Origin of the sequence: Nocardia sp. bgisy134, assembly GCF_965341865.1 — a bacterium.
Taxonomy (GTDB): domain Bacteria; phylum Actinomycetota; class Actinomycetes; order Mycobacteriales; family Mycobacteriaceae; genus Nocardia.
Window position 1 is genome coordinate 169,301 of the sequence record NZ_CBDQZP010000015.1, and the last position, 48,006, is coordinate 217,306.

General features: G+C 69.5%; 38 protein-coding genes and 2 pseudogenes (1 of these 40 running past the window's edge). 16 read left to right on the forward strand and 24 right to left on the reverse strand.

Features of this window, described 5'->3' with window-relative positions; all coding sequences use genetic code 11:
• On the reverse strand, positions 1–176 hold the 5' end (the start) of the coding sequence (locus ACRWNM_RS25370) for an alkane 1-monooxygenase (protein WP_431970590.1). 1,036 nt of this gene lie to the left of the window's left edge; 176 of the gene's 1,212 nt are visible here — the first part of the coding sequence; it begins with the start codon at positions 174–176; the stop codon falls past the left edge of the window.
• Between the two features lie 520 nt (positions 177–696).
• Positions 697–2,013 (reverse strand): lipase family protein, encoded by a 1,317-nt coding sequence (locus ACRWNM_RS25375; protein ID WP_431970591.1) that lies wholly within the window; start codon positions 2,011–2,013, stop codon positions 697–699.
• A 340-nt stretch (positions 2,014–2,353) separates the two neighbouring features.
• Between ACRWNM_RS25375 and ACRWNM_RS25380 the strand changes: the two genes are divergently transcribed.
• Together ACRWNM_RS25380 and ACRWNM_RS25385 are read left to right on the forward strand one after the other, a co-directional pair.
• Positions 2,354–2,959, forward strand: coding sequence for a ClpP family protease (locus tag ACRWNM_RS25380; protein WP_431970592.1), 606 nt, complete (start codon positions 2,354–2,356; stop codon positions 2,957–2,959).
• Positions 2,956–3,549 (forward strand): ClpP family protease, encoded by a 594-nt coding sequence (locus tag ACRWNM_RS25385; protein WP_431970593.1) that lies wholly within the window; start codon positions 2,956–2,958, stop codon positions 3,547–3,549. The genes ACRWNM_RS25380 and ACRWNM_RS25385 overlap by 4 nt, the downstream gene beginning before the upstream one ends.
• Positions 3,550–3,558: 9 nt before the next feature.
• Here ACRWNM_RS25385 and ACRWNM_RS25390 read toward each other — a convergent pair whose 3' ends face one another.
• Positions 3,559–3,924 (reverse strand): helix-turn-helix domain-containing protein, encoded by a 366-nt coding sequence (locus ACRWNM_RS25390; RefSeq protein ID WP_431970594.1) that lies wholly within the window; start codon positions 3,922–3,924, stop codon positions 3,559–3,561.
• A 131-nt stretch (positions 3,925–4,055) separates the two neighbouring features.
• On the opposite strand from ACRWNM_RS25390, the gene ACRWNM_RS25395 reads away from it, so the two are divergent.
• A complete protein-coding gene (locus ACRWNM_RS25395) occupies positions 4,056–4,715 on the forward strand; it encodes a class I SAM-dependent methyltransferase (RefSeq protein WP_431970595.1) in 660 nt (219 codons plus the stop codon).
• A gap of 71 nt (positions 4,716–4,786) precedes the next feature.
• Here ACRWNM_RS25395 and ACRWNM_RS25400 read toward each other — a convergent pair whose 3' ends face one another.
• On the reverse strand, positions 4,787–5,878 hold the full coding sequence (locus ACRWNM_RS25400; RefSeq protein ID WP_431970634.1) for a 4Fe-4S binding protein: 1,092 nt from the start codon (positions 5,876–5,878) through the stop codon (positions 4,787–4,789).
• 222 nt (positions 5,879–6,100) lie between these two features.
• On the opposite strand from ACRWNM_RS25400, the pseudogene ACRWNM_RS25405 reads away from it, so the two are divergent.
• Positions 6,101–6,442, forward strand: a pseudogene (locus ACRWNM_RS25405) (protein kinase domain-containing protein); the annotation flags it as partial.
• A gap of 149 nt (positions 6,443–6,591) precedes the next feature.
• On the opposite strand, the gene ACRWNM_RS25410 reads toward ACRWNM_RS25405, so the two are convergent.
• Positions 6,592–7,002 carry an FCD domain-containing protein gene (locus tag ACRWNM_RS25410; RefSeq protein WP_431970596.1) on the reverse strand — a complete coding sequence of 137 codons (411 nt, stop codon included), beginning with the start codon at positions 7,000–7,002 and terminating at the stop codon, positions 6,592–6,594.
• A 46-nt stretch (positions 7,003–7,048) separates the two neighbouring features.
• Between ACRWNM_RS25410 and ACRWNM_RS25415 the strand changes: the two genes are divergently transcribed.
• The 3 genes and pseudogenes from ACRWNM_RS25415 (at position 7,049) to ACRWNM_RS25425 (ending at position 8,546) form a co-directional block, all read left to right on the forward strand.
• Positions 7,049–7,453, forward strand: a complete 405-nt coding sequence (locus ACRWNM_RS25415) for an MFS transporter (protein WP_431970597.1) — start codon at positions 7,049–7,051, stop codon at positions 7,451–7,453.
• Positions 7,390–7,602 (forward strand): annotated as a pseudogene (locus tag ACRWNM_RS25420) (MFS transporter); the annotation flags it as partial. The gene ACRWNM_RS25415 and the pseudogene ACRWNM_RS25420, both read left to right, overlap by 64 nt.
• 116 nt (positions 7,603–7,718) lie before the next feature.
• Positions 7,719–8,546 carry an MFS transporter gene (locus ACRWNM_RS25425; protein ID WP_431970598.1) on the forward strand — a complete coding sequence of 276 codons (828 nt, stop codon included), beginning with the start codon at positions 7,719–7,721 and terminating at the stop codon, positions 8,544–8,546.
• Here ACRWNM_RS25425 and ACRWNM_RS25430 read toward each other — a convergent pair.
• The 3 genes from ACRWNM_RS25430 to ACRWNM_RS25440 form a co-directional block, all read right to left on the reverse strand.
• The gene (locus ACRWNM_RS25430) at positions 8,543–10,312 is read right to left on the reverse strand and encodes a hydroxysqualene dehydroxylase (protein ID WP_431970599.1); all 1,770 of its coding nucleotides are present in this window, start codon (positions 10,310–10,312) and stop codon (positions 8,543–8,545) included. The genes ACRWNM_RS25425 and ACRWNM_RS25430 overlap by 4 nt on opposite strands.
• A 417-nt stretch (positions 10,313–10,729) precedes the next feature.
• On the reverse strand, positions 10,730–11,314 hold the full coding sequence (locus tag ACRWNM_RS25435) for an HdeD family acid-resistance protein (protein ID WP_431970600.1): 585 nt from the start codon (positions 11,312–11,314) through the stop codon (positions 10,730–10,732).
• A gap of 85 nt (positions 11,315–11,399) precedes the next feature.
• Entirely contained in the window at positions 11,400–11,813 is a 414-nt protein-coding gene (locus ACRWNM_RS25440) for a VOC family protein (RefSeq protein ID WP_431970601.1), read from the reverse strand.
• A gap of 196 nt (positions 11,814–12,009) precedes the next feature.
• On the opposite strand from ACRWNM_RS25440, the gene ACRWNM_RS25445 reads away from it, so the two are divergent.
• Positions 12,010–12,984 carry a glycosyltransferase family 9 protein gene (locus tag ACRWNM_RS25445; RefSeq protein WP_431970602.1) on the forward strand — a complete coding sequence of 325 codons (975 nt, stop codon included), beginning with the start codon at positions 12,010–12,012 and terminating at the stop codon, positions 12,982–12,984.
• Between the two features lie 4 nt (positions 12,985–12,988).
• Here the strand turns inward: ACRWNM_RS25445 and ACRWNM_RS25450 are convergent, their stop codons facing one another.
• Entirely contained in the window at positions 12,989–13,306 is a 318-nt protein-coding gene (locus tag ACRWNM_RS25450) for an ArsR/SmtB family transcription factor (RefSeq protein WP_431970603.1), read from the reverse strand.
• Between the two features lie 183 nt (positions 13,307–13,489).
• Here ACRWNM_RS25450 and ACRWNM_RS25455 point away from each other — a divergent pair, with 183 nt between their 5' ends.
• The gene (locus ACRWNM_RS25455) at positions 13,490–14,185 is read left to right on the forward strand and encodes a M23 family metallopeptidase (RefSeq protein WP_431970604.1); all 696 of its coding nucleotides are present in this window, start codon (positions 13,490–13,492) and stop codon (positions 14,183–14,185) included.
• A 228-nt stretch (positions 14,186–14,413) separates the two neighbouring features.
• Positions 14,414–15,463 (forward strand): hypothetical protein, encoded by a 1,050-nt coding sequence (locus tag ACRWNM_RS25460; RefSeq protein ID WP_431970605.1) that lies wholly within the window; start codon positions 14,414–14,416, stop codon positions 15,461–15,463.
• 99 nt (positions 15,464–15,562) lie between these two features.
• Here ACRWNM_RS25460 and ACRWNM_RS25465 read toward each other — a convergent pair whose 3' ends face one another.
• Entirely contained in the window at positions 15,563–15,886 is a 324-nt protein-coding gene (locus ACRWNM_RS25465) for a hypothetical protein (protein ID WP_068061705.1), read from the reverse strand.
• A gap of 264 nt (positions 15,887–16,150) precedes the next feature.
• Here ACRWNM_RS25465 and ACRWNM_RS25470 point away from each other — a divergent pair, with 264 nt between their 5' ends.
• Positions 16,151–16,486: an RNA polymerase-binding protein RbpA gene (locus ACRWNM_RS25470; protein WP_067791875.1), complete on the forward strand. Its 336-nt coding sequence runs from the start codon at positions 16,151–16,153 to the stop codon at positions 16,484–16,486.
• A 68-nt stretch (positions 16,487–16,554) separates the two neighbouring features.
• Here the strand turns inward: ACRWNM_RS25470 and ACRWNM_RS25475 are convergent, their stop codons facing one another.
• From ACRWNM_RS25475 to ACRWNM_RS25505, 7 genes are all read right to left on the reverse strand, one after another.
• The gene (locus ACRWNM_RS25475; RefSeq protein WP_431970635.1) at positions 16,555–17,358 is read right to left on the reverse strand and encodes an ABC transporter permease; all 804 of its coding nucleotides are present in this window, start codon (positions 17,356–17,358) and stop codon (positions 16,555–16,557) included.
• A gap of 143 nt (positions 17,359–17,501) precedes the next feature.
• The gene (locus ACRWNM_RS25480; RefSeq protein WP_431970606.1) at positions 17,502–18,494 is read right to left on the reverse strand and encodes an ATP-binding cassette domain-containing protein; all 993 of its coding nucleotides are present in this window, start codon (positions 18,492–18,494) and stop codon (positions 17,502–17,504) included.
• A 16-nt stretch (positions 18,495–18,510) separates the two neighbouring features.
• Positions 18,511–32,202, reverse strand: a complete 13,692-nt coding sequence (locus tag ACRWNM_RS25485; protein WP_431970607.1) for an amino acid adenylation domain-containing protein — start codon at positions 32,200–32,202, stop codon at positions 18,511–18,513.
• Positions 32,203–32,578: 376 nt separating this feature from the next.
• Positions 32,579–34,270, reverse strand: coding sequence for an apolipoprotein N-acyltransferase (lnt, locus tag ACRWNM_RS25490; protein ID WP_431970636.1), 1,692 nt, complete (start codon positions 34,268–34,270; stop codon positions 32,579–32,581).
• 2 nt (positions 34,271–34,272) lie between these two features.
• The gene (locus ACRWNM_RS25495) at positions 34,273–35,871 is read right to left on the reverse strand and encodes an amidohydrolase (RefSeq protein ID WP_431970608.1); all 1,599 of its coding nucleotides are present in this window, start codon (positions 35,869–35,871) and stop codon (positions 34,273–34,275) included.
• A 55-nt stretch (positions 35,872–35,926) separates the two neighbouring features.
• Complete coding sequence (locus ACRWNM_RS25500) at positions 35,927–36,451, reverse strand: FxsA family protein (RefSeq protein WP_431970609.1); 525 nt, start codon at positions 36,449–36,451, stop codon at positions 35,927–35,929.
• A gap of 83 nt (positions 36,452–36,534) precedes the next feature.
• Entirely contained in the window at positions 36,535–37,194 is a 660-nt protein-coding gene (locus ACRWNM_RS25505) for a response regulator (protein ID WP_431970610.1), read from the reverse strand.
• A 119-nt stretch (positions 37,195–37,313) separates the two neighbouring features.
• On the opposite strand from ACRWNM_RS25505, the gene ACRWNM_RS25510 reads away from it, so the two are divergent.
• Complete coding sequence (locus tag ACRWNM_RS25510; RefSeq protein WP_431970611.1) at positions 37,314–38,015, forward strand: DUF4132 domain-containing protein; 702 nt, start codon at positions 37,314–37,316, stop codon at positions 38,013–38,015.
• 113 nt (positions 38,016–38,128) lie between these two features.
• Here the strand turns inward: ACRWNM_RS25510 and ACRWNM_RS25515 are convergent, their stop codons facing one another.
• Positions 38,129–39,307 carry a sensor histidine kinase gene (locus ACRWNM_RS25515; RefSeq protein WP_431970612.1) on the reverse strand — a complete coding sequence of 393 codons (1,179 nt, stop codon included), beginning with the start codon at positions 39,305–39,307 and terminating at the stop codon, positions 38,129–38,131.
• Between the two features lie 66 nt (positions 39,308–39,373).
• Here ACRWNM_RS25515 and ACRWNM_RS25520 point away from each other — a divergent pair, with 66 nt between their 5' ends.
• Positions 39,374–40,141 carry a TSUP family transporter gene (locus tag ACRWNM_RS25520; protein WP_431970613.1) on the forward strand — a complete coding sequence of 256 codons (768 nt, stop codon included), beginning with the start codon at positions 39,374–39,376 and terminating at the stop codon, positions 40,139–40,141.
• Positions 40,142–40,200: 59 nt separating this feature from the next.
• Here the strand turns inward: ACRWNM_RS25520 and ACRWNM_RS25525 are convergent, their stop codons facing one another.
• Positions 40,201–40,857 (reverse strand): helix-turn-helix domain-containing protein, encoded by a 657-nt coding sequence (locus ACRWNM_RS25525; RefSeq protein WP_431970614.1) that lies wholly within the window; start codon positions 40,855–40,857, stop codon positions 40,201–40,203.
• Between the two features lie 208 nt (positions 40,858–41,065).
• Between ACRWNM_RS25525 and ACRWNM_RS25530 the strand changes: the two genes are divergently transcribed.
• Both ACRWNM_RS25530 and ACRWNM_RS25535 read left to right on the forward strand, forming a co-directional pair.
• Positions 41,066–42,604 carry a TldD/PmbA family protein gene (locus ACRWNM_RS25530; protein ID WP_431970615.1) on the forward strand — a complete coding sequence of 513 codons (1,539 nt, stop codon included), beginning with the start codon at positions 41,066–41,068 and terminating at the stop codon, positions 42,602–42,604.
• A 95-nt stretch (positions 42,605–42,699) separates the two neighbouring features.
• Positions 42,700–44,016 carry a metallopeptidase TldD-related protein gene (locus ACRWNM_RS25535; protein WP_431970637.1) on the forward strand — a complete coding sequence of 439 codons (1,317 nt, stop codon included), beginning with the start codon at positions 42,700–42,702 and terminating at the stop codon, positions 44,014–44,016.
• 84 nt (positions 44,017–44,100) lie between these two features.
• Here ACRWNM_RS25535 and ACRWNM_RS25540 read toward each other — a convergent pair whose 3' ends face one another.
• From ACRWNM_RS25540 to ACRWNM_RS25550, 3 genes are all read right to left on the reverse strand, one after another.
• A complete protein-coding gene (locus tag ACRWNM_RS25540) occupies positions 44,101–44,598 on the reverse strand; it encodes a DUF4333 domain-containing protein (protein ID WP_431970616.1) in 498 nt (165 codons plus the stop codon).
• Between the two features lie 234 nt (positions 44,599–44,832).
• Positions 44,833–45,219, reverse strand: coding sequence for a PPOX class F420-dependent oxidoreductase (locus ACRWNM_RS25545; protein ID WP_431970617.1), 387 nt, complete (start codon positions 45,217–45,219; stop codon positions 44,833–44,835).
• 52 nt (positions 45,220–45,271) lie between these two features.
• A complete protein-coding gene (locus ACRWNM_RS25550) occupies positions 45,272–45,820 on the reverse strand; it encodes a PadR family transcriptional regulator (protein WP_431970618.1) in 549 nt (182 codons plus the stop codon).
• Between the two features lie 118 nt (positions 45,821–45,938).
• Between ACRWNM_RS25550 and ACRWNM_RS25555 the strand changes: the two genes are divergently transcribed.
• Complete coding sequence (locus tag ACRWNM_RS25555; RefSeq protein ID WP_431970619.1) at positions 45,939–46,658, forward strand: glyoxalase; 720 nt, start codon at positions 45,939–45,941, stop codon at positions 46,656–46,658.
• Between the two features lie 18 nt (positions 46,659–46,676).
• On the opposite strand, the gene map is transcribed toward ACRWNM_RS25555, so the two are convergent.
• Positions 46,677–47,444 (reverse strand): type I methionyl aminopeptidase, encoded by a 768-nt coding sequence (map, locus tag ACRWNM_RS25560; RefSeq protein ID WP_431970620.1) that lies wholly within the window; start codon positions 47,442–47,444, stop codon positions 46,677–46,679.
• A 201-nt stretch (positions 47,445–47,645) separates the two neighbouring features.
• On the reverse strand, positions 47,646–47,792 hold the full coding sequence (locus ACRWNM_RS25565) for a hypothetical protein (protein WP_431970621.1): 147 nt from the start codon (positions 47,790–47,792) through the stop codon (positions 47,646–47,648).
• Positions 47,793–48,006 lie beyond the last annotated feature (214 nt).

Consider the following 48,006-nt stretch of genomic DNA (forward strand, 5'->3'; position numbering starts at 1 on the left):
CAGTCGAGCAGTGGGATGGCCACGAACACGATGATCGGACCGATCCACCAAAACAGTTCCAGGCCGGTGTGGGCCACCAGTTGTGAGGGAAGGAGTGCGCAACCCGGTGCTATCAGACCGAAAATCCAGAGATACCGCTTGGGGTCACGCGCTTGCGTGTTTTTGAAGACCGTCATAGCCGTCCCGCTGATTCAACAGAACAACACCCAATTCAGAAGTGTGGCCGCCGAAAACGGTGCACTGAGTTGTCGTTCCAGAATAGCGGTTTCCTCGCAGCAATCCAGAGTTCCGGAAAAATCGTCCCCTGACCGGGCCGCTTCGCCGCCATGCTCGCCGACCCGGAGCGGTCGGCCCGATGATTCGGGGAGTTGGGTGCGGCGGATGGATTCTCGGTGCTTTACACCGTCGAGTAGTGACACTCGGCAGTGGCCGTCGACGCCACCGAGCGGGATGCCCCCGAATCCGCACGCGCAATGCCGGGTTCGCCGTCACCGGCCAGAATGAATGCGCGGGAGTGCTGGGACTTCGCCGGCTCCGAAGGCGCGAGGTCCCGTTTCGTACCACCAGGTGACCCGAACTTCGCGACCGGGCTCGGCCATCGGCGCGGGTCGGCTCAGAGGCCGACCCGCCGCCGGGCATCGTGCATCAGACAATCACCACATCACAGAGACGAACAACCGCGCCGCGGATCCGCGATCACGGCAGCCCACCGCAGTTGGTCGGAGCGGGAACACCGGCAAGCCGATCCGTCAGCCACTGCTGCGAAGCGGCCAGCGCCGGGAAGAACGCCATCACGTGGGTGCCGACGAGTCCGGACATGCTGGGAATCTGAGCATTCGCGTCCAGCTGAACCGGCACGCCACGACTGCACCAGCTCGCCGCCACGCCGTGAATCGGCGCGAACGGCGCGCCCTCGTCGTTCGGCGCCGAGGAGATCAGCACGGGCATATCCGGGGTGAGCCCACCGACGCGCTGCTCGTCGAACACCGCTTTCAGCGTCGGGGACTGATCGATCACGGCGGTGAGCGGCAGCCCGCTCGCGGTCCACTGGGACGTGTGCTGGTTCTGCTGCGCCAGCCCCATCGGTACGGCGCACTTGCCCGCCGCTTCGTTCAGGATCGCCTTGCCGGTGTCGTTGAGCTCGGCGTCGAGCACCGGGCCGACACTCGGGTAGTTCGCCGCCATGCCGTTGAGAATCCAGGCGTAGGTGGGGGCGATGTCGGCGCGCCCGTCGTTGTACCCGATGAAGTACTGGTCGTCGACCACCGGTCCGCCGACGTAGGCGCCGCGCACGTTCACGTCGGGGGCGTAGCTCGAATGGAGTTCGGCCGCACCGCCGGAGGCCATGCCGCCCTGCGAGTATCCGTAGAGGATGACAGGGGCGTTCGGCCCGAGCCCGTTGCCGGGCAACTGCTGCGCGGCGCGCGCGGAGTCCAACACCGCGTGGGCTTGCGCCTTGCGGTTGAGGTAGTCGTGCATCGCGGGCGTGCCGAGGCCGTGATAGTCGGTCACCATCACCGGCATGCCGCGGGCCAGCAGCGTGAAGATCGCGACCAGGTCGTATTCGAAGATCACATCGGCAGGCGGCTCGAACTGGACGACCTGCGAGAGCAGCTTCGAGGGCGCGCACTGATCGCCCTGCCCCTTCGTGCCGCCCGCGTACGCGACCAGCGGCCGCTCACCGGGACCGGTCCACGGCACGATGGGATCCAGGTACGTTCCCACCACCGCGGTCATCCCGTCCTGCGCGTCGCTGCTCAGGTACATCAGGCGCGTCGCGCGCGCCGGGATGACTCCGGGCTGCCCCGGGGCAGACAGAGCCACTTGTGTCGGTTCGGCGCGAAGGATGTTGCCCGGGGCGCCACCCGGCAGCGGAGCGGGCGGAATGTAGAAATCGGCGACGGCTTCCGCCACCGGATCCGTCCACGCCTGCGGTGCGGAAATCGCCCCGCCGCCAACCACGGTGAGGGTTCCCGTCAAAACTGCGGCCCAGCTGAGTAGTCGACTCCTCACGATCTGTCCTTCCTTCGATGGGGAAGAGCCTCGACATCTAGAATCGGATACCGAGATTATCGGTATCGCGGTCGTCAGACAGGAACAATGCGCATCCTATTTCCATGTAACTGTCGAAAGGCAGTTCGAAACGCCGATATCCACGTCACGGTTTCGACAAGTCCAGCCAGACCGCCTGTTTCATCGCCCGCCCGAATTCCCATGCTTCGCGGCAATAAACGTGCGGCCTGTCCCGCCGATCACCGGAGCGCCCGATCCGCACGTCGCGCGCTGCTGTGAGCAGATCTGCCGAGGGCAGCGACGGCCCGGTTTCACCGCCGCGCTGAGGCACGGTGAAGGCATGGCTCACGACGACAAGACCCCCCTGTTCAGCTGGCGCGCCAGAGAGCAACTGCTCGGCCGCCGCATCCTGGTGCTCGACGGACCGCTCGACGACGACAACGGCACCCTGCTTGCTACGCAGTTGCTGACCCTCGCCGCCGAGAACGACGACGCGGGCATCTCGCTGTGGATCCACTCGCCGGGCGGCTCGGTCCCCGCGATGCTCGCGATCCGCGACGTGATGCGGCTCGTGCCGTGCGAGGTCTCCACCTTGGCGCTCGGTTTGGCGTGCAGCGCAGGGCAATTCCTGCTGTCCTCGGGCAGCCCCGGCAAGCGCTACGCCCTGCCGCACGCCAGGATCCTGATGCACCAGGGCTCGGCGGGGATCGGCGGCACGGCCGTCGACGTGGAGGTCCAGGCCGACGACCTGCGCCACACCGTGGAAACGGTGCTCGGCCTGATCGCCGCCGACACCGGCCAGCCCTACGACCGGATCTACGAGGACTCCCTGCACGACCGCTGGTTCACCGCGGCACAGGCCAAGGAGTACGGATTCATCGACCACATCGTCGACAACTTCGGACAGGTTGTCCCCCAACGCCAGCGAATCGGGATCTCGGCATGACCACCTACACCATCCCCAACGTCATCGCCCAGCATCCGCGCGGCGGCGAGCGCATCACCGACATCTACTCACACCTGCTCGCCGAGCGCATCGTCTACCTGGGCACGCCGATCGACTCCGGCGTCGCCAACGCGCTCATCGCGCAGCTGCTGCACCTGGAATCGGAGAGTCCCGAGCAAGAGATCCAGTTCTACATCAACTGCGAGGGCGGCGACCTGACCTCCATGCTCGCGATCTACGACACCATCCAGCACATCGGCGCGCCCGTGCACACCACCTGTGTCGGCCAGGCCATCGCCGTGGGCGCGGTGCTGCTCGCGGGCGGCGCGCCGGGTCGACGCGCGATGCTCCCGCACGCGAGAGTGGTGCTGCACCAGCCCGCCGCCCGCGGGCAGGGCGCGATTCCGGATCTGATCCTGCAGGCCGACGAGCTGGTCCGGATGCGTGCCGAGATCGAGGCGATCCTCTCCCGGCACACCGGACAGACGGTGGAGCGGCTGCGTCACGACACCGATCGGGACCGGGTCTTCACCGCGCAGGCCGCGATCGACTACGGACTCGTCGATACCGTGCTGCAACCGCGAAGCTGAGCGACGGGCTCAGGCCGCGCGGAGCAGCAGGGTCGGTGCGGCCTGGGAGTGCCGCATCGGGGTGCGCCGCGCGCGCAGTTCCTCGGCGACCTGCTCGGTCAACCCGACGAGGGTGGTGCCGAGCGCACCCGCCAACGCCGCGATCATCTCGCTCGACGGCTCCTTGCGACCGCGCTCCACCTCCGACAGGTACTGCGGCGAGATACCCGCGCGTCCGGCCGTCTCCACCAGCGTCTCGCGCTGTTCCTGCCGCAGCGCGCGCAATCGTTCGCCGAGCGCCTCGCGCCACAGCGGTTCCGGAGCGGTGGGCTCCTTGCGCCGGGGTCGGTCGTCGCGTCCACCGGGGATCGAGTGCAGTCTCGGATGCTCGGTCATGGACGAAGCGTACGTTTCGCCCCGCGGTGCGCGGCTAGTCATTACGCTGTGGGCGTACGTGCTCGGCGGTGCCGCCGCCACCGGGCCGTGGCGCTTGACCTGAACCCTGGTTGAGGATGAAGGCTGGGAGCATGACTCAGGCTCCGGAATTCTGGAACACCGTCTACGACAACGACACCGCCCCGTGGGTGATCGGCGAACCGCAACCTGCGATCGTCGCCCTGGAACGGGACGGTTGGATTCGCGGCAGGGTGCTCGATCCCGGCACCGGCGCGGGCGAGCACACGATCGCGTTGACGAAACTGGGCTACGACGTGCTCGGCGTCGACCTGTCGCCGAGCGCGGTCGCCTACGCCCGGCACAACGCCGCGGACAAGGGCGTTTCCGGCGCCCGGTTCGAAGTGGTCGACATGCTCACGCTCGCCGACGCGGACGACGACCGGCTCGGCGTCTTCGACACCGTCGTCGACAGTGCGCTTTTCCACGTCTTCGGCACCGAACCGGAGGCGCGAGCCGCCTATGTCCGCGGACTGCACCGGATATGCAAACCGGACGGTCTCGTGCACGTCCTCGCGCTCTCCGACACCGAGCCGGGTTTCGGCCCGCGCATCAGCGATTCGCTCATCCGTGAGTCGTTCGCGGGTGAGGGCTGGGAGCTCGAGGATCTCGTCCCCACCACCTATCGCGGCCGGATCACCGAAGTGGTGGCCGAGGAGGTGGCGCGTCTCGACCTGCCCGCCGAGGGTCTGGTCGACGTGGCCGCCTGGCTGGCGCGCATCCGGCGCGTCTGAGCGTCGCGTCCGCGCGGGTCGTACTGCCCGCGCGGACGGATTCGCCGACCCGGGTCGCGGACGTACCGCGATCAGTCCGACGCGGGCCGCGGACGCGGGCGCGGGCCGATCTGATCGAGCAGCGTGTTGACCTCGTCCGGGAAGCCGTTGGTGACCGGCTTCGGGATCTTGTTCGGGAACCGGCGCGTGACGTGCTCCTCCGCGGCGGACCCCGGCAGCACGTAGACGGGTTCCGATTTGGTCTGCAACGGACGCACGACCTCCTCGAGATGCCCCTTCCGGTCGTCGAGGAACCCGCCGATCACATCCTCGCCCGCGGGACAGACGGCCATGCAGTAGCCGGCCTTGTAGTTGGGCTTGAACGACAGGCTCTGCCACATCGAGAAGGACTCGCCCGTGGTCACTCGCGCGCGGTACTCGTCGCGGTCGGCGCTGTCCGCGACGGTCTCGGCCCAATCGGTGAAGCCGCCCATGAACTCTCGATAGTTGTGCGTGTAGCAGGCCTGGAAGTCGAAGCCTCCGTCGGTGGTGATGGCGCCGACCGGGCACGCGGACACGCACAGCTTGCACTCGAGGCACGGATTGAACTCCAGTGTGACGCTGGGCTCGTCGACCACCGCGTCGGTGACCACCGTGCCGAGCAGGATGAAGTTGCCGAACTTCGGGTGAATCACGTTGCGGTGGATGCCCATCACGCCCAACCCCGCTGCCTGCGCGACCACCTTGTGCGCGATGACCCAGATGCGGCCGGGAAACCGGTCGACCTCCATCGGATATCCCGGCGCGGGGTAGACGGCGCGGTAGCCCGCGTCCTGGAGCGCCCTGGTGATGCGACGCGAGACCTCGTTGGTCTCGTCGTCGGCGTGGTTGAATTCGGTGTTCGCCAGGCTGCGCTGCGGACTGCGCAGATTGTCGCGGTTCATCCGCACGCAGAACGATACGAATGTCCTTGCCGCGGGCAGGATTCCGCGCGCGTGGTCGAATTCCTCGGCGACCCTGGGGTCGTCGACGGGGACGAAGCCCACGTCGTCGGCGCCGGCGGCCAGGCAGATCTCGCGCAGCCGAGCGGTGTTCAGCACCGGGTCGGGCGTCGTGCGTGCACGCTCGGCGACCCGCTTGACGGTCGGGTGATCGGCCAGTCGCCCCGTTGATTCCTGGTCCATTGTCGACATCGGGCCCTCCTACCCATCGTGCGGCCGAGACGGCCTCGAGAAGATAGACCCCGCTGAGCGTCGAAATTCATCGGCCCGCGGCGCCGCTCCCCTGCTCACGGCGGTCACGGTGAGTTGCGGAACCGTTGCCGAGCCGTCGATCGGGGTTATCCTCGTGGGGCACGATTCGACCGCAGGGTCACCCCGAGAGCTCGCCCAGAATCGAGGCCGACAATGGCCGACATACTGCCGACACAGCGCAGTCCGTCCTCCGGCATCGACGTGGACCTGAACGCCGAAGGGTTCGAGCAAGCGGAGGAGATCGGGCGTGGGGGCTTCGGCGTCGTCTATCGGTGCATGCAACCCGACCTGGACCGCACCGTTGCCGTGAAGGTGCTGACCTCGGATCTCGATGTGGAAGGCATGCAACGGTTCATTCGTGAGCAGCAGGCCATGGGCCGGTTGTCCGGCCACCCGCACATCGTCGACGTCTTCCAGGTCGGCACCACCGGCTCCGGACACCCCTATCTCGTCATGCCGTATCACCCCCGCGGCTCGCTGGAACAGCGGATCAGGCACTAGGCTGTACGCGGTGGATCACACCTTGATCGATCTACCGCGTGCCGCTTCCGCTGCCCCTCTTCGGCCTCCGATCGACCAATGCCTATGTGCTGGAAGGCCGCGACGGGCTGATCGCCGCGAACATCCGCCTGCACAGGGCGATCTCACGCGGTGGACTTGCGCTCCTCCTCGGACCACAAGCCCTGCTTCTCCAGCATCGCGACCAGTTCGTCGGCGCCCGACATGATGTGATCGCGCATCACCGTGCTCGCCACCTTGGGGCGGCGCTTCCGCAGGGCCTCGAGAATCGCGGGGTGATCGCGCAGCGCCTGCTCGCCGCGGCCCTCGATCTCGTTGTAGAACCGGTCGGGCAGTTGCTTGACGACGGCGCCGAGCAGTATCGCGAGACGATGCGAGTCGGCCGCGAGGTTCACCGTCCGGTGGAACTCGTGTCCCAGCGCGACGACACGCTCGGCGCCCGCGCCCTCCGCGACGGCTTGCTCGTGCGTAGCGACCACGGCGGCCAGATGATCGAGCTGCGCGATCGAGATCGACTTGGCGGAGCGGCTGGCCACGTTTCGCCCCCGCCGCACGGCCGAGCAGCGAAAGATGGAGGCCAGGGTGACGCAGACCGAGACGCGAATCGCGCACGTGCCCTGGCTGGACCGTCCCGCGGCGCGCGCGTACCGCAGCCGCGTCATGGTCACCGTTCTCGCGTTCGCGGGAATCCTGGCCGCCTTGATGCAGACGATCGTGCTTCCGCTCGCGGCCCACCTGCCCGACATGCTCGGCGTCGGCGCCGACAGCGCCTCGTGGGTGATCACCGCGACGCTGCTGACCGCTGCCGTGGTGACGCCGATCAGCGGACGACTCGGTGACATGTACGGCAAACGCCGAGTGCTGCTCGCCTGCTTGATGATTCTCACCCTCGGATCCGCGGTGTGCGCGCTGTCGAGCAATCTGTGGACGGAGCTCGGGGGCGCGTACTGCAAGGCACGGCGCTCAGCGCGGTTCCGCTCGGCCTGAGCATTCTGCGCGACGAACTGCGCCCGGCCCGGGTACCCACCGCCATCGCCCTGATCAGCGCGACCCTCGGTGCGGGCGCCTCGGTCGCGCTGCCGGTGTCGGCGTTCGTGGCGGATCGGTTCGACTGGCATCTGCTGTTCTGGTGCGCGGCGGCGGTCGGCCTGCTCGCCACGGCGCTGGTGCGGGCCTTCGTCCCGGAGTCGAACGCGCGCGCAGTGGGTCGATTCGACTACCTCGGCGCACTCGGTCTCGGCGTCGTGCTGCTGTGCCTGCTGGTGCCGATCACGAAAGGGAATTCCTGGGGCTGGACCCCGCGGTGGTCGTTCCCCTTGTCGCGTGCCCGATTTCGGCCGCGCTGTGGCTCTGGTACGAGACCCGGGTCTCGAATCCCGTGGTGGACCTCGCGACATCGCTGCACAGGCAGGTGTTGCTCACCAATATCGCCGCCGTGCTCGCGGGCTTCGCGATGTTCACCCAGAACATGCTGACGCCGCAACTGTTGCAGGCCGACGAGAACACCGGGTACGGGCTGGGCAGTTCGGCGTTCGTCACCGGGCTGGCGCTGGCGCCCGCCGGTTTCATGATGATGGTGCTCTCCCCCGCCGCGAGCCGCCTGTCCACGCGCCACGGCCCGAAGACGACGCTGCTCGCGGGGCTCGTCATCACCGCCTTCGGCTATGCCACCGCCGCCCTGATGACTCCCGGTGTCTGGCAGCTCGCGGTCGGCGCCGGAGTGAACGGAGCAGGAGTGGGACTCGCCTACAGCGCGATGCCCACCCTGGTCATGAACGCGGTACCGGAATCCGAGACCGCGGCGGCGACCGGGCTGAACACCCTGATGCGCACCATCGGCACCTCGAGTTCGAGCGCCGTCCTCGCGATGCTGCTCACGACCGTCACCATCGGCACCGCCGCGGGCGCCGCCCCCGCCGAATCGGCCTTCCACCTCGGCTTCGGGATGGGGGCCGCCAGCGCGCTCGCGGCGCTGTTCGTCGCGGCGTTTCTTCGCACCGGGAACAGGAACGACGGTGGAGCCCGGATCGGCGCTGGGCTCGCCGAGCGCCGGATCGGCACTGGGCTCGCCGAGCGCTAACGGACCGGATATCGCCGGTCGATCACATCGAACATGTTCGGCTGGCCCGCTTTGTACAGTTCGCGATCGATCAGTTTGAGCGGCTCCCACAGCGGCATGGTGTATCTGGGGAAGACCTTCGCCGGAGATCCGGGGACGCCGGCGGCGTGCAGGACGGCGTTCGCCGCCAGTCTGCCGCCCTCGTTGGCCGCTTCCATACACGCGACGTTCATCTGGGTCTTGATCCAATCCCCGGCCAGGAACAGATTGTCGATGGCGGTGTGCGCGTCGGGCCGGTCGTACCAGGAGCCGGGGTTCTGGATGAAGATCGGGTCGTCGTAGGCCACGTCCGGAGTTCCGGCGCCGGTGAGGGCGGGGTCGAGGAACCACGAGTGCAGCATGTCGTCGGTCAACTGCGTGACGCCGTCGTCGTTGAGGCCCGCTTTGAGCTGCGCCCACGACTCCGCCGCGATCTCCTCCGGCGTGCATTGTTTGGCGGTCTTGCGGGTGAACGTGCCTGGCGCGTCCCACTCCGAGATGATCACCGAACACACGTCGCGCACGGTCCTGTCACCGTAGGTCGAGAGGGGACGACGCCAGAACTGCGCCTCGTTGATCGAGGTCATGCTCCACGGCGCGTCGACGAAGGAGGTGTGGCCGTTGACCAGATCGACGCGCTCGGTCAGGAAGAACTGCAACCCGACCATCCACGCCGCCTGCAGCCGACGGATCGCGTCCAATGCTGGGTCGGCGGCGATCATCTCGTCGGACAGCACGTCGGGGACCTTGTCCAAGGGAATGGCCGAGATGTAGTGATCCGCTTCCACCTCGTGACGGCCGCCGCCCGCGTCGGTCACCGTCGCCGAGACGATGTGCGAACCATCCAGCTGGAACCCCGAAAGCCGCTGTCCCGCACGGAAGGTCACTCCGATCGAGCGCAGGTAGTCGACCCACGGGCTGATCCAGGCCTCCGTCGTCGGTCCGTTGAGCACCCGGTCGTTACCGCGTCCGTCGTTGTCGTTGTTGAGATTCAGCAACGACCACACGTACTCCTCGCCGACCAACCCGATGGAATGGGCGCTGCAGTTGGCGGATTTGGTGGCCACCAGCGAACGGATGAAGCCATCGCCGAGGAAACGGCCGTACTCCGGCGAAGAATTGTCCAGCTTCGCGAAATCCCACCAGGTCATGCGCTCCCATTGGCCGAGTTTGCGTTCACCGCAACTGGATACGTACACCGCGAGGCGCTCGGCCGCGAAGATCGCCTCGTGCAGCGGTAGGCGGAACAGCGTCTCGAAGACCGCGGCGACCGAGTCGACGAACGCCTGGGGCGTCATGGGAGGTTGCGAGAAGGGCAGCGGAAACGGCAGGGGGATCGTCAGGTTCTTGCGATTCGTCCCGACGATCATCTCGGCGTTGAGCCGCACCAGATTGTCGAGCGTGCCGTTCGCGTTGCCGGGAAAGGGCGTGCGCCGCATGGTGTCCGGCAGGTTGTGATAGAAGCCGAAGAAGCTTCGGAAACCGTGTTCACCCGGCAGCCCGTCCTGGCTGTAGATGCTGCGCGTCTTGCCGCCGAAGTCCGCCAGCTTCTCGTACACCGTGACCGCGAATCCCCGCTCGGCCAGCTCGTGCGCCGCGGTCAGGCCCGCGGGCCCCGCGCCGAACACCGCGACCGATCGACCCGCCACCGCCCGGACCGGATGCGCCGGCGCCAATGTCATGGCGGCGGCCACGCCGCCCGCCCACGCCGCGGACTTGATGAACGCTCGCCGCGACTGCGACGGCAATTGCCTTCTGTGCAATTCGAACTCCCGACCATCGGCCCGCGACTCGACACTGACGTCGCGCCCAGGCGCCTTTGCCTCGCGAGGACTATGTTAACAATCATTCCTTACACGAGAAGTCGATTCGGGAGAACTTCGCGGGCCACGACTTCGGCAAAACACCCGCTATATAGGCAGTGCTGCATCGTCAATGGGGATTTCGGGTCAGATATCTCCACTCCTGTCGAGGCCATTATGTTATCGGTGAGTCCTTCGAAATAGTCAGGCGGCACACGGCTCGAGCCCGGAGACGGCGCTGCTCGAGAGGCGCATCGAGATCGGCGAGCATGTCGCGCTACCTGGGGTATTGCACGAACAGACCGGAAACGACACCGCCCGGCGCGTAGCACGCACCGGGCGGAGAAGAGGTGGCCGCAGCGATCAGAGGCCCGCCTCGCTGAACCGCGCCGCGTCCTTGCGGACGCCGAAGGAGGTGATGATCTCCATGACACCGAGCACGATCAGCCAGATGCCCGCGACGAGAGTCAGCGTGGCCACCGAGCTGACCGGCCAGACGATCAGGACGATGCCGGCGATCGTGGTGATCACACCGAAGAATCCCTGCCAGCCGCGGCCCGGCAGGTCGGGATCGGAGATGGCGGCCACCAGCATGGCCACACCGCGGAACAGCCAGCCGATACCGATCCACAGTCCGAGCAGCAGGATCGAGGCGAGCTCGTCACGGAAGCAGAAGATGCCGATGATGATCGACAACGCGCCACTGATGAAGTACAGCACCCGCATGCCGGTGCTCTTGGTCGCGCCGAACGCGGCAACCAGCTGCAGCACGCCTGCGACAACAAGATAGATACCGAAGAGGACGCCAGCGACCAACAGGGTCTTGTCCGGCCACACCAGAATCACTATTCCGAGGATCACCGAGAGGACGCCGGTGACCAGAACGGTTTGCCAGGCGGCCCGCACGAGCGCCTGAGCAGGTCCCTCGACCACACTGTTTGTCGTCATGACCAGATGTTATGCCTTGCGGCATAGGTTTTCTGGTCATTCGCTATACAGCGCGCCGCGGATCGACTCCGCGGCGCGGCGCCGGTCAGTCCCCGGACGCGACGATGTTCACCATCCACGCCACGCCGAACTTGTCGCGGCACATGCCGAACTCGTCGCCCCACATCTGCTTCTCCAGCGGCACGGTGACCACGCCGCCCGCGATCAGTTTGTCCCAGTAGCCGCGCAGTTCCTCGCCGTCGTCACCGCTGAGGCTGATCGAAATGCTGCTGCCCGGTTGATATTCCATGCCGGGCGGAGTGTCCGCCGCCATCAGCGTGAACCCGCTCGGCGTCTCCAGCTGGCCGTGCATGACCAGTTCGGCGCCGGGCGATTCCTTGTCGCCGAACTCGCCGAAGGTGTTCACCGCCAGGGTGCCGCCGAACACTTCGCGATAGAACTCGAGGGCAGGGCGCGCGTTGTCGCCGAAGCCGAGATACGGATTGAGCTTGGAGACCATCGGATGCTCCTTAGCTGTCGTTGCCGCCACGTGCGAGGGTACTGCCGCACCGCGAAAAGTGGCGTAGATAACGCTGGACCCGGTCCACGTTTACCGCTCGCGCGGCATGGGAAGTCATCCCTCAGTGGCTCTCGCCGTAAGCACCTGCGGAGCGGGGGTCGCATTTCGTGAGTCTCGGGTTGCTAGGGAGAAGAGGGTGGCGGTTGTACTCGTGCTGCAGGCACGCGGACTCGGTGATCTGCTCACCGCGGTCCCGGCGCTTCGTGCGCTGCGACGCGCCGAGCCGAGCGACCAGATCGTGCTCGCCGCCCCACACCGCCTCAAACCGATCATCGACCTGATCACGTCGGTGGACACCATGGTGCCCACCGCCGACGTGAGCGCGCTGCGCTGGGACGGGCCGTCGCCGAAGCTGGCGGTGAACCTGAACGGGCCGAGCGCCGAGAGCATCGTCGAACTGGTCAAGACCGACCCCGGACGGATACTGACCTACCGCAACCCGGCGTTTCCCGAGCTGGAAGGCCCGGACTGGCAGCCGGAGATGCACGACGTGGAGCGGTGGTGTCATCTGCTCGAATCCGACGGCATCGTGGCCGACCGCCGCAATCTGGGCCTGGTGCCGCCCGTGTCCACCAACAGCCGCCGCGACTGCGTCGTCGTGCACGTCGGCGCGGGCGCGCCCGCGCGACGCTGGCCGCCGGACCGGTTCGCCGCGGTGGTGCGGCACCTGCTCGTGCTCGGGCGCGAGGTGGTGCTCACCGGCGACGAATTCGAACGCGACATCGCGCTGAACGTCGCGGCGCGGGCCGGACTCGCCCAGACGAACGTGCTCGCGGGTCAGCAGAACCTCATCGACCTCGCCGCCACCGTCGCCGAGGCCGCGCTGGTGATCAGCGGCGACACCGGGGTCGCACGGCTGGCCACGGCCTTCGGCACCAGGACGGTGCTGCTGTTCGGGCCGACGCCGCCGCGCTGGGGCGGTCCGCCGCCGCACCTGCTCGCCAGGCACATCGTGCTGTGGGCCGGTCAGACGGGCGACCCCTATGCCGACACTCCCGACCCGGGCCTGTTGCGCATAGGAGTAGCCGACGTCGTCGGCGCTGTCGAGAAGCAGTTGAACCAGCGCAACTCGGCCGCGGCGCGTCGCCCCACCTATCGCCGGGTCGGCTGACTACTCACCCCTCGGCGCTCGCCTCGCTCAGCGCGGCCGAGTAGGCCGCCAGCGCGCTCGGCCAGAACTGGTCGAGGTAATCGCGCGCGTCGCCGAGCCCGCGCGGGTCGAGCGTGTACACCCGCCGGGTGCCTTCCGGACGCACCATGACCAGCCGCGCCGCCCGCAGCACCTTCAGATGCTGGGAGACCGCCGAGCTGCTCACGCCGACCAGTTCGGCCAGCTCCCCCACCGACCTCGGCGCTTGCGGCAATGCCTCGAAAATCGCCCGCCTGGTCGGCTCGGCCAGCGCCTCCAGGGCCCGGACTCCGTTAGTCGCCACTTAAACATTGTGATCAACTAGCGATTAACTGGTCAAGATCGGCTATTACCCAATTTCCGCAGGTTGATAACGGAGGCTCGTCGTGTCGTTATCGGTTCGTGACACACGAGCTGGGCTTTTACCGATCTGTGATGGTAGCCACAAGATAACGAACCGACTATCACGGTCCGTTACGTTCGAGTCATGCCCGTGACCGATCTGTTATCCGCTCTTCGGCCCGGCGCGACTCGCTCTCGCCGGCACCGTGTCGCCACCCGTGCGGTGGCTGTCTCCGCCGCCGTAGGCGCCACTCTCGGCGTCCTCGCCGCTGCCAACCCCGATGACCAGGCTGCCGCGCCCGCGGCCGCCGCCCAGGCCACCGCCGACTCGAGCGCCATCCAGTATGCCGCGTTCACCGACGAGGGCCAGGTCGTCGACCCCGCCTGGGAAGAGCACCGCCTCGCCCAGGAAGCCGCGGCAGCTGCGGAAGCCGCCCGCCCGAAGACCGTTCGCCCGGTCGCCGGACGACTCACCTCCAACTTCGGCAGCCGATGGGGTGCCGCGCACAACGGCCTCGACTTCGGTGACCCGCTCGGCGCCCCCATCTCGGCCGTCACCGACGGCGTCGTGATCGAGGCGGGCCCCGCCTCCGGCTTCGGCCTGTGGGTGCGGGTCCAGCAGGACGACGGCACCGTCGGCGTCTACGGACACGTCAACGACATCCTCGCCGAGGTCGGCCAGCCGGTCCGCGCGGGCGATCTGATCGCCACCGTCGGCAACCGTGGCCAGTCCACCGGACCGCACCTGCACTACGAAGTGCACGATCCCACCTACGGCCCGATCGACCCGATGCCGTGGCTCGCCGCCCGAGGCATCGATGTAGGCCACGTCGAGGAGTGATCCACTCCCGGGGGTTTCGCGAGCAACGATGAGGGGCTCGTGAAACCCCGCCGGTCGTCACTCCCGGCAGCCATGCCCGCGAACAGCGCCGTTCGCGGGCATGTGCGTTTCCGCTCGCCGCTCCCCCGCTCCGGGGTGAGCGGCGGCGCCGTCTGATACTCCGGTACGAGACGCGAATGGCGCTGCGGCGGGACGTGTTCCGGCGTCGCCGGTACCTACTTTCGGGACATGCCGACGACCGAGCTCCGCACCGTCACCCGACGCCACCGCCTCGATCCGCGTCCCTGGCTCGATCTGCCGCGCGGCGTGCGAGGCCTGCACGGTCCGCTGCTGTGGTCTTCGGCGGCGATGACCGCGCTGGCCGTGTTCTCCCTCGGCGCGATGGTCGTCGACGACCGCACGCTGCTGGGGGAATCGGTGTGGTTGAAGACCTTCAAGTTCGGGGTCGCGTTCGCGGTCTACGGGATCACGCTGGCGTGGCTGTTGTCCCTGCCACACAAAGGATCTCGCGCCACCTGGTGGCTCGGCACGGTGTTCGCGGTGACCGGCGCGCTCGATGTCGGCTTCATCGCGCTACAGGCCGCCCGCGGCACCTTCAGCCATTTCAACTCCTCCGACGACCCGGTCAACTCCGTCGGCCAGACGGTGTTCGCCTCCGGCGTACCCGGCCTGTTCTTCGCGAACCTGCTGATCGTGCTGATCTTGTCCTGGCAGCGGCTGGTCGATCGCCCCACCGCGCGCGCCATCCACGCCGGACTCGCGCTGGCCGTGGCGGGCATGGCCCTCGGCTATCTGATGGGATTCACCGGCGGACAACTCGTCCGCGACGCCAACGGACGGGTCGTCGAACTCGAGGCCGGGCACACCGTGCTGCGGGACGCCCCCGCCGCCGAACGCGCGGTCCGCGACGCCGCCGAAGGCATGCCGCTCACCCACTGGAGCACCATCGGCGGCGACCTGCGCATCCCCCACTTCCTCGGCCTGCACGGCATCCAGATCCTGCTCCTGGCCACGTTCCTGCTCACCCGCCTGGCCCGCCGCCACGCCTGGCTGCGCCCCGAATCCATCCGGGCCGCCCTCATCGGCGTCCTCGCCCTCGCCTACACCGGGCTGTTGGCCGTCACCTTCGCGCAAGCGATGCGCGCCCAGTCCCTCGTCCACCCCGACGCCGCGACCCTCACGTCCTACGCCTGCCTCACCGCCTTCGCCGTCAGCGCGACCCTCGTCGTCCGCCGACACGGACGACGACTGGTCGCCGAAGCACAGACAGCCGTGTAGTGAGGACGCCATCGTGACAGCCCACAGCCGTTCGCCCGTTCTCAGCGCAGGCGATCGGCATCCGAGACGAAGTCATCCCGCCCACGTTCGGTGGGCCAGCTAGCGCAGCCGTTCCGCTTCGCGGGCCAAGGTGACGAGGGTCGCGCTGAGGGAGGCGAGCTCGTCGGTGTCGGCGCCTTCGCCGATCGCGGTGGCGATGTCCTCGGCGGCGCAGCGGGCCGCGAACCAGCGGTCCGCCAAGTCGGCGGCCTCCTGGGCGCTGAGCACCACGGAGTCTTCCGGAATACCGGTGCCTTTGAGGCTGTTGCGGTGTTCGTAGGCCCGTTGGCGGCAGGACTGGCGGCAGTACCGGCGACGACGTCCGGCCTCCGACTCGACGATCTCCCGCCCACACCACAGGCAGGACAGCAAGCGGCGCGACATGAGGCAGAACACTAGTGTGTCGCCCGCGGGGTGCGCCCGGAGACCCCCCACCGTGGCCGGACCGCAACACAGCCGACCGCACCGCCGCCCGCGTGGCGAGCAACTACCTCGGCACCGACTACAATGGAACGGTTCACCGTCGCCGTATCGGGAACTATTGACGCAGGCCCGTTCGTTGCACTAGAGGTCCAGCGAGCGCAGGACGCGTTCGCCCGGGCACGGTCGCAGCGCAACAAGACTCGAGCACACAGGGAGAGGCACACCATGGCAGATCGCGTACTCCGGGGCAGTCGGCTCGGAGCGGTGAGCTACGAGACCGATCGCGACCACGACCTGGCCCCGCGTCGGATCGCCCGGTACCGCACCGACAACGGCGAAGAGTTCGACGTGCCCTTCGCCGACGACGCCGAGATCCCCCCGACCTGGCTGTGCCGCAACGGCCAGGAGGGCATCCTGGTCGAGGGCACCACGCAGGAGACCAAGAAGGTCAAGCCGCCGCGCACCCACTGGGACATGCTGCTGGAGCGCCGCAGCAAGGAAGAGCTCGAGGAACTGCTCAAGGAGCGCCTCGAACTGCTCAAGACCCGCCGCCGCGCCTGACGCAGCAGACTACGAAGGCCGCCTCCCGTTCGGGAGGCGGCCTTTTGTCATGACATCGGCGGGGTGTGTCAGCGGCTGGCGACCTTGCGGTAGCGCAGCAGCGCCAACGGCATCGCCACGGCCAGGATCGCGACCGAACAGATGATCGCGTATTCCACGCAATGGTCGGCCGCCCAGCCCGACGGCGGCACGAACGACGGCGGCGACCCGTTCTCGAAGAGCTTGCGGCCGGACGCCGAGACCGCGGTGATCGGATTCCATTCCGCGATGGTGCGCAGCGGTCCCGGCAGCGTCTCGGCGGAGATGAACGCCGAGGAGATGAAGCTGAGCGGGAACAACCAGATCAGACCCGCGCTCTGCGCCACCTCGACGGTCGGCGAGAACAGGCCCGTGACCGCGCCCACCCACGACATCGCGAACGCGAACAGCAGGATGATTCCGAAGGCCAAGGCGGCGTCGGCGACTCCGCCGTTGATACGCCAGCCCACGATGTAGCCGCAACCCACCATGACCGCCAAACTCAGGATGTTCACCACCAGATCCGACAGCGTGCGGCCCATGAGCACCGCCAGCCGCGACATCGGCAATGTGCGCATCCGGTCGATGATGCCCTTCTGCAGGTCGCCCGCCAGGCCGACGGTGGTGAACGCGGCGTTGAAGGCCACCGTCTGGGCGAAGATTCCGGCCAGCAGGAACTCGCGGTACTGGCCGCCGCCCAATGTGGCGCCGAAGATGTACGCGAACAGGAACACGAACATCAGCGGCTGGATCGTCGCGGTCACCAGCAGCGTCGGCACCCGCAGGATGGTCAGCAGATTGCGGTGCGCGACAATCGCGCTGTCACGGAAGACCCGCAGCTTCGGAGGCGTGATCTCCAGGGCCACAGCCGCTTTCGGCTCCGGCTGCCGCGGGGCTTCCTCGGACTTGTCGAGCTCTTCGCGTACCACGGTCGATGCACTCGTCACAGGGTCACCTCACTCACGTGCGCTGGTCGTCGTCGGTTCGCGTCGCTGACTCACGACATGATCTCCTCGGGTACGTCGTCGGTTTCCGATTCGGCGCCCGACGTGGGCGCGGGGGTGCCGGTGAGAGACAGGAATACGTCGTCGAGACTCGGCCGGTGCACGCTCGCGTCGACGACGCACACCCCTGCGTCGTCGAGCCTGCGCAACGCCTGAACCATCGTGCGCGAGCCGTCGCCGACCACCACTGTCACCTCCTCGGTGCCGATATCGTGGCTCGGCTCGCCCACGCCGACCTGGGCGAGCACTCTCATCGCGGGCTTCGCCTCCTGACCGGGGGCCAAGGTGACGGTGAGCCGGTCGCCGCCGATCGAGGTCTTCAGCTCGTCGGCCGAGCCGCGCGCGATGACCCGCCCGCGGTCGATGACGGTGATGCGGTCGGCGAGCAGATCGGCTTCTTCCAGGTACTGGGTGGTGAGCAGCACGGTGGTGCCGTCGTCGACGAGATCGCCGATGACCCGCCACATGTCGAGCCTGCCGCGCGGATCAAGACCGGTGGTCGGCTCGTCGAGCACCACCACAGTGGGGCGGGCCACCAGTGCGCCCGCCAGATCGAGGCGGCGAGCCATGCCGCCGGAGTAGGTGCCCGCGCGGCGGTGCGCGGCATGGTCGAGGCCGAGCGCGTCGAGCAGTTCGGTGGCTCTGGTGGCGGCCTGGCGCGGTGACATCCCGTAGAGCCGGGCCACCATGCGCAGGTTCTCGTAACCCGAGAGGTTCGCGTCGACGGCGGCGTACTGGCCGGACAGGCCGATCCGCCGTCGCGCGCCCGCCGGATCGCGCAGCACGTCGACCCCGGCCACCCGCACCGAACCCGCGCACGGTTTCAGCAGGGTGGTCACGATCCGGACGGTGGTGGTCTTGCCCGCGCCGTTGGGGCCGAGCAGTCCCATCACCGTTCCCGCCGGAATCTCCAGGTCGATGTCGTCGAGCACCCGGACCTTGCCGTAGCTCTTCACGAGGCCGCGCACTTCCACCGCGAGAGTCATGGCCGCACCTCACTCACTACGCATCCTCCTTCGTTGTGCCCGCTTCACCCTCGAGATGCCGGTTCAGCACCGGTCCGATCACGGCGAGCGATTCGGGTGCGGTCATCGCCGAATGACGGCAGAACAGTTCGTGGTCGTGGACGGTCCCGGTGACGAACGGCTCCCACGCCGCGGCGCACCTGGCCGGATCGGACTGGTTGACCTCGTCGTCGGCGGCGGTGAAGAACAGCACGTCACCGTCGAAGGTGCGCGGCCGGAAGCCGTGCGCCAGCACCGTGCCGTTGGCGTAGCCCGCGTACAGCCGTTCCAGGTGCTCGATGGTGAGCGCCGAGAACGCACCGGGCCGCGAGCGCAGCAGTTCTGCCGCATCGAGCAGGCTCATCGTGGGGTCGAGGTCGTCGCCGTCGCCCAGATCGCTGCCGAACTCCGCGATGATCTCGGCGACGCTCGGGATGGCGTGTTCGAGCCATTCGTCGGAGAGCTGGTAGCTGTCCATCATCGCCAGCAGCGCCACCTCGTCGCCGGACTCCTGCAACCGCACCGCGATCTCGTGCGCGATGAGGCCGCCCAGCGACCAGCCGAGCAGGTGGTACGGCCCCTCGGCCTGCACCGACTTGATGTGGGCCACATAGTAATCCGCGGCCTCACCGAGGGAGGAGAAGCCGTCCTCCCCCGCGACGTGCGGAGACTGGAGCCCGTACACCGGGCGGTCGGGTGACAGGTGCGCGAGCAAGCCCGAGTAGCACCAGGACAACCCGATCGCCGGGTGGACGCAGAACAGCGGCGCCGACCGCCTCGCGGAGACCGGCCGGATGGGCAGCACCGGCCCGAGCGCACCGGCCATGGCGGCCGCGGCGCCCTCGGAGCCGGTCAGCCGCGCGGCGATCGCGGCGGGCGTCGCCTCGCCGAACATCACCTGCACCGGCAGGTCGATGCCCTCGGCACGCACCTGCGCGACGACCTTCGTGGCCAGCAGCGAGTTGCCGCCGAGTTCGAAGAAGGCGTCGTCGGCGCCCACCGTCTCCACGCCGAGCACCGACTCGAAGGCCGCGCACAACACCGCCTCGACGGGGTTGCTCGGCGGTCGGTAGCCGCCGGACGCGCTGAACACCGGCTCGGGCAGCGCCTGGCGGTCGAGCTTGCCGACCGGGCTCAGCGGCACCTCGTCGATGAGCATGATCGATTGCGGCACCATGTAATTCGGCACCAGCCCGGCCACGTGCTCGGTCAGCTCCCGCGCGGTGACCTCGGATCCGTTGCGCGGCTTCACATACGCCACCAGCGCCGTGCTGCCCGCCTGCGTGCGGTAGCCGATGGTGGTGGCGAACTCGACGGCGTGGTGGCGGAACAGCGCGGTGTCGATCTCGCCGAGCTCGATGCGGAAGCCGCGGACCTTGACCTGATGGTCGGTGCGGCCGACGTACTCGATCTCGTGCTCGCCCTCCGCGGCGCCGGACCACCAGCGCACCAGGTCGCCGGTGCGGTACATGCGCTCGCCCGGCTTGCCGTACGGGTTCGCGACGAACCGCTGCGCGGTCAGTCCCGACCGGTTCAGGTAGCCGCGGGCCAGCGCGGTGCCCGCCAGGTGCAGCTCGCCGGTGACGCCGACCGGCGACGGGTGCAGCCTGTGGTCCAGGACGGTCGCGGCGACGCCGCGGATCGGACCGCCGATCGTGATCGGACCGCCGGGCTCCATCGGCTGCGAGATCACCGTGACGATGGTGGTCTCGGTGGGGCCGTACACGTTGTACAGGTTGCGGCCCGGCGCCCACCGGGTGACCAGGTCGGGCGGCAGCGCCTCGCCGCCGACCAGCACGTGCGCCAGATCGGTGACGCCCGTCGGGTCGACGGTGCCGAGCGCGGAGGTCGTGATGAAGGCGTGGGTGATCTCTTCCTCGATGAACACCTGTGCCAGATCCGCGCCACCGACCACCCCGGACGGCGTGATCACCAGCGTCGCCGCGCCGCCGAGGGCGAGCAGCAGGTCCAGCATCGCGGCGTCGAAGCTCGGCGTCGCGAAATGCAGGACCCGGCTGCCGGGATGGACGTCGAAGCGCTCCGCGGTCTCGGCGGCGAAGTTGGACAGGCCGCCGTGGGTCACCACGACGCCCTTCGGGGTGCCGGTGGAGCCGGAGGTGTAGATCACGTACGCGGGGTTGTCCACCCGCAGCTGACGCACCCGCTCCTCGTCCGCGATCGCGTTGTCCGATTCCGCGAGCACGGCCGCGCGGAAGTCCGGATCGTCCAGCACGATCCACTCGATGCCGTCGGGCAGCTCCTCGCGGTACTCGGCGAGCGTGATGCCCAGCGCCGCACCGGAATCGGTGAGCATGTGGGTGATGCGCCCGGACGGGTACAGCGGATCGACCGGCACGAACGCCGCGCCGGCCTTGGCCACCGCGAGCACCGAGGCGACCGACTCGACCGAGCGCGGAATCCCCAGCGCCACCAGCGTTTCGGGTCCGACACCGCAGCCGATGAGCACGCGGGCCAGCCGGTTGGTCCAGCGATCCAGCGCGTCGTAGGTCACGTGGGTGCCGTCGGAACGCAGCGCCACCGCCGTGCGGTCGACGTTCGCCGCGGCCTCGAAGACCTCGGGGAAGACGATCGGGCGGTCGGCTTCGATACCGCGCACCGGAGCCAGCCCGGTCCACTCCTCCGGGTCGAGCAGCTCCAGATCGCCGACCGCGGCGGTCGGCGTCGCGGCGATCGCCGAGAGCAGCCGCATCAGGCGCTTGCCGAGCCCGTGCGCGGTCCGCTCGTCGAACAGATCGCTGGCGTAGTTCACCGCGAGGGTGAGGCCTGCGGGCTCGCGCTGCGCGGTCTGCTCCTCGGTGAGGGTGAACTGCAGATCGAACTTGGCGATCCCGGTGTCGCCGTCCTCGGCCTCGATGTGCAGCCCCGGCAGCTCCAGTGTCCGGACCGGGCGGTTCCGCACCGAGAGCATGACCTGGAACATCGGGTGGTGCGACTGCGAGCGGGTCGGGTTCAGCACCTCGACGAGCCGTTCGAACGGCAGGTCGGCGTGGGCGAACGCGTCCAGGTCGGCGTCGCGCACGCCGTGCAGCAGGTCGGTGAACCGCGCGTCGGGATCGATCCTGGTGCGCAGCACGAGCGTGTTGACGAACATGCCGATCATCCGGTCCAGCGCCGGGTGGCCGCGACCCGCGATCGCCGTGCCCACGGCGATGTCGTCGGTGGCCGTCATCCGGTGCAGCAGCACCGCGAGCGCGGCGTGCAGCACCATGAACATGCTGACGTTGTTGGTAGTGGCCACCGTCTGCAGTTCCCGGTGGGTGACGGCGTCGATCGCGCATTCCACCGTGCCGCCGCGATAGGAAGGCACCGGCGGACGCGGCCGGTCCGCGGGCACGCTCAGCAGCTCTGGGACGCCGTCCAGCGTGGTCCGCCAGTAGTCGAGCTGGTGGCGCAGCACGGAGTCGGGATCGTTTTCGTCCCCGAGCGTATCCCGCTGCCACAGTGTGTAATCCGCGTACTGCAGGGTCAGCTCGTCCCAGTCCGGCTGCTGCCCGGCGCAGGCGGCGCGGTAGGCCGTGGCCACGTCGGCGGCCAGCGGTTCCAGCGACCAGCCGTCCATGGCGATGTGGTGCACGACCAGCACCAGGACGTTGTCGGTGGAGGCGGCAGGCGGCGCCATGCCGTCCGGATCGGGTTCGTCCGACACCGTGATCAGCGCCGCGCGCAGCGGCACGGTCTCGCCGAGGTCGAATCCCGGTTCGGCGAAACGCCGCACCGCGTCGTCGACGGCGTCCGGGGTGACGGTCGCGACGAACAGGGTCACCGCGGCGTCGTCCTCGTCGAGGACGACCTGGGCCGGTTCGCCGTCCAGCTCCGGGAACACCGTGCGCAGCGACTCGTGCCTGGCCTGCACCTCGTGCAGCGCATGCACCAGCGCGTCGACGTCGAGCCTGCCGCGCATCCGCAGCACGACCGGAATGTTGTAGGCGCCCGCGCTGCGGTCCGGCCCGTCGGCGGCCGCGCCGACCTCGTTGAACCGGTTCAGGAACCACAACCGATGCTGCGCCGCGGAGAGCGGAATCCGATCGGGCCGGTCGCGCCGCACCGGCTCGGGACGCGTGGCCGTTCCCGCGGGACCGGAGTCGAGCATGGCGGCGAGCTCGGCGACGGTCGGCGACGAGAAGACGCCGCGCACCTCCAGCCGGGTGTTCGTCGCCGCCTCCAGCCGGGCCACCAGCTGGGTTGCCAGCAGCGAGTTTCCGCCGATCTCGAAGAAGCTGTCGGTCGCGCTGATCGTCTGCACGCCGACCAGTTCGGCCATCACCGCGGCGACCACCTTCTCGGACTCGGTCTCCGGCGCGCGCCCCGCGGACACGGCGGTGAACTGCGGTTCCGGCAGCGCCGCGATGTCGAGCTTGCCCACCGGGGTGAGCGGAATCCGGTCCAGCACCGTGATGCTCACCGGAACCATGTGCGCGGGCAGCTGTTGCGCCACGTGCTCGCGCACCGCGTCGACGTCGATGCCTGCCCGCTCGTCGGACGGGTGGACGAAGGAGACGATCCGGTCCGCGCCCGCGATGTGCCTGACCTCGGTGTGCGCGAAGCGGACACTCGGATGTGTGCCCAGCGCGGCGGTGATCTCGCCGAGCTCGATGCGGAATCCGCGGACCTTCACCTGATGGTCGCTGCGGCCGAGGTACACCAGGTCGTGGTCGGCGTTCCAGCGCACCACGTCACCCGTGCGGTACATGCGCTCGTTCGCCGGGCCGAACGGGTCGGCGACGAACCGGGCGGCGGTCAGGCCGAAGCGCTCGAAATAGCCTCGCGCCATGCCGAATCCGCTGAGGTACAGGTCGCCCGGCACGCCGACCGGCACCGGCCGCAGCCGATCGTCGAGCACCATGGCCCGCGCGCCGCGCACCATCGTGCCGATGGTGATCGGCGCGCCGACGGCCACCTCGCTCGCGGTGGCGACGACGGTGGTCTCGGTCGGGCCGTAGCCGTTGAACATCAGCCGTCCCGGCGCCCACCGGTCGACCAGTTCCGGTCCCCACGCCTCGCCGCCGATCATCAGAGAGCGCAGGTGCGGCAGCGGCCAGCGTTCGCTGTCGATGGTGGCCAGCGCCGCGGGAGTCATGAAGGTGTGGCTGACCCGCTCGCGGTCCATGAGCGCGGCGAGCTCGTCGCCGCCGTAGATGTCCGGCGGGCAGATCACCATGGTCGCGCCGGAACCCACCGCGAGCAGCAGGTCGAACACGGCGGCGTCGAAGCTGGGCGAGGAGAAGTGCAGCGTCCGCGCGTTCGCGTCGACCCGCATCCGGTCCCTGACCTCGTCGGCGAAGTTCGAGACTCCGCCGTGGGTGACCGCGACGCCTTTCGGCTTACCGGTCGAGCCCGAGGTGTAGATGATGTAGGCCAGCTCCGTCAGCGGCACGGCACGCAGCCGCTCGGACTCCTCGATCGTGCTGTCGTCCCATCGATCCAGCTCCGCGATCAGGGTCGGGTCGTCGAGCAGCAGCCAGTCGGTCGACACCGTGCCGTCGATGGACCCCGTGCCGTCGATCGTTACCGTGTCGTCGGTCGCCGCGTGCAGCCGTTGGGCGTGCGTGGACACGGTGACGCCGACCTGGCAGCCGGAGTCGATCAGCATGTGCCGGACGCGATCCACCGGGTAGTTCGGGTCGACCGGCACGAAGGCCGCGCCGGACTTGGCGACCGCGAGCACGGTGAGCACCGATTCGATGGAACGGGTCAGGCCGAGCGCGACCCGATCGCCCGCGCCGAGTCCGCGCCCGATGAGGGCACGGGCCAGTCGGTTCGAGAGACGGTCGAGCTCGGCGTAGGTCAACGCGATACCGCCGGACCGCACCGCTTCGCGCCGCGCGTGCCGTCGCGCCGTGGCGGTGAAGTAGTCCGCCAAGGTGAGCTGCGGGGTGGTCGCCCCGCCGGTCGCCGGGCCGAGCAGCCTGCGCTCGGTTTCGGTGCGCGCATCGATCGCCCGCACCGGCATGCGCGGGTCCGCGCTGACCGTGGCCAGCACGCGCAGGAAACGATCGGCAAGCGTCTCGACCGTCGAGGCATCGAAAAGTTCTGCCGCGTAGACGAATTCGAAGGCGCGCGCGCCGTTGTCGCGGGTCGCGACCCGCAGTTCCAGATCGAACTTGGCGCGCGCGATGTCGAGTTCCTCGGCGCTCAGCGCCAACGCGGGCAGCTCCAGGGTCGGCGTGGGGCCGTCCTGAACGGTCAGCGCCACCTGGAACATCGGACGGTTCGCTCCGACGCCCATGGCGCGGCCCAGCTCCTCGACGACGCGCTCGAACGGCACGTCGGCGTTGGCCATCGCGCTCAGTTCGGTGTCGCGGTCGGCGCGCAGCTGGGCGACGAACGGCCGGTCCGGATCCACATCGGAGCGCAGCACCATGGTGTTCACGAACATGCCGACCAGCTCGTCGAGCTTGGTATCGGTGCGGCCCGCCACCGGTGTGCCGATGACGATGTCGCGCCCGCCGGTGACGAACCGCAGCAGCACGGCCAGCGCCGAGCGCAGCACCATGAACAGGCTGACACCCTGCGCACGCGCGAGCTCGGCCAGCGCGCGCTGGACCGGCTCCGGCACGGTGAACCGCACGGTGCCCGCCTGCTGGGTGGGATCGAGGGGCCGCGGCCGGTCGTACGGCAGCGGCAGCTCGGCGGGCAGCTCGGCCAGCTCGTCGCGCCAGTAGGCCAGCTGAGCGGCCGCGACGCTGTCCTGGTCGTTCTCGTCGCCGAGGGAGGCCCGCTGCCACAGCCCGAAGTCGGCGTACTGCACCGGAAGTGGCGCCCAGCCCGGCACCCGGCCGTCGCGGCGCGCCGCGTACGCCATCGCGAGGTCGCGGGTCAGCGGGCCGAGCGACCAGCCGTCGGCCGCGATGTGGTGTAGCACGATGCCGAGCTGATAGCGCTCGGCGCCGGTGCGCAGCAACACGATTCGCAGCGGCGTGTCCCTGGTCAAGTCGAAGCCGCCGCGCGCGAGCACGCGCAGCGCGTCCTTCGCTGCCGCCTCGTCGACCGCGATCGGCTCCACCGAGGGCAGTGCCCGGCCGATCGGCAGCACCAACTGCTGGGCGCCGCCGCTGTCCTCCGGGTACACGGTGCGCAGCACCTCGTGCCGCTCCACCAGATCGGTGAGGGCCGCGCGCAGCGCCGCCACATCCAGATCGCCGTCGATTCGAATGACGAATGCGATGTTGTAGGCGCTGGATTCGGGCGAGAATCGATTGAGGAACCACAGTCGCTGCTGCGGCAGCGACAGCGGGATGCGTCCCGGACGCGGGGTGTGAACAGCCAGCGGCACCCGTTGCGTCCGGGGCGCTTCCGCTATCCGCAGCGCGACGGCGGCGACCGTCGGCTCCTCGAACAGCGTCCGCACCGGCAGGTCGACGCCGAACTCTTCGTGCAGCGCGGCCGCCAGCCGGGTGGCGAGCAGCGACGTGCCGCCGATGTCGAAGAAGCTGTCCTCGGCGCCCTGGACCGGATGCCCGAGCACAGCGCCGAACACGCCCGCCACCCGGATCTCGGCCTCGGTTTGCGGCGCCCTCGACGGACCCGCGCCCGCGAACACCGGCTGCGGCAAGGCCTTTCGATCCAGCTTGCCGGTCGGCGCCACGGGCAGCTCGTCGAGCACCATCACCGAGGCGGGCACCATGTAGCCGGGCAGCCGCTGCCGCGCGGTCTCCAGGATCGCGGCCGGCGTGACGGACGCGGCGTCCCGTTCCGCCGTCACGTACGACACCAACCGCGGGTCGCCGTGCTCGCCGGTGTGCACCAGCGTCAGCGCGAAGCTCACCCCGGGATGCGCACGCAACGCGTGATCGATCTCGCTGAGCTCGATGCGGAAGCCGCGGATCTTGATCTGGTCGTCGGCCCTGCCGAGGAAGCGCAGGCGCCCGCCGAAGTCGGCGACCACCAGATCGCCGGTGCGGTACATCCTTTCGCCGCGCCTGCCGTGCGGGTTCGCCGGGAAGCGTTGCGCCGTCAGGCCGTAACGTCCCAGGTAACCGCGGGCCAAGCCGGGGCCGGACAGGTACAGCTCGCCGGGCGTGCCCGGCGGCACCGGGTGCAGGCGCGCGTCGAGCACGAACAGGCGCATGCCGCGCACCGGCATGCCGAGCGGCACCGGACGTCCCGCGGCCATAGGGCCGGACGCGGTCGCGGCGACGGTGGCCTCGGATGGTCCGTACATGTTGTGCATGCGGTGCCGTGCCGACCAGGTCGTCACGAGTTCCTCCGAGCACGCCTCGCCGCCGACGATCACGGCCTCGAGTTCGTCGAGTCCCTCGTCCGGCACGGTGGCCAGCGCGGCGGGGGTGATGAACGCGTGCGTGACGTGTTCGGTGCGCAGCAGCTCCGCCAGCTCCGCGCCGCCGTACATTCCCGCGGGCGCGATCACGATCGTCGCGCCTGCCGCGAAGCCGAGCAGCAGTTCCAGCACCGAGGCGTCGAAGCTGGGCGACGAGAAGTGCAGTGTGCGTGCGGAATCCGTGACGCCGAACAGATGCGTCTGTTCGCTGGCCAGCGACGCGATACCCGCGTGGGTCACCACGACGGCCTTCGGTATGCCGGTGGAGCCCGAGGTGTAGATCAGGTACGCCGGGTGGCTGGTCCGTAGCGGGTGGTAGCGGTCGACGTCGGTGACCGGCGCGGTGGACTGGTCGTCGCATTCGTCGGCCAGTTCCGTCGAGCCGAGCACCAGCCAGTCCACGTACGACTTGCGGTGCCGCCCGCGCGGTGCGGGCCATTCGGGCATGGCGGCCAAGCACTCCGGGATGGTCAGGCCGAGAATCGCGCCGGAGTCGGCGATCATGTGCCCGATCCGCTCGGCCGGGTACCCGGGATCGATGGGCACATACGCCGCACCGGTTTTCGCGACCGCCCAGATGGCGGCAATCGAGTCCAGGCTGCGCGGCAGCGCGATGGCCACCACGACCTCGGGCCCGGCGCCGTGCTCGATCAGCACGCGCGCCAAGCGGTTCGACATCTCGTCGAGCTCACGGTAGGTCGTGTCCTGCCCGAGGTAGCGCACCGCGACCGAATCGGGGAGTCGCTCGGCGGTGGCGGTGAGCAGGCGGGCCAGCGAGATCTGGGGCTCGGCGGGCGCCGCCGCGATCGGCACCAGGTTGGCCGATTCCTTGCGATCGAGGATGTCGATGTCGCCGACCGGCCGCTGCGGCGCCGCGACCGCCGCGGTGAGCAGCGCGACGAACCGCCGCGCGAACCACTCCACCGTGCGCTCGTCGAAAACGTCCTTGGCGTAACCGAATTCGGCGGCCAGCGGTCCCTCGCCGAAGCTGTCGTGCACCTCGAGCTGCAGGTCGAACTTGGCGATGTCGGACGCGAGCGGCAGCACTCGGGCCGTCACGTTCGGCAGATCGATGGCGAGCTCCGGCGTGCCGTCGTAGGAGAGCATCACCTGGAACAGCGGGTGCCGTGCGGCCGTCCGCTCCGGGTTGACCACCTCGACCAACCGCTCGAACGGCACATCGGCGTTGGCGAACGCGTTGAGGTCGGTCTCACGGGCCACGTCGAGCATGCGGTCGAAGCCCGCCGCCGGATCCACCTCGGTGCGCAGCACCAGGGTGTTGACGAACATGCCGACGAGGTCGTCGAGCGCCGGATCGGAACGCCCGGCGATCGGGGTGCCGACGGCGATGTCGGTGCTCGCGCACAGCCGGGCCAGCAGCGTCGCGAGCGCCGCGTGCAGCACCATGAACATGCTGACGCCCCGGGTCGCGGCGAGTTCCGCTGCGGCACGGCGGGTTTCGGCGGCGATCGTGAAGGCGACCCGGCCGCCGGCGGTGGAGCGACGCAGCGGGCGCGGGCGGTCCAGCGGCAGATCGAGCTGATCGGGCAGCCCGATCAGCGCCGAGCGCCAGTAGGTCAGCTGACGGCTCAGCGCACTGGCCGGATCGTCCTCGTCACCGAGCAGCTCGCGCTGCCAGAGGGAGAAATCCGCGTACTGCACCGGCAGCGGCGTCCACTGCGGGGCGACGCCGTCGACCCGCGCCGCCACCGCCGTCATGAGGTCGTCGGCCAGCGGAATCACCGACCAGCCGTCACCGCAGATGTGGTGCAGCACGATCAGGAACACGTGCTGCTGCGGGCCGGTCTGCCACAGCGCGACCCGGATCGGGGCCTGGCTGCGCAGATCGAAGCCGTACCCGGCGAATTCGGTGGCCAGCTCGGTCACGTCGGCACCGACGGCGTCGATCGGATCCAGGGTGAGCGGGATGTCCGTCGCGGGGTGGATCAGCTGGTACGGACCGTCGACGCTCTCCGGGAAGGTGGTACGCAGGCTCTCGTGGCGCTCGATCATGTCGATGAGGCCCGCACGCAGCGCCGCGTGGTCGAGCGGTCCGTCGAGGCGCACCGCCAGCGGCATGTTGTAGGCGGCGGCGTGCTCGGCGAAGCGGTTCAGAATCCAGAGACGCTGCTGGGCCAGCGACAGCGGAATCCGTTCCGGCCGTTCGGCGGGAACCAGCCGCGGCGAGCTGGTGTCCGGGGTGTGCGAGGCGAAACGCTGGGTGAGCGCGGCAACCGTGGAGGCCTCGAACAGGTCACGGATGGTCAGCGCCGTGCCGAGCGCGACGTTGATCCGCGCCACGGCGCGCGCGGCGATGAGCGAGTTGCCGCCGAGATCGAAGAAACCGTCCTCGAGCCCGATCGCCTCGGTGCCGAGCACCTCGCTGAAGATCGCGGCGAGCGCCCGCTCCACCTCGGTGCGCGGCGCGGCGGTGACCGGCATCGTCCTGGCGACGAGCGTCGGCACCGGCAGCGCCTTGCGGTCGATCTTGCCGTTGGCGCTGAGCGGCAGTTCGTCGAGCTCGATCAGCGCAGAAGGCACCATGTAGGCGGGGAGGGTGCGCCGCAGCGCGGCCAGCAGTGTCGCGGTGTCCAGGCGTTCGAAGTCGGCGCCGGGCGCCGCGACGACATAGGCCACCAGCTCGTCGCCTGCGCGTCCCGCGTGCGCGATGCAGACCGCCCTCGCGACGTGATCGTCGTCGAGCAGCGCGGCCTCGATCTCGCCGAGCTCGATGCGCAGGCCGCGGATCTTCACCTGGAAGTCGGTGCGGCCCAGGTATTCCAGTACGCCCCGGCCGTCCGCCGCCGGCTCCAGCTGCCAGCGGGCGAGATCGCCGGTGCGGTACATGCGCGCCCCCGGCGTGAACGGGTTGGCCACGAAGCGGTCGGCGGTCAGCCGCGGCTGACCGAGATAGCCGCGCGCCAGCTGCACTCCTGCCAGGTACAACTCACCCACGACACCCGGCGGCACCGGCCGCAACTGCCTGTCCAGCACGTAGGTCTGGGTGTTCCAGACCGGCGAGCCGATCAGCACGGTCCCCGGCTCCTCCGGGCACGGCCAGTAGGTGACGTCGACGGCGGCCTCGGTGGGCCCGTACAGGTTGTGCAGCTGGGTCCCGCGCAGCACCCCGTGGAAATCGCGGATGATCGCGGCGGGCAACGCCTCACCGCTGCAGAACACCCGGCGCAGGCAGCCGCACTGGCGCACATCGGTGTCGGTGACGAACACCGACAGCATGGACGGCACGAAATGCGCGGTGGTGATGCGTTTTTCGGCGATGACACGGGCGAGATACGCCGGGTCACGGTGGCCGTCCGGCGCGGCGATCACAAGACGCGCGCCGATCTGCAGGGGCCAGAAGAACTCCCAGACCGAGACATCGAAGGTGGCCGGGGTCTTCTGCAGCACCGCGTCGGTGTGGTCGAGCGAGTACTCGTGCTGCATCCAGCGCAGCCGGTTCACGATGGCCGCGTGGGATACCCCGACGCCCTTGGGCTTTCCGGTGGATCCCGAGGTGAAGATGACGTAGGCCAAGTGCTCGGGGCGCAGCGGCGCCTTCCGGTCGGCGTCGGTGATCGGCGCGGCGTCGAAACCGGAGAGATCGACGGTGTCGAGCGTCAGCACCGGGGTGCGCAGCGGCAACGCGAGCCCGTCGCGCTCGGCGCCGATCAGGCACACGGGTTCGGCCTGGGCGAGGATGCCGTCGATGCGATCGGCCGGATGATCGGGGTCCAGCGGCAGATACGCCGCGCCTGCCTTGACGATCGCGTACATGCCGACGATCAGCTCGATGCTGCGCCGCAGGCAGAGGCCGACCACCGTGTCGGGGCCCGCGCCGCGGGCGATGAGCAGCCGCGCCAATCGATTGGCCTGCTCGTCGAGCTCGCGGTAGGTCAGCACACGGTCTTCGAACTCCAGCGCGGTCGCATCCGGGGAGATCTCGACGCGATCGGCGAACAGCCCGGCCAGCGTGTCGTCCTGGACCGGCGCCTCGGTGGCGTTCCAGTCGCGTAGCACGAGATCGCGTTCGGCGTCGGTGAGGGCGCACAGCGATTCCGCCGCGGTCGCCGGCTCGGACGCCAGGAACTTGCCGAGGAAGTCGAGGAAGCGACCGTGGTGCATGACGACCTCGGTGTCGCCGTACAGCCGCGGGTTGGCCTCGAAGTCGACATGGATGTGCCCGGCCTCGCCGTTGTAGAGGTTGATCGAGAGGTCCTCCACCGGTCCGGTGGCGAGCACGTGCAGCGAGCCGGTCAGATCACCGAACTTCAGTTCGTTGTGGAACAGCATGATGTTGACCATCGGCCCGAAGAAGCCGCGCGCGTCCCTGGAATAGCCGCAGTCGCGCCGGATGTCGTCGTGCCGGTAGCGCTGGTGCCGCAACGCGCCGGTGATCTGCAGCTCCGTCGAGCGCACCACGTCTCCGACGGTCGTGTCGGCGTCGAACCGCAGGCGGATGGGCACCACGTTCGACAGCACGCCCGCCGAACGGCGCAGCGCGACGGTCGTCCGCGCCGCGACGGGCAGGCTCAGCACCACGTCCGAATCGCCGGTCACCGAGCGCACGTAGCACGCGAGCGCCGCGACGAACAGCGTCGAGTTGTTCGTGTCGAACGCCGCCATCGCCGCGGTCATGGTGGTATCGGCGTGATCGTCGAGCATGCCCATGGCCAGGCGCCTGCCCGGATCCGGCGTCGAGGTGGTCACCGCGACCTGGGACAGGCTGAGCGGCCCGCCCGCGTCCGAGAGCTGCTCGCGCCAATAGTCGCGGTCGGTGCGGAACCGGTTGGACTCGCGGTAAGCCGACTCGTCGGCGTAGATCTGTTCCAGCCCCGTCGCGCGCGAGACCGACGGCTCCGTCTGATTCTGCACGGCGGTGTAGATCTCGGCCGTCCGCGTCAGCGCGTTCATCGCGCCGTAGCCGTCGATCACGATGTGATGCCCGCGCGAGTACCAGTAGTACTCGGATTCGCCGACGCGCAGCACCACGTTAGTTGTGAGTGGATCGCGTTCCAGATCGATGGGAGAGCTGGCGTGCTCGGTCATCCAGCGCAGTGCGGCGCCGCGCGGATCGGGCTGGTCGCGCATGTCGACGCGGCCCCAGCCGGGACGGCGGGACCAGTCGACCATCTGGTGCGGAACACCGTCGATCTCCGCCATCCGTACGTGCCCGACCTCGGTCTCGGCACCGAAACGTTCGATCGCGTAGAGCAGGCACCCGATGTCGAGATCCCCATGGATCTCGAGGTACTGGGCGATCGTCAAGGGAACGTCGGGCCGAATCCGCTGGGCATACCACAGGGCCGTCTGCGCTGGGGAGAGAGCGAACGGTTGTGCCGAAAATTCACCCGAAGTGCATTGGTCGACGCGATCGGTGGCCAATGAACTCATTCATCACTCCGTTCTGCCGCAACTGACGCAACTCCCCGACCCCCCACGGCGGGCACGCACGCGCGAGCCGTAGGACGTGTGATCCACGCCCTATGATTCGGAGCACCCCAGATGCCGGATGGCCGACGTATTGGATTTGTTTCACATCGAACGACGTTGGCAGAACGTCTTTTTGGTCAGCTACATTTCCGCAAACTTTTGCGGCGAGCGGCGTCGCGGACCGGAAACACCGAGGTCCGACGGCTGACGCCGCGGACAGGATCGACCTCGCGAGTCACGCCAGCAAACGGCACGCAACATCACGAACAGGCTACGGAGGTCTCGCCTGTCCCGGAAAAGACCGGATGTTCGGTTGTCGATGAGATCGTTATCCAGGTCAGCCGACCGATTGGTCGACCGAAAAACCCTGGTCGGTCGCGTAGACAGACCGCGACCCCCGCCGGCGGGACCATGCAACAACGACGGCGGCAGCGGTCAGGATAGCGGAGACCCATTCCGGTGTGGCGCCGATTCGAGTAGCCAATGTGGTGCTGCTGCGCAACGGCAGGTCCGCGACGAGGGCCGCGGGCACGAACAGATCGGTCTGCTGCGGCACCGCGCCGTCGGCGGTGACGATCGCGCTGACACCGGAGGTCGCCGCGACGACCAGCGCCCTGCCGTGCTCCACCGCGCGTACACGGGACATGGCCAGCTGCTGGTAGGTCATCTCGCTGTCGCCGAAGGTCGCGTTGTTGGTCGGCACGGTGAGCAGTTGCGCTCCGGCCCGCATCGAATCGCGGAAGGCCCGATCGAAGGCGACCTCGTAACAGGTCGCCACGCCGATGTCGACGCCGTCGGCGCGCACCACGCCGTCCCCGTCACCCGGCACGAAATAGCCTGCCCGGTCGGCGTATTCGGAGAACAGCCGGAAGAAGGAACGCATCGGCAGGTACTCGCCGAACGGCTGGATGATCTTCTTGTCGTGCCGGTCCCCAGGGCCGGCCGCGCCGTTCCACACCATCACCGAATTCGTTGTGGTGCGATCGCCGTTCACGAGCACGGCGCCCACCAGGATCGGCGCGTGGATCGCCTCGGAGGCGCGCGTGATGAGCGCCGCGGCGTCGGCGTTGCGCAGCGGGTCGATGTCGGAGGAATTCTCCGGCCAGATCACCACATCCGGCTGCCGCACCCGCCCCGCGGCGACCTCGTCGGCCAGCTGCTCGGTGCGCCGGACGTGGTTGTCCAGCACCGCCCGTCGCTGCGCGTTGAAGTCGAGTCCGAGCCGCGGCACGCTGCCCTGAATCGCGGCGACCGTGATCGTCCGGTCACCGTCGTCAGGGGCGGGCAGCGCGGACCGGAGGATCACTCCGGCGATCGGCATGATAGCCAAAGTCGCTGCCGCGGTGATAATTCCGGTCCTCGATGCGAGACCTGCCCGGGATCTAGCCGAGTTCGCCGAGTCGCTGCCCACGGCCTCGCCCGCCGAGTTCCGCTCGCCCGCAGCGGCCTTCGCCGCCTGGCGCGCCATCGCCAGCCGTTCGACCAGCGCCGCGAGCCCGGTGCCCGTGAGCGCCACCGCGAAGCCGATCAGCGGCGCGCCGCCGACCGCGGCCAGCGACAGGAACCAACCGTCCGCCTGCCCGAAAGCCAGCCGTCCCCAGGGGAATCCGCCGAACGGAAAGCTGGAGCGGATCCATTCGGCCGTCACCCAGGCCAGCGCCACCCACAGCGGCCAGCCGGGCAGCCGCCCGATCAGGTTGGTCAGCAGGCCGAACAGTCCGAGGTAGACCGCGCACGCGGTGGACAGCGCCAGCCACGGCGCAGGTCCGACGTAGATTCCCGTCCATGGCAGCAGCGGCACGAAAAAGCCGAGCCCCGCGAGCATTCCGTAGCCGAAGCCGCCGCGCAGGCTGCCCGCGCCGCGGACCGTCGCGGTGAGTACGGCGATGCCGACCGGCGCGAGGAACCAGAACGGCCGCGGCGGAAAGCTGCCGAAGAGAAGCAGTCCCGCGATCAGCGCGGCCACGACACGCGCCGCTACGCCGCGAAACTGTTCCGGAGCGACGCCGGTGCGCGCGAGGCCGGGCATCGTCATGCCTCGAACAGGGTGGCGCCGCGGTGCACGGTGCGCAGGCACCGGGGCAGCGCCGAATCCGGTTCCAGCGGAGGCAATCCCGGTACCCGCGAGCGCGGATCGGTGGACCAGCGCTGCACCGAATCGGCGGCCGCGGCGACGACGAGATCGTCGGCCTCCCACACCGCGTACGAGGCGGGCGCGCCAGGAACGAGCGTGCCTGCGACGCCGTCGCGCACGCCGCCCGCCCGCCAGGCGCCGCGCGTGGCGGCCGCGAAGGCCGCGCGCGGCGAGATGCCGTGGCCCGGCGTGCGATGGTCGACGGCGGCGCGCACGGCCTGCCACGGGTTCAGCTCGGTCACCGGCGCGTCCGAGCCGATGGCCAGCGACACACCGGCGGCGGCCATGGCCGCGAACGGATTCAGCGCGGCGGCCCGCTCGGCGCCGAGCCGGGCCGCGTACATGCCGTCCGTACCGCCCCATGTCGCGTCGAAACCCGGTTGGACACTGGCGATCACGCCCCACGAGGCGAGCTTGCCGATCTGCTCGGCGTCGACCATCTCGGCGTGCTCGACGCGGTGTCCGCGTGAAGCGACGGCCGGACCGCCGAGCTCGTCGGCGACCCGTTGGAAGCCCGCGACCGCCGCGTCCATGGCGGCGTCACCGATGACGTGGAAGCCTGCCTGGATGCCCGCGGCGGTACACGCTCGCAGGTGCGCGGCGATGGCGTCGACGTCCAGATATCCGATACCCGTCCCGGGCGTGTCGGCGTAGGGCTCGCGCAGCCAGGCGGTGCGCGAGCCGAGCGACCCGTCGACGAACAGGTCGCCGCCGAGCGCGTGCACGCCGAGCTCGGCGACCAGGGTCTTGGCCTGCTCGGCGCTGGTCACGGCTTCGCCCCAGTAGGCGCGGACCTCCACCCCGTGCTCGAATTCCAGCAGTTCGCGCACGTCGTCGCGGCCCGCGATATCGGGTCCGGAGCATTCGTGGACGGCCGCGATGCCGTGAGCGGCCGCCGCGTCCAGCGCCGCGCGGCGCGCCTCGTCCCGCCGCGCGCGGTCCAGACCGCCGAGCACCGCGGCGCGCACGAGGTGGTGCGCCGCACCACGCAGCGGCTCACCCCTGGTGAACCCGGCCGCCGAGGTCACCGCGGGCACGGCGTTCAGCAGCGCCGAGGACACCGCGGCCGAATGGGCGTCCACCCGGGCCAGATACACCTGACGGCCGGGGCCCACCGCGGCATCGATCTCCTCGATCGTCGGCGGGCGGCCCTCGGGCCAGCGGGTCTCGTCCCAACCGTCGCCGAGGATCGCGCCGTGCGGCCGCGCGGCGGCGTGCTCGCGCACCGCCGCGAGGCAGTCGGCCAGCGACCGCGCGCCCGACAGGTCGAGTCCAGTGAGTTTCAGGCCGAGTGCCGTCACGTGCACGTGCGGCTCGACGAACGCGGGCGCGACGAACGCGCCGTCCAGGTCGATGATCTCGGCGTCCGGGTGCAACGCGCGGCCGGGCCGCTCGGCGCCGAGCCACACCACCATGCCGTCGCTGACCGCCATCGCGGTCGCGTCCGGTGAACTAGAGCTGTAGAAACGACCGCCGATCAGCAACTGGGTACCCACGGGTCACCAGTCTGCCGTATGCCGGATTCGGTCGATCACCGTGGACGGCCCACCGTCAGGCCGGGCCGACCGCCCGGCGGGCGTTGCCTTGACCGTCGTCGTACCACTGGGGGACGGCAGTCGGCGGAGCCGACGGGGTGGGTGAACACTGCTGGACGACCACGCCGTCGATCACCTCGTCGCCGTCGATGACGACGCCGCGGTACGGCGCGCGGCTCAGCAGACGACCGAAGCGACGCGCGGCCAGCGCGGTGACGATGGGACGCACCAGCATCCTGGTCGGCGGCAGCAGCAACAGCAGCCCGAACAGCGAGGTCACCAGTCCGGGCACGAACATCAGCACTCCGCCCGTCGCGACCAGCGCGCCGTCGGCGACGGCGGTGCCGGGGGTGATCTCGCCGCGTCCGGCCCGGCGGAACTGGTCGAACACCCGCCGCCCCTGGGAGCCGATCAGCAGCATGCCCGCCGCGGAGCCCGCGATGAGCAGCAGGATGGTTGGCATCGCGCCGATCAGCTGACCGACGGCGAACAGCGCGGCGATCTCGACGACCACGTAGAGCACGAACAGCAGGGCGGGCATGGCGTTCCTTCCGGACGATCTACCCCTACCAACGCAAGCGAGCGGTGTTTTTCTCCCGCCCGGGGCTGATAGCTCGCTGAGATTCAGCCGCCGGGCCGCACCAGCCCGGTCTCGTAGGCCAACACCACGGCCTGCACCCGGTCGCGCAGCCCGAGTTTGGTGAGCACCCGGCCGACGTGCGTCTTGACGGTGGCTTCGGAGAGGTAGAGTTGCTCGGCGATCTCCGCGTTGGAGCGGCCCGCGGCGATCTGCTCGAGCACCTCGCGTTCGCGCGCGGTGAGCACATCGAGCACCGAGGGGTCGCGCATGCCTGCGGGATCGTCGGCGATGAGCCGGTCGAGCAGCCGCTTGGTGACCTTCGGTGAGACCACCGCGTCGCCCGCGGCCACGCTGCGGATGGCCGAGACCAGATCTTCCGGCGGGGTGTCCTTGAGCAGGAAGCCGCTGGCGCCCGCGCGCAGCGCGCCCAGGGCGTGTTCGTCCAGGTCGAAGGTGGTCATCACCAGGACACGGCACCCGTCGCCCGCTTCCACGATGCGGCCGGTGGCGGTCACGCCGTCGACCACGGGCATGCGGACGTCCATCAGCACCACGTCGGGGCGCAGTTCCTTGGCCTTGCTGACGGCCGCCGCGCCGTTCTCGGCCTCCCCGATCACCTCGATGTCGGGATGCGCGCCGAGCACCATCTTCAGCCCCATGCGCATCAATTCTTGGTCGTCGACTACGAGAACAGTGATCGGCACGCGTCCAATCTAGCGGTGCCGGGCGACAATTCGGTTACCGCTTCCGCGCGTCTCCCGGACTTGTCGGCGCGCGCCGATATTCTCTTGCGTTCCCTGTAATCGACTCTCGTGGTGGGGAGATGTGCGAACAGATTCGGCTTCTGGAGATCGCGATGATCCAGCAGCACACGTGGACCGGCGGTCAGCATCGGGTTTCCGTCCTCGACCATCCGTTTTTGCGCCATCCGGCGCGACGGCTGGTCTGGCTCGGGTTCGACGAGCGAGCCAACCTCGAGGTCTCCTTCCGTGTCGCGGCGGACGGCTCCGCGACCGACCGCGATGGGCGGACGATCGGCGTCGACTCGGCCCGTATCGCGGTGGCCCATCCGCTCCAGCTCGCGGGCGAGCTACCGCACTGGGTCAGCCATTTCACGGATCACGAACTGCGCCAACCCTTTCCGCAACTGGCCAGAGAGGTGCACGCGCTGACCGAGCGGGAGCGGGCGGCGACCTCGCTGGAACGCTTCGCGCACCGCATGGTGCCCACCTGCGCGCTGCTGCGCCTGGAGGGATTCGGCTGGCGCCGCGGCGCACCGATCGACGGGGTGCACGATCACCTCTACCGCCGGGTCGACGGCGACCTCCAGGTGCTGCTGCACCTGGACGACGGCATCGCCGTCGGGGATGCGGAGCCCGAGGGCGAGCGGGTCATCGAGGCGGTCGAGCTGAGCTCGCGCCCCGCGTCACCGTGGTGGCGCCGATGCGGCGACACCGCCTTCGGCGCGCTGAACCCGATCACCGCCAGCGAGGTGCTGCGCGAGCTCGCGGCGATCTTCGAGTGACCGGGCGTAGCTGACCACTCCCCCGGGGCCGCACCAGCGGAACCGCCCCTCCATCCCCCGCGGCCGCACCAGCGGGACCGCCCCCACCGGGGCCGCGGCAGCGGGACCGCGCCCTAGCAGTCCAGCGGCTCGGTGACCAGCGGGATGGTCGCGCGTACCCGCCAGGCGCCGTCAGCGGCGCGGCCCACGTCCAGGGTTCCGCCGAGGACCGCGATGCGTTCACGCATGCCGACGAGCCCGAGGCCGCTGCCCTTGATCGGGTTGGCCTCGGGCCCGTGCATCGGAACGCCGCCGGAGTCGGTGACCTCGACGAGGACGTCGCTGTCGCGGCGGTGCACCCGGACCCACGCCTTGGGGTGGGCGCCCGCGTGACGCAACGTGTTCGTCAGCGACTCCTGCACGATCCGGTGCACGCCGAGGCTCACCTCCGGGGCGATGTCGTCGATGTCGCCGGTCAGCTCCAGCTCGACGGCGAGACCGGTGCCGCGCATCATCTCCACCACCTTGGCGATGCCTGCCGTGCCGTGCTGGGGCAGCTGATCGGGCGCGTGCTCGGTGCGCAGCAGTGCGACCGTGCGGCGCAGCTCACGCAGCGCCTCGCGGCCGGTGCTCGCGATGGTGGTGACGGCTTGCTCGGCGATGTCCGGGTCGCGGCGCAGCGCGTACTTCGCACCGTCGGCCTGCACGATGATGACGCTCACCGCGTGCGCGACGACGTCGTGCAGTTCGCGCGCGATTCGGGTGCGTTCGAGCGCGACCGCGTCGTGGGTGCGCCGCTCCCGGTCGTAGTCGGCGACCGCGAGCCGCGCGGCCACCTCGGCGTCGTAGGCGTGCCGCGCGCCGTTGAACTCCGCCAAGGTCCAGCACAGCGCGTAGTACAACGCGATGAACGCGATCGTCGACCACACGGGCTGATCGAGCAGCAGGGTGGACAGCGTGGTGTCGACGACAAGACCCGCCAGCAGCAGCAAGCCCTCGCGCCTGCCGACGTAGGCGACCAGCGTGTACAGCATGATCCCGAGCGCGAGCAGCGCCGGGTGCATTGCCTTGTCGTCGAGCAGGTAGCTCAGCAGGGTGGTGCTGATGGCCAGGCCGAGCATGGTGGCGGCGGTGGCCCTCGGGTAGACGCGGCGGAAGGCGACCGGGATCGGCAGCAATCCGCCGACCACCAGGTACACGGCCTTCTGGTTGGAATCGCCGATGGCCGTGAGGTCCAGCAACAGCAAGCCGAATGCGAGGATGGAATCCGCCACGAGGGGCTTGCCACGAAGCCACAGACTGAACCGGCGCATGCCGGCAAGACTAGGCCCTCCGTCCCAGGCAGCACGGAAACATGGGACGTCTGGTTGGGTTGCACCGTGAATCTTGCAGACTGGGCGGCCCTGGTGGCGGCCGCGACCGCCGCGGGCTGGGTCGACGCGGTGGTCGGCGGCGGCGGCCTGATCGTCCTGCCGACGTTGTTCTTGGTCGCTCCCGGCATCGCGCCGCAGACCGCGCTCGGCACCAACAAGCTGGCCGCGTTCGCGGGCACCACCGCCTCCGTGCTGACCTTCGCCAGGAAGGTGCCGATGCAGTGGCGGGTGCTCTTGCCCGCGGCGGGCATCGCCGCCGTGGCCGCGGCGTCGGGCGCGGCGGCGGTCTCGCTGATCGATCGCGACCTGTTCGTCCCGATCGTGATGGTGGTCCTGGTGTCGGTCGCGATCGTCGTGACGCTGCGCCCGTCGATCGGCGTCACCATGGCCACCCATCCGCCGACCCGCCGCAAGGTGGTGCTGGTCGTGGCGCTGGCCGCCGGGCTGATCGGGTTCTACGACGGCTTGCTCGGGCCCGGCACCGGCACCTTCCTGATCATCACCTTCGCCACGCTGCTCGGCACCGAGTTCGTGCGGGCCGCGGCCATGGCGAAGGTGATCAACTGCGGGTCCAATGCCGGCGCGCTGCTCTTCTTCGGCCTCACCGGGCACGTCATGTTCGCGCTCGGCGCGACGATGGCGGTCGCCAATATCGCCGGCGCGATCGCCGGGTCGCGGATGGCGCTGAGCCGGGGCGCCGAATTCGTCCGCGTCGTGCTGCTCGTGGTCGTGGTGGCGATGGTGCTCCGCCTCGGCTGGCAGCAGTTCGGCTGAGCGGCGCGCTCAGTCAGTCGGTGCGCAGTCAGTCGAACGCGCTCAGCCTTTCGAGGCGCTCAGCCGACCGGTTCGGCGTGCGCCGCGCAGCTGGCGGTGAGCCACGGCCGCAGGACGCGGCGGGTGGTCTCGTTGATCTGGCGGTGCAACCGCTCACCGTCCTCGGGTCCCGCGTGCGGCTGCTGGAAGAGCACGGTGAGCGCGCCGGACACCGCACCGACCACCGCGCCGACCAGCGCCGCGGCGCCGACCTCGTCGAATTCGTCGGGGAACGCGGCGTGTAGCTGCCTGCCGATCTCGCGCTGCGCCACCAGCTGGGCGTGCGCGGCGCGGCCGCTCACCGCGGGCACGGTCCGCGAGACCTGGGCGCGCACCGCGGCGATGCGAGCGCCCAGATCGTCGACGAGGTGTTCGCCCGGATTGTCGCCCGCGGCCCGTAGCGCGCGCAGCAGCACCTCGACCGGACGCTCGCCGACACGGCGGCTCGCGATGGCGGCCACCGCCATTCGCACGCGATCGTCGGGCTCGGGGAAGAGCAGTTCTTCCTTGCTGGCGAAGTAATTGAAGAAGGTGCGCGTGCCCACCTCCGCCGTGGCGGCGATGTCGGCCACCGTGGTCTCGTCGTAGCCTCTTGTCTCGAAGAGTTCGACGGCGGCCTCGAGCAGCGCGCGGCGGGTACGGTCACGTTTGCGGTCACGGAGGGCGGATGGCGGCACGCGGGCACAGTACGGCATTCCGCAGCGCCGATGCGGTAACCCACGCCTTGCGCGTGCCGTTCGCGCCGGTGCGATCCGGCGTCACGAATCGGCTGCCGACGGATGTCTTCTTGCACCGCTGAGTATTTCGGCCGATCGCCCACCGCGCCGAGGTGCGCGGCTCGTCCGCCGATGCCTGGGTCGGCGGACACCCGGTAGCGTAAACGGGGTGAGCATCGCGACTTCCGGGGACGGCTCGGTGATCGACGCCGAATTCCTCGCGCTACCACTGTCCGCGCTGGCCGACGCCGCGCTCGCGGCGGCCACCGCGGCGGGGGCCGAACACGCCGATCTGCGCGTGCACCGGTTGGTCACGCAGTCCATCCGGCTGCGCGACGGCCGCGTCGAGGCGATCAGCAATGCCACCGATCTAGGGTTTGCCGTGCGCGTGATCGTCGACGGCACCTGGGGTTTCGCCTCGCACGCCGCGCTCACCCCCGACACCGCCGCCGAGGTGGCGCGCCGCGCGGTCACCGTGGCCACGGCCCTGCGCGATCTGAACCGGGAGCGCGTCGAACTGGCCGACGAGCCACGCTACACCGACGCGCACTGGGTCTCGGCCTACGACATCGACCCGTTCACCGTGCCGACCGCCGACAAGGTCGCTCTGCTGCAAGATTATTCGGGCAGGCTGGCCGCGGCGGACGGCGTCGATCACGTGACCGCCTCGGTGTTGCAGGTCAAGGAGCAGACCTTCTACGCCGACACCGCGGGCTCGTCGATCGCCCAGCAGCGCGTCCGGCTGCACCCGCAACTCGAGGCCGTCACTGTCGATTCGGCCGCGGGCGTCTTCGAGACCATGCGCACCCTCGCCGCTCCGGCCGGGCGCGGCTGGGAGTACGTCACCGGCGCCGACGGAATCTGGGACTGGGACGACGAACTCGCGCGGATCCCCGGCTGGCTTGCCGAGAAGGTGAAGGCGCCGAGCGTCACCGCGGGCCCGACCGATCTGGTGATCGATCCCAGCAATCTGTGGCTGACCATCCACGAATCCATCGGTCACGCCACCGAATACGATCGGGCCATCGGCTACGAATCCGCCTACGCGGGCACCTCCTTCGCCACCCCGGACAAGCTGGGCACGCTGCGCTACGGCACCCCGATCATGCAGGTCACCGGCGACCGCACCGAGCGCAACGGCCTGGCCACCGTCGGCTACGACGACGAGGGCGTTGCCGGGCAGCGCTGGGATCTCGTGCGCGACGGCGTGCTCGCCGGTTACCAACTGGACCGCGCGTTCGCTCCGCGCCTCGGTCTGCCGCGCTCCAACGGCTGCTCCTACGCCGATTCCGCGCACCACGTGCCGATCCAGCGAATGGCCAACGTCTCGCTGCAACCCGACCCGGACCGCGACACCAGCACCGAGGAGCTGATCTCCCGGGTCGAGGACGGCCTCTTCATCGTCGGCGACAAATCGTGGTCGATCGATATGCAGCGCTACAACTTCCAGTTCACCGGCCAACGGTTCTTCCGCATCCGCAACGGGGCGCTCGACGGCCAGGTGCGCGATGTCGCCTACCAGGCCACCACCACCGATTTCTGGGGCGCGATGGAGGCCGTGGGCGGCCCGTCGACGTGGCGGCTCGGCGGCGCCTTCAACTGCGGTAAGGCCCAGCCGGGTCAGGTGGCCGCTGTCAGCCACGGCTGCCCATCGATCCTGGTGCGCGGCATCAACGTTCTCAACACCAGGACGGAGGCCGGTCAGTGAGCGAGCCGGGCAGCGACAGGGTGCACGCGCGCGGTGTGGCGCCCGCGGGCGACGTGGTGGAGAGGGCGCTGGCGCTCTCCCGCGCCGACGAGGCGATGGTGATCGTCACCGACGCGCACGAGGCGTCGCTACGCTGGGCGGGCAATTCGATGACGACCAACGGCTCGTCGGTCTCGCGGGACTGGGCGGTGGTGTCGATCTTCCGCGACGGACCGCATGCGGCCAGGGTCGGCAGCGTCGGTTCGACGAGCGTCGACCTCGCCGAGATCGAGGCGGTCGTACGGGCAAGCGAGGACGCGGCGCGCACCGCCGAACCCGCGAAAGACGCGATGCCGCTGCTGGAATCGGACGCCGCCGCCGAGGACTGGGCGGCCGCACCCGGCAGCACGGGCATCGAGGTCTTCGCCGATCTGGCCCGTGACCTGTCGGCCGGATTCGACGGCGCCGACCTGCTGTACGGCTTCGCCCACCACCAGATGCACACCACCTGGCTCGGCACCTCCACCGGCATCCGCCGCCGCTTCGTGCAACCGACCGGCTCGGTGGAGATCAACGGCAAACGCGGTGCGGGCGCGGAGCTGGCCAGCGCCTGGGTCGGCGTCGGCACCGCCGATTTCACCGATGTCGACACCCCGGGCCTGCTCGCCGAGCTGAACCGACGCCTGGATTGGGCGAGGCGCCGCGTCGAGCTGCCCGCAGGTCGCTACGAGACGCTGCTACCGCCCTCGGCGGTCGCCGACCTGATGATCTACATGGCGTGGTCGATGGAGGGCCGCGGCGCGCAGGAGGGGCACAACGCCTTCGCCCGCGCGGGCGGCACCCGAATCGGCGAGCGGCTCACCGACATTCCGCTCACGCTGTATTCCGACCCGAGCGCGGCCGGGCTGGAGTACCGGCCGTTCGTCGCGACATCGGCCTCGTCCGAGGCGCTCTCGGTCTTCGACAACGGGCTGCCCGCCGCGCGGGTCGACTGGCTGCGCGAGGGCGTCATCGAATCGCTGGTCTATCCGCGCGCCACCGCCGCCGAATTCGACGCCCCCGCCACGGTGCCCGGCGAGAACCTGTTGCTCACCGGGGGTTCCGGCGCGAGCTTGGACGAGATGATCGCGCGCACCGAGCGCGGCCTGCTCCTCACCACGCTCTGGTACATCCGCGAGGTCGATCCGGCCAGCCTGCTGCTGACCGGTCTCACCAGGGACGGCGTGTATCTGGTGGAGAACGGTGAAGTCAGCGCGGCGGTGAACAACTTCCGTTTCAACGAGAGCCCCATCGACCTGCTGCGCAGGGCCACCGAGGCGGGCGTGACCCAGGCCACGCTGCCCCGCGAGTGGAAGGACTGGTTCACCCGAACCGCCATGCCGCCGTTGCGGATTCCCGACTTCCACATGTCCTCGGTCAGCCAGGCCACCTGAGACACGACACCACCCGAGACACGACGCAGGGCCGCTCCGTGCTGGGAGCGGCCCGTGCGGACGGGATCGTGGCGGCGACCGGCCTCAGTGCGGGCGGCCGACCTCGTAGGTGCCGTCGCTGTCGGTGATGGTGACCGATACGGACTTCTGCATGCTGCCGACCTTCACGAGGCATTCGAAGGTCGCGCCGAGGACGACGGTCTGACCTCCGGGGCAGCGCACGTCGCGGACGTCGTCCATGCCGTAGGAGTCGATGAGCACCAGCTGCACACCGCGTTGTAGGTCCATCTGGTCCAGCTGCTTGGCCGGCGGATCCACCGCGCGGACCGGCGCGACGGGAGCCGAGGTCTGCGCCAGCGGCGCCGAGGCTGCCGGTGTCCGCACCGGGTTGTCGGCCGCCGCACTCTCGCGGATGTTGACCACCACGAGTCCGGCGATCACCCCGGCGATGGCGATGACGACGGCGCCGACCAGAGCGGCGACGAGCACGGGAAGCCAACCGCTGTCGGTGGTTTCGGCGTCCGAGTGGGCGGCGACCGGGTAAGGCTGCGAGGCCCGCGGCGGCCGAGTCGGTGCTGTCATGAACGATCCCTCCCCCCGGGGCAGGGTCGAGACATCGTGTCCGCCTGGGGACTACCCCGGTATGCCCGACGAAGGATAGCCGAGCCATGATCACCGCCTCCGCCGGTACCCCCGGAATCCCCGTGTCCGCCTTGCCTATTCCGGACCTTCCGGGCATTCGGCCGAATCTGCGCACTCCCGCTTCCGCTCCGAGTGTGCGCGGACCCGGGGATCGACCTCGCCGGGCAGCGCCGGTCAGGCGTCGGGCGTGAACTCGATGCCGATCGTGCCGGCCTTGCCCCTGCGCAGGGTGCTGCCCAGAATGAGCAGCGGTCCCAGCAGCCAGTACTTCTTGCGCAGCAACGCGCGCACGCGTTCGGTACCGTCGGCGTCCAGCACGCGCCCGGTGCCCGCGACGACGGCGCCGCGCACCCGCTTACCTCTGGCGTCGCACGCCTGCACGGTGCATGCGGGATCCCGGCGCAGCCGCTTGACCTTCCAGCTCTCGGTCTCCGTCCAGATGTACAGCTTGCCGCCGTCGGCGACCGCCCACACCGGCGTGCTGACGGGCGTGCCGTCCTTGCGGAAGGTGGTCAGCTGCACGTAGTCGGCGGAGCCTGCCTCACCGAGCGAGTTCGTCATGATCACAGCGTATCCGGGGGCGCGGCGGGGGTGCGAGGGCAGCACGAAGGGATCACTCCGGCATGCGGTACTCGCCCGACTCCAGGCGGGCGAGCAGTCCGTCGGTCCATCGGGTGAGGTTGTCGAACACGCCGCTCCACAGCTCGAGCAGATCGGGCGCGTGCGGCGCCTCGTAGCGGCCGGGGAAGGTCGGGATCATGGCCAGCAGGTCCTCGCGTACCGCGGCCGCGTTGCGCCGCTGCTCCGCCAGTTTGGCGATGACGTGCGCGCGGGGCAGAGCGTCCATGAAAGCGATGGCGGCGCCGAGTTCTTCCATATCGATGCTCACCAGCGCGGCGTCCATGAGCGTGCGGAACTCGGCCTCACCCGCCTCGGTGAGCTCGAACAGCGTCCGGCCGGGTCCCTGGTCGCTGTCCTCGGTGCCGAGCGCGCGCAGCTTCCCTTCCTGCGTGAGCTGTTTGAGCGCGTGGTAGATCGAGCCCGGCTTGACGTTCGTCCAGGTTTCGGCCCGCCACGACAGCAGTTCGCGCCGCACGGCGTAACCGTGCGTCGGTTGGCGGGTGCGGATCACCCCGAGGACGAGCAGACGCACGGCCGCCACGCGCGTTCCTTTCTCCCTGTCGCCACGAATCGACCCATGCTACTCAAATTTGACTTCCGGGAGAGCGCGCGCCTAGGTTGGCGGTACTCAAATTTGACTAGTGTCGGAGGAACGACTCATGGACGACTCTCCGGTCCCGGTGTTGTGGACCGCGTCGCCGGCCACCACCCTCGACTTCTACCGGGCCATCGGCTACACGGTGACCCACGAGCAGACCCGCCCCTACGTCTATCTCGCGCTGGAATTCCACGGTTGTCCGGTGCATTTCAACTCGCCGCCCAAGGGCTTCGAGCTGCCGCCGGAGCGCGTCGGCTGCCTGGTGATGGTCGACGACGTGGCCGCGCGCCACCGCGACTTCACCGCCGCGTTGCGCGCCGCCTTCGGCAAGGTGCCTACCAAGGGCCGCCCGCGCATCACGCGTTTCCGCCCCGGGCAGAGCCGCTTCACCCTCGTCGACCCCGACGGCAATTCCCTGCTGTTCATCCAGCGCGACGAGCCCGACGACCGCGAGTACGGCGGCTCACGCGACCTGGAAGATCTGGCGAGGGTCATCGACAACGCGCGAATCCTGCGCGATTTCAAGACCGACGACAAAGCCGCCGCGCGGGTGCTCGAAGTCGGCCTCGGTCGCTTCGCCGCAACCGCCGCGCCGGTGGAGCGCGCGCGGGCGCTGGCCATGCTCGCCGAGATCGCCATTGCCGCGGAGGACCCGGAGCGCGCCGCCCGATACCGCGACGAGGTGCGCGCGCTGAATCTTTCGGCCGAAGATCGCGCGGCAGTGGCCGCCGAACTCGGTGCGAGCGCCGAGCTGGAGCGCTGGCTCACCGAAACGCGCTGAGGCGAAGGAGGTTCCGCGTCAGGCCGCGCGGGTCAGCACCTGCGGCCCGTCGGCCGTGATGGCGACGGTGTGCTCGGAGTGCGCGGTACGCGAACCGTCGGCGGAGCGGATGGTCCAGCCGTCGGCGTCGGTGTAGATGCGATCGGTGGTGCGGGCGAACCACGGTTCGATGGCAATGGTCAGTCCCGGCCGCAGCGGATAGCCGCGACCGGCCCGGCCCGTGTTCGGGATGTGCGGATCCTCGTGCATGGTGCGCCCGAGGCCGTGCCCGCCGAACTCGGTGTTGACCGGATAACCGTAGGCGCGGGCCACCCCCGCGATGGCCGCGGACAGATCGCCGATGCGGTTGCCGGGCAATGCCACCGCGATGGCCGCGGCGAGCGCCTCCTCGGTGGCACGCACCAGCCGCAGGTCCGCCTCCGCCGCGGTCCCGACGATCACCGTGATCGCCGAATCCGCGACCCACCCGTCGACGCCGACCGCGAGGTCGATGCTCAGCACATCGCCATCGCGCAGCACGTAGTCGAACGGAAGTCCGTGCAGCACGGCGTCGTTCACGGACAGGCACACCGTGTTCCGGAACGGTCCGCGCCCGAAGGACGGCGCGTAATCCCAATAGCACGAGACGGCGCCGCGGTCGCGGATGCGTTCGCGCACATAGGCTTCCAGGTCGAGCAGGTTCACCCCGACCCGCGCCCGCGTGCGCACCTCGGCGAGCACGTCCGCGACGAACTCACCGGCCACCCGCATCCGGGCGATCTCCGCCGCCGACTTCAACTCCACCATTTCCGACCTCCACTGCGCCGAATCCACTACCGGTTCCGACCCCGCCGGCGGGACGCGCCGACGGTCGACCGGTATTTTTATACCAGCGTAGCGGCGTCGGTATTTAAATACCAATCGCACACGAGAGCTCGCCGCGCCCGGCGATTCCCGGGCGCGGCAGGACTCGAGAGACACACGCGCCGGATCACCGGCAGGCGGCCCTTACTCCGCGTCGTCCTCGCCCTGCTCCAAGGCGCGCATGGCCTCCGCCAGCTCGGCGCGCAACCGCTCGGCGGCCTGGCGATCGTTGCAATCCTCGGCCGTGGTGATGTCCTGACGAAGCTGGGCGATCGTGTCGCGGGAAACCATGAATCCTCCCTCTCGCTCTCGCGGCGTTCTCATTCCATTCGGGGGATGTCCGGTTTCCGAGCGCGGAAACCCCGCGTCACGGGAACGAGTTTTCGAGGCGCGACCGGGTATCCAGCCGGTGGGCGGCGTCACATCCAACGAGTGAACAGTCGTGCTCCCGATAGCCGACATGGGCGTGGGGGGGGGGGGGGGGGGGGGGGGGGGGGGGGGGGGG

What these genes read in the sequence shown, in the direction of transcription:
- ACRWNM_RS25380 (WP_431970592.1), top strand. Translation starts at nt 2,354, where the DNA reads ATGGCTCACGACGACAAGACCCCCCTGTTCAGCTGGCGCGCCAGAGAG.
- ACRWNM_RS25385 (WP_431970593.1), top strand. Translation starts at nt 2,956, where the DNA reads ATGACCACCTACACCATCCCCAACGTCATCGCCCAGCATCCGCGCGGC.
- ACRWNM_RS25390 (WP_431970594.1), bottom strand. Translation starts at nt 3,924, where the DNA reads ATGACCGAGCATCCGAGACTGCACTCGATCCCCGGTGGACGCGACGAC.
- ACRWNM_RS25395 (WP_431970595.1), top strand. Translation starts at nt 4,056, where the DNA reads ATGACTCAGGCTCCGGAATTCTGGAACACCGTCTACGACAACGACACC.
- ACRWNM_RS25400 (WP_431970634.1), bottom strand. Translation starts at nt 5,878, where the DNA reads ATGGACCAGGAATCAACGGGGCGACTGGCCGATCACCCGACCGTCAAG.
- ACRWNM_RS25435 (WP_431970600.1), bottom strand. Translation starts at nt 11,314, where the DNA reads ATGACGACAAACAGTGTGGTCGAGGGACCTGCTCAGGCGCTCGTGCGG.
- ACRWNM_RS25440 (WP_431970601.1), bottom strand. Translation starts at nt 11,813, where the DNA reads ATGGTCTCCAAGCTCAATCCGTATCTCGGCTTCGGCGACAACGCGCGC.
- ACRWNM_RS25455 (WP_431970604.1), top strand. Translation starts at nt 13,490, where the DNA reads ATGCCCGTGACCGATCTGTTATCCGCTCTTCGGCCCGGCGCGACTCGC.
- ACRWNM_RS25460 (WP_431970605.1), top strand. Translation starts at nt 14,414, where the DNA reads ATGCCGACGACCGAGCTCCGCACCGTCACCCGACGCCACCGCCTCGAT.
- ACRWNM_RS25465 (WP_068061705.1), bottom strand. Translation starts at nt 15,886, where the DNA reads ATGTCGCGCCGCTTGCTGTCCTGCCTGTGGTGTGGGCGGGAGATCGTC.
- ACRWNM_RS25470 (WP_067791875.1), top strand. Translation starts at nt 16,151, where the DNA reads ATGGCAGATCGCGTACTCCGGGGCAGTCGGCTCGGAGCGGTGAGCTAC.
- ACRWNM_RS25480 (WP_431970606.1), bottom strand. Translation starts at nt 18,494, where the DNA reads ATGACTCTCGCGGTGGAAGTGCGCGGCCTCGTGAAGAGCTACGGCAAG.
- ACRWNM_RS25485 (WP_431970607.1), bottom strand. Translation starts at nt 32,202, where the DNA reads ATGAGTTCATTGGCCACCGATCGCGTCGACCAATGCACTTCGGGTGAA.
- lnt (WP_431970636.1), bottom strand. Translation starts at nt 34,270, where the DNA reads ATGCCCGGCCTCGCGCGCACCGGCGTCGCTCCGGAACAGTTTCGCGGC.
- ACRWNM_RS25500 (WP_431970609.1), bottom strand. Translation starts at nt 36,451, where the DNA reads ATGCCCGCCCTGCTGTTCGTGCTCTACGTGGTCGTCGAGATCGCCGCG.
- ACRWNM_RS25510 (WP_431970611.1), top strand. Translation starts at nt 37,314, where the DNA reads ATGTGCGAACAGATTCGGCTTCTGGAGATCGCGATGATCCAGCAGCAC.
- ACRWNM_RS25515 (WP_431970612.1), bottom strand. Translation starts at nt 39,307, where the DNA reads ATGCGCCGGTTCAGTCTGTGGCTTCGTGGCAAGCCCCTCGTGGCGGAT.
- ACRWNM_RS25535 (WP_431970637.1), top strand. Translation starts at nt 42,700, where the DNA reads ATGGTGATCGTCACCGACGCGCACGAGGCGTCGCTACGCTGGGCGGGC.
- ACRWNM_RS25540 (WP_431970616.1), bottom strand. Translation starts at nt 44,598, where the DNA reads ATGACAGCACCGACTCGGCCGCCGCGGGCCTCGCAGCCTTACCCGGTC.
- ACRWNM_RS25545 (WP_431970617.1), bottom strand. Translation starts at nt 45,219, where the DNA reads ATGACGAACTCGCTCGGTGAGGCAGGCTCCGCCGACTACGTGCAGCTG.
- ACRWNM_RS25555 (WP_431970619.1), top strand. Translation starts at nt 45,939, where the DNA reads ATGGACGACTCTCCGGTCCCGGTGTTGTGGACCGCGTCGCCGGCCACC.
- map (WP_431970620.1), bottom strand. Translation starts at nt 47,444, where the DNA reads ATGGTGGAGTTGAAGTCGGCGGCGGAGATCGCCCGGATGCGGGTGGCC.
- ACRWNM_RS25565 (WP_431970621.1), bottom strand. Translation starts at nt 47,792, where the DNA reads ATGGTTTCCCGCGACACGATCGCCCAGCTTCGTCAGGACATCACCACG.